A 40952-nucleotide genomic window follows, 5' to 3' on the forward strand; every position below is an offset into this window, starting at 1 on the left:
GCTATCACGACCGGCACCCGTTCAACGTCCGTATGCACCGGGGCGAGCTGACCCCCGGCGAACTGCGCCGCTGGGTCGCCAACCGCTTCCACTACCAGCGGCACATCCCTGTCAAGGACGCCCTGATCCTCGCCAAGTTCGACGAGCCGGCGCTGCGCCGGGCCTGGCTGCGCCGCATCCGCGACCACGACGGCACGGCCGAGGGCGAGGGCGGGATCGAGCGCTGGCTGCGACTCGGCGAGGCGACCGGACTGGACCGTGCCGCGCTGTGGGACGCCTCCCGGGTGCTGCCCGGGGTGCGGTTCGCGGTCGAGGGCTATGTCACCTTCTGCCGCTCGCGCCCCGCGCTCGACGCGGTCGCCGCCTCCCTGACCGAACTGTCGGCGCCGAGCCTGATGCGCACCCGCATCGCCGCCTTCGAGCGCCACTACCCCTGGATCGAGGCCGACGGGCTCGCCTACTTCCGCGGCCGGATCGGGCAGGGCGGCCGGGACGGCGAGGAGGCCCTCGCCCTGGTGCTGGCCTGGGCCGGGACCAGAGCGGAGCAGCAGCGGGCGCTCGCCGCGCTCACCTTCAAGTGCGAGGTGCTGTGGGCGCTGCTGGACGCGGTGGACCAGGCGGGAGCCGGCACGTCCGAGCCCCCCGCGCCGGGCCCGCCATGACCTGGCGGCCGGCGCTCCACCGGGCGGCGCTGCTGCGGCACGACCCCGTCCGGGACACCGATCTGCTGCTCGTGCCCGAACGCGTGGTCGTGCTGCGCGGCAGCGCCGGTGCCGTCCTGCGGCTGTGCGACGGCGACCGGGACGTCGACGAGATCGTCGCCGCGCTCGGCGAACGCTTCCCCGGCGCACCGGTCGCCAGCGAGGTGCCGAGGTTCCTCGCGGCCCTGCGAAAGGAGGGCTGGCTCCTATGACCGTCGATCCCCCCTGGGCGCTGCTCGCCGAGCTGACCCATGCATGCCCGCTCCGCTGCGGGTATTGCTCCAACCCCATCGAACTGGTCAGTCGGTCAGCAGAGCTGACCGGTGAGCAGTGGGCCGACGTCTTCGACCAGGCCGCCGGCCTGGGCGTCGTCCAGACCCATCTGTCCGGCGGCGAGCCGCTCCTCAGACGCGATCTGCCGCAGATCGTGCGGGCGGCCGACACCGCCGGCCTCTACACCCAGCTCGTCACCAGCGGCGTCGGCCTCACCGAACCACGGCTGGCCACTCTCGTGGCCGGCGGACTGCGCAGTGTCCAGCTCTCCGTGCAGCACACCCGGCCCGACGCCTCGGAACGCATCGCGGGTGCCCGCTCGTTCGCGGCCAAGGAGCGCGCCGCCCGGCTGATCCGCACAGCCGGACTGCCGTTCGGTCTCAACGCGGTCCTGCACCGGGCGAACATCGACGCGGTCGACGAGCTGATCGATCTCGCCCTGGCCTGGGGCGCCGACCGGATCGAGCTGGCCAACACCCAGTTCCACGGCTGGGCTCTGCGCAACCGGACCGCCCTGCTGCCCAGCCACGACCAGATCGCCCGGGCGCGTGCGGTGGTGGCCCGCCGACGTGAACTCCTCGGCAAGCTCCTGGAGTTGGTGTGGGTCGCCCCCGACCATGTGGACGGCACGGCGAAACCCTGCATGGGCGGCTGGGGCGCGGTCTCGCTCACCGTCGCCCCGGACGGAACGGTCCTCCCGTGCCCGGCCGCCGCCTCGCTCCCCGGCCTCGACCCGCCCAACGTCCGGGCACACCGGCTCGACTGGATCTGGTGGCACTCCCCGGCCTTCACCGCCTACCGGGGCGAGAGCTGGATGCGCGACCCCTGCCGCGGCTGTGCCCTGCGCGGCGTCGACCACGGCGGCTGCCGCTGCCAGGCGTACGCGCTCACCGGCGACGCCACCCGTACCGACCCGGCCTGCCGGCTGGCCCCCGACCACGCCCTCGTACGCAACCTCGTCGACCGGGCGGCGAAGCCGCGCGGCGATCTCACCCATGTCCACCGTGCCTACCGAGAGGAAGGACCATGAGACGACGCCTGCGGGCCGCACTGACGGCGGGCGTGCTCGCGACCGCCCTGCTCGCCGGGTCGGCCGAGGCCGTCCCGACCGCACCTGCCGCCGCCCGGACACCGGCACCGGCCGCCCGCCCTCGCAGCACCACCGACTGGTCGGTGGCCGTCGTCGACTCGACGACGGCCCGCTACACACCGAGCACCATCGGCGGCTGGTCCTACCCGGTCGGCCTCTACCTCTACGGCCAGTACCTGACGTACCGGCGCACCCACGACGCCCGCTATCTCTCGTACATCAAGAGCTATGCCGACCGCTTCGTGAAGAGCGACGGCTCGATCGACCAGAGCTTCGACAGCCTCGACAGCATGCAGACGGGCCGGCTGCTGGTCGTCCTGCACCACGAGACCGGACAGGACCGCTACCGCAAGGCGGCCCGGAAGATCCGCGACCGGCTCGACACCTATCCCCGGACCTCCGACGGCGGCTTCTGGCACGCCGACACCAGCAGCCGGGCGCACCAGCTCTGGTCGGACGGCGTCTACATGGTGAACCCGTTCCTCGTCGAGTACGGCAAGGAGTTCGGGGACGCGACGTACGCGGACGACGAGGCGGCCAAGCAGCTCTACGTCTACGGCAGCCACCTCCAGACCCCGGACGGACTGCTGCGGCACGCGTACGACGAGTCGAGGACGGCGAGCTGGGCCGACCCCGTGACGGGCCTCGCGCCGGAGCACTGGTGCCGGGCGGTCGGCTGGTACGCCATGGCCGTCACCGATGTGCTGGACGCGCTCCCCGCGCAGCACCCCCGCCGGCCCGAACTGCTCGCGATGCTGCGGAAGCTGGCGGCCGGGCTGGAGACCTACCAGGACCCGGCGACCGGCCGCTGGTTCCAGGTGATCGACAAGGGCGGCCGAGCCGACGACTGGACCGAGACCTCCTGCTCCAGCATGTTCACCTACGCCCTCTCGCGCGGCGTCCAGCAGGGCTATCTGGACCCGCACTACGCCCAGGTGGCCCGGCGCGGCTACGAGGGCGTCCTCGCGCAGCTCTCCGTCGGCTCCGACGGGCGCACCGACCTGGCCGGCATCTCCGTCGGCACGAACGTCGGCGACTACGCGTACTACATCGCCCGCACCCGGGCCACCAACGACCTCCACGGCCTGGGCGCCTTCCTGATCATGAACGAGCAGCTCCGGACGGCCCACCCTTCGCAACGAGGTGATCAGTCATGAGCCCCACCAGAAGAACCCTGCTGGGCGCGGCGCTCGGCGGTACGGCCGCCGCTGCCGTCGGCCTTCCCGCCCCCTCCGCACACGCCGCCTCCTGGCAGCTGAAGTGGTCCCCGTCGGCGAGCGGCGACGGTCTCGGCGCCTTCGAGACCGTCGAGGACGACCGCGCGAACTCCCACCCCGCCGGACATCCGCACATCTTCGCCACCGGCAGCAACTGGCGTTTCAACATGCACAAGGTCGACCGGGACACCTCCACCGACCGGCAGCGCCAGGAGGTCACCGGGCTGCGCACGAGCGGCAGCAGCTATCTCAAGTGGACCCAGGGCCAGACCTGGCGGGTGACGTACTCGATGTACATCCCCGGCTCGCTGAAGGCGACCACCACCTTCACCCACATCATGCAGATGAAGCAGCCGGGAAACGGCACCTCGCCGATCGTGGTGCAGTCGCTGCGGCGGGTCGACGGCAGACAGACCATCGAGCTGAAGCTCGCCATCGACGACATCCTGGTCGGCCGGACCGACCTCGAACCGCTCCATGACACCTGGACCGACGTCGACTTCCAGATCAAGGTCGGCAACGGCTCGGCGGGCTCGGTCCGCTGGATCCTCAAGAGCGGTTCCACCACGGTCGTCGATGCGCAGAAGACGGGCGTCGACACCTTCCTGGCCGACCGCGTACGGCCCAAGTGGGGCATCTACCGCTCCCTGGGCGACACCTCCGGGTCCCTGGAGGACACCTACCTCCTGCTCAGCAACCTTCGCGGTTACCAACTCGTCTGAGGAGCCGTCCCATGCGACCCCCCACCCTCTTCGCGAGGGCGACGGCCGTCCTGTTCGCCGTCGTCGCCGTCGTCCTCGGACTCTCCCATCCCGCGGCCCTCGCGGCCGCCCGCCCCACGCCCCGCGCCACGGTCTTCGACGTACGGGACTACGGCGCCAAGGGCGACGGCTCCACCAACGACACCCCCGCCATCAACAAGGCGGTGACGGCCGCCAACGCGGCGGGCGGCGGCACGGTCCGCTTCCCGGCCGGCGCCTACAAGTCGAAGAACACCATCCATATGAAGAGCAATGTGACGCTCCAGGTCGACACGGGCGCCACGCTCCAGGGCTCCTCGGCGGACTCGTATGACGCCCCCGAGTCCAATCCGTACGACAAGTACCAGGACTACGGGCACAGCCACTTCCACGACGCGATGATCTACGGCGACAAGCTGACCAACATCGGTTTCGTCGGCGGCGGTGTCATCGACGGCCTGGGCAACCTGATCACCGGCAACCCCAAGTCGGGCGAGGCCGACAAGATCATCTCGCTGACGCGCTGCGACGGACTGCGCATCGGAGACGGTCTCACCCTGCGCCGGGGCGGCCACTTCGCCGTGCTCGTCAACGGCTGCAAGAACGTCACCTCCGACCACCTGACCATCGACACCGCGAGCGACCGCGACGGCTGGAACGTCATCTCCACCACCGACCTCACGATCACCGACGCCGACATCAAGGCCAACGACGACGCACTGGTCTTCAAGAGCGACTACGCGCTCGGTGCCAAGCTCCCCAACGGCCATGTCCGGGTCAGCGACTCGACACTGTCGGCGGTGTGCTGCAACGCCCTGATGTTCGGCTCCGAGACCTGCGGCGACTTCTCCGGCTACCAGTTCGAGAAGATCCGGATCGAGGGCGCGAACAAGTCCGGACTCGGCATGGTCTCCATGGACGGCTCGAAGATCTCCGACGTCCACTACCGCGACATCACCATGACGAACGTCCACTCGCCGATCATGCAGAAGATCGGTACACGCAAACGGTGCGGCGACAGCCCGGGCGTCGGGTCGATCAGCGATGTCACGTACGACGACATCACGGCCACCGGCAACAGCCCGTCCTTCAGCCCGACCCTGTGGGGCGAGAACGGTCACCGCATCAGCGATGTCACCTTCACGGATGTCAACATCACCGTCCCCGGCGGCAACGGCACCATGTCCACCGGGGTGCCGGGCAATGACCCGGGCGACTACAACCCGAAGAGTATCGGCACCCGCCCGGCGTACGGCTGGTACCTCCACAACGCCGACGACATCACCTTCACGGACAGCTCGGTGAAGTTCGCGGACGGCGACGGACGACCGGCGGTGATCGCCAACGCGGCGAGCGGACTCCGCTTCACCCGGTTCACGGCCCAGCGCGGCAGCGGCTCCCCGCACGACATGGGCTTCCAGAACGTCACCGGCTACTGCCTGACGGACAGTCACTCCACCTCGGGCGGGACCCTGCGGGTGGCCGCCGACGGCTCCACGGAGAACTGCGCCGCGCGGAGGGCCCGCCCGCTGGACCTGGAGAACCCCCGCCAGGCCTTTCTGCGCGGGTCGGTCGGCGGACTCTTTCTGCACTGGGGTCTGCGCACCGCCCCCGCCCACACCGACTGCACCGCCTGGGAGCACGATGTCACGGGCGGCGGCTGGAGCCCGGACTACTGGGTGAACGAGGCGCGCAAACTGCACACCCAGTACCTGGTCCTCGCCACCTTCCACAGCCGCCTCGGCTACGCCCGCCCCTGGCCGTCGAAGATCCCCGGCTCCTGCTCCACCAAGCGTGACTTCCTCGGCGAGCTGATCGACGCGGCCAAGGTCAAGGGCTTGAAGGTCATCCTCTATATGACCGACGACCCCCAGTGGCACGACGAGGGCGGTCATGAGTGGCTCGACTCGGCCGCGTACTCCGCGTACAAGGGCAAGAACGTCGACCTGACCACCCGGGACGGCTTCGGCCAGTTCAGCTACGACAACTTCTTCGAGGTCATGGACCGGTACCCGGACCTCGGCGGCTTCTGGATCGACAACGACAACGCGTACTGGGAGAGCCACCACCTCTACGAGCAGATCTATCAGAAGCGCCCGAACTACACCCTCAGCAACAACAACGAAGACACGCCGATCATGGACATGATCAGCAATGAGCAGAAGACGGGAATGACTCCCGCCTACGACTATCCGCAGGCCCTCTACACCGCCCAACCCCGGCTCACGGAGGCGGACTTCAAGCTCCCCTCGACCGGCTCCTGGTGGTACGACGGCTCTGATCCGACCGTCGACAGGGCGCTCACCCTCGGCCGGCTCGTCACCAACGCCGGATCGTCCGTGAAAGCGCTCATGGCCGAGACCGCCCAGGTCAACGGGAAGTTCCCGAGCAACCAGGCCGTCTTCAACACCTTCGCCGACTCTTATCTCACCCCGATCTGGGAGTCACTGCACGGCACCGAGGGCGGCGGCTACATGTACGGCGGCCTCAAACCCGGGTTCTGGAACGACGGAGCGCACGGCGTGACGACGATCAGCAGGACCGACCCCGACCTCCAGTACGTCCATGTCCTGACCCCGCCGTCCACCAGCACCCTGCGCATCCGCGACAACGGCTACCGGATCGCCTCCGTCACCAACCTCCGCACCGGCGCCCCGGTCTCCTGGACCCAGTCCGGCGGAGTGCTCACCCTGAACGGACTCGGCGGCTGGGACCCCTACGACACCGTCTTCAAGGTCGTCACGGCCGGACGGCAGGGGATCCTCTCCGGGGTCATCGTGAGCGCGAGCGCCTCGGCGAGCGGCCACCCCGGCTCCGTGGCCGGCGACGGCAGCTACCTCACGTACTGGGACAACGACAAGACGCTCCCGGTCAGCCTCACCTACGACCTCGGATCGGCGAAGAAGGTGCAGTACATCGGCCTCAACCAGCGGGAGGACTCCGTCGCCTACGCCCGCTCCGACACCGAGCAGTCCGCCCGCATCAAGGACTACAAGGTCTTCGTGAGCAACGACGGCAGCACCTGGGGCAGCGCCGTGAAGAGCGGGCAGCTGCCGAGCCGCCGTGGCATCCAGGGCATCGACCTCACCGCGGTCAACGCCCGCTATGTCCGCCTGGAGGTGGACAGCACCTGGGCCGCCGCCACCGACACCACCCGCTACCGGCGGCTGCGGATCGACGAGACGTGGATCGGCACCTCCTACGCGATCCCCGCGAACGGAGGACGGTCATGACACGCGGCAGAACGCTCGTCCTGGCGGCCGCCGGCCTGGTGATCACCACGACGGTCCCGCTGCTCGGCGCCTCCCGGCCCGCGGCGGCCTCCGGCAACGGCTCCGCCCTGCGTCCCGCCATGGGCTGGAGCAGCTGGAGCTTCGTACGCCGGCAGCCCACCGAGGCGAAGATCAAGGCGCAGGCCGACGCACTGGCCGCCAGTGGACTCGCCGGCCACGGGTTCGTGTACATCAACCTCGACGACTTCTGGCAGAAGTGCGACGCGAACGGCTTCGTCGTCGACTCCTACGGACGCTGGGCCGTCGACACCGACAAGTTCCCGTCCGGCATCAAGGCGCTGGCCGACTACGTCCACGCCAAGGGGCTCAAGTTCGGCTTCTACGTCACCCCGGGCATCGCCAAGAACGCCGTCACCGCCGACACGCCGATCGAGGGGACCTCGTACCACGCGAAGGACATCGCGGACACCTCGAAGACCGAGAAGAACTACAACTGCAAGAACATGTACTACATCGACTACGGGAAGCCGGGCGCGCAGGAGTTCGTCAACTCCTGGGCCAGGCAGTTCGCCTCCTGGGGCGTCGACTATCTGAAGATCGACGGAGTCGGCGGCGCGGACGTTCCCGACGTCCGGGCCTGGGACAAGGCGCTGCGTGCGACCGGACGGCCCGTCGACTTCGCGCTCTCCAACAACCTTCCGATCGATCACGCGGCGACCTGGCGGCAACTGGCCAACAGCTGGCGCACCCAGGGCGACGTGGAGTGCTACTGCGGTCCGGGTCCGAACGGCAGCGGCTATCCGCTCACCGACTGGTCGCATGTCTCGGCCCGCTTCAACTCGGCCGCCTCCTGGCAGCAGTACGCCGGCCCCGGCGGCTGGAACGACCTGGACTCACTGGAGATCGGCAACGGCGACCAGGCCGGCCTCACGGCGGACCAGCGCCGCTCCCACTTCACCCTGTGGGCGATGGCCGCCTCACCGCTGCTGCTCGGCACCGACCTCACCCATCTGGACACCGTCGACAAGGCGATGCTGACCAACGACCGGCTGATCGGCGTCGACCAGGACGGCGTGGCCGCGAGGCGGATCGTCAACAGCGGCGTCCAGCAGGTCTGGAGCAAGAAGGAGAGCGGCGGCGACCACGTCGTGGCCCTGTTCAACACCGGTACGTCCGGCAACGCGACGGTCAGCGTGAACTGGTCGCAGGCCGGCTTCACCGGCTCCGCGGACGTCACCGATCTGTGGTCGGGCTCCCACAAGGGAACCGTCGCGAACACGTACAGCGCGACCCTGCGGCCGGGTGAGACCCGGCTGATCCGTGTCAGGCCGCTCGGCTGAGACCCAGGCTGAGGAGAAACACGACCATGAGACCCCAAGCACTGCTGCCCTGGTGCCTTTCCCTGGCGCTCGCCGTCCCGCTCGTCGGACTCACCCCCGCCTCCGCGCGGGCGGCCACCGACTACCAGGCCGAGGACGCCGTGATCTCGCAGGGCACCGTCGCCACCAACCACACCGGATACACCGGCACCGGCTTCGTCGACTACACCAACGTCAAGGGCTCCTACGTGGAGTTCAGCGTGAGCGCGAGCGCCGCCGGCACCTCGGCCCTCACCCTCCGCTTCGCCAACGGCAACTCCACCGACCGCCCCATGGACCTCTCCGTCAACGGCACGGTCGTCGCCTCCGCCGTCTCCTTCCCGGCCACCGCCGACTGGAACACCTGGGCGACCAAGACGGTCGACGTCCCGCTGACCGCGGGCACCAACAAGATCCGCGCGACCGCGACCACCGCCAACGGCGGACCCAACCTGGACCGCGTGAGTGTGGCAGCCGCCGCCGACACCCAGGCCCCGACCCGCCCCGGACAGCCCAGCTGCTCCGACATCGGCGAGGACGGCCTCACCCTCGCCTGGGGCGCCGCCACCGACAACGTGGGCGTGACGGCGTACGACCTCTACGAACACGGCAACAAGATCGCCGAGGCGCCGGGGAACGCGACCGGCAAGGCACTGACCGGACTCGCCCCGAACACCACCTACAACCTCACCGTCATCGCCCGGGACGCGGCCGGCAACACCTCCCCGGCCAGCCCCGTCGTCGACTGCACCACCAGGCCCAGCTCCGACACCACCCCGCCGACCAGGCCCGGCACCCTCGCGGTCTCCGGCGTCACCGCCAACAGCGCCGATCTGACCTGGGGCGCCTCGACGGACGACCGAGCGGTGACGGCGTACGACATCCGCAGCGGAACCACCGTCTACCAGACCGTCACCAGCGGCACATCGGCCACGCTCACCGGGCTGGCCTGCGACAGCCCGTACATCCTGAACGTCGTCGCGCGCGACGCGGCCGGCAACACCTCCGACCGGAGCAACTCGGTGGCCTTCACCACCAAGGCGTGCACGACGGACGGCGGGGTGCCCTCCTCCATCGCCACCCTGTCGACGGGCTGGACCATCCCCTGGGGCACCTACTGGATGCCCGACGGCAAGACCGCGCTGGTCACGGAGCGCGACGACTTCCGGGTCTGGAAGGTGACCAAGGACGGCATCCGGACGCAGGTCGGCACGGTCCCGAACGCCGTCACCACCAACGGCGAGGGCGGACTGCTCGGCGTCGCGGTCGACCCCAAGTGGGACACCAACCACCGCGTCTACTTCATGCACACGGCCGCCGAGGGCAACCGGGTCGTGCGCATGACCTACGACGGCACCACACTGTCCGACTACACGGTCCTGCTCCAGGGCATCAAGAAGAACCGTTACCACAACGGCGGCCGCCTCGCCTTCGGCCCCGACGGCTATCTCTACGTCTCCACCGGCGAGGCCCAGACACCCGACCTGGCCCAGGACAAGAACTCCCTGAACGGCAAGATCCTGCGGATGACGACCGACGGCAAACCGGCCCCCGGCAACCCCTTCGGGAACTACGTCTACAGCTATGGCCACCGCAATCCGCAGGGCCTCGCCTTCGACCGCAACGGCCGTCTTTGGGAGGCGGAGTTCGGCAACAGCTCCAAGGACGAGCTGAACCTCATCAAGCCGGGCGCCGACTACGGCTGGCCGACCTGCGAGGGCTCCTGCAACGTCGCCGGGATGACCAACCCCAAGGCCACCTGGAACGTCTCGGAGGCCTCCCCGAGCGGTATCGCCATCGTCCGCAACGTCGTCTACATGGCCTCTCTGCGCGGCGAGCGGCTGTGGCGGATCCCGATCAACGGCGACAAGGAGAGCGTGGGCACCCCCACCGCCTACTACGTCGGCACCTACGGCCGGCTGCGCACGGTCACCAAGGTGCCCGGCGCCGATCAGCTGTGGCTGTCCACGACCAACTGCGACAACAACGGAGGCGCGGCGGACGGCTCCGACAAGCTCTTCCGCGTGACGATCGACTGAGGTCCGTCCCCGCAGGGACCCGCGCCCACCAGCGACGACACGACCGGGCCGCCGCCTCCTCTGAGGCGGCGGCCTTCGTGTGCCGGGGCGCCGACACCCGCGGCGCACGGCCCCAGCGCGCCTTTCGTGCAGCGACGACGCGCCTTTCGTGCAGGAGCCGACAGGGCCATGACTCGCACACTCGGTGGCCAGGCAACGAGGCCTACCGACCGAGACGCGAAGGCGGAGCTCCATGCGGACGTTCGTCTACACATCCCATCCCTCGCGGGTGATCTTCGGCTCCGGCACCGTCGACCGGCTCCGTGAGGAGATCGAGCGGCTCGGCCGTCACCGGGTCCTGCTGCTGTGCGGCCCGGACCTCGCCCGGGCTTCCGCGAGGATTCGCGAGAGGCTCGGCGACCTGGTGGCGGCCGAGTTCACCGGGGCGGCGATGCACACCCCGGTGGAGGTGACCGAGCGGGCGCTCGCCGTTCTGCGCGAGGCGTCCGCCGACTGCCTGGTCGCCGTCGGCGGCGGATCGACGACGGGCCTGTCGAAGGCCCTGGCGCTGCGCACCGGACTGCCGCAGGTGATCCTCCCGACCACCTACGCAGGCTCCGAGGTGACCCCGGTGCTCGGCGAGACCCGGGACGGACAGAAGGTCACCCGGTCCTCGCCCGCGATCCTGCCCGGCACCGTGATCTACGACGTCGACCTCACGCTCGGCCTGCCGGTGCCCCTGTCGGTGACCAGTGGTGTCAACGCCCTCGCGCACGCCGTGGAGGCCCTGTACTCCGCCGACGCCAACCCGGTCACCGACGGCCAGGCCCTGGAGGCGATCTCCCGGATCGGGCGGGCGCTGCCCCGCCTCGCGGCCGACCCGGCCGACCGGGACGCGCGCGCCGATCTGCTCCAGGCGGCCTGGCTCGCCGGCACCTGCCTGGCCACGGTCGGGATGGGCCTGCACCACAAGCTCTGTCACACCCTGGGCGGCAGCTTCGGCCTTCCGCACGCCCAGACCCACACCGTGATCCTGCCGTACGCCATGGCCTACAACGCGCCCGCGGCCCCCGACGCGATGCGCAGGATCGCCGAGGCCCTCGGTGTGCCCGACGCCCCCGCCGGCGTGCACGACCTGGTCGCGTCCCTGGGCGGCCCGACTTCCCTGCGCGAGCTGGGCATGGCGGAGTCCGAGCCGGCCCGCGCGGCCGAGCTGGCCGCCGCGACGCCGTACCCGAATCCACGTGAGGTGACCGCCGAGGGCATCGCGGGCCTGCTGTCCGACGCCTGGCACGGACGCCGCCCGGCGGCCGGGCACACCGGCGCGGACCCCCGGCTGGCGCGGCTGACCGAGCAGGTCGTGGCGAGCTTCGCCGGCGCCCCCGACCCCCGGGTAGGCGCCCTGCTCGCCGATCTGGTCCGGCACCTCCACGCCTTCGTGACCGACAACGACCTCACCGAGTCCGAGTGGCAGTACGCGATCGACTTCCTCACCCGGACGGGACAGCTGTGCGGCCCCACCCGGCAGGAGTTCGTGCTGCTGTCCGACACCCTCGGCGTCTCCAGCGCGGTGGATCTGCTGACCAACTCCCGCACCCCGGACACCACTCCCTCCGCGGTCCTCGGCCCCTTCTACGTGGCGGGCCCGCCCGAGGTCCCGCACGGCAGCGACATCTCCGGCGGACTCGCCGGCACCCCGCTGTGGGTGGAGACCCAGGTGACGGACACGGCCGGCCGGCCCGTCAAGGACGCGGTCGTGGACGTATGGCAGTCCAACGAGGACGGGTTCTACGACGTGCAGCTCCCCGATCTCGACGGGCCGGTGCTGCGGGCCCGGCTGCGCACCGACGCCGAGGGACGGCTCACCTTCTGGTCGATCCTGCCCGCGGCGTACCCGATCCCGGACGACGGCCCCGTCGGGCAGATGCTCGCGGCGGTCGGCCGCCATCCCTACCGCGCGCCCCATCTGCACTTCATGATCGACGCGCCCGGCCATCGCAGGCTGGTCACCCAGCTGTTCGTGGCGGGCGGCGCGTACCTGGACGGCGACACCGTCTTCGGCGTCAAGGACGAACTCGTCGTCGACTACGCCCCGCAGACCGGACCCACCCCCGACGGCCGCCGTCTCGACGGCGAGTGGCGCCGTCTGTCCCACACCTTCCGTATCGCCCCGTCGGCCGAGTGACCGAGGAGTGCCTCTCATGACCCGCCCCCACACCGCCGAATCCGGCGGCTACGACACCGACGTCCTGGTCGTCGGCAGCGGCCCGGCTGGTGGCTCGGCCGCTCTGCTCCTGGCCACGTACGGCATCCGCACCCTGCTCGTGACGAAGTACGGCTGGCTGGCCAACACCCCGCGCGCGCACATCACCAACCAGCGCACCATGGAGGTGCTGCGCGACCTCGGCGTCGAGTCGGAGGCGCTGGCCGCCGGCAGCCCGTCCCACCTCATGGGCGACACGGTGCTGTGCACCGCGCTCGCGGGCGAGGAGATCGGACGGATCCGCAGCTGGGGCACGGGCCCCGCCTCGCTGACCGAGTACGGCTCCAAGAGCCCCTGCGACATGGTCGACCTGCCGCAGACCTATCTCGAACCGATCCTGGTGAGCAACGCGGCGGCCCGTGGCGCCAAGGTCCGCTTCGACACCGAGTTCCTGAGCTTCACCCAGGACGAGGACGGCGTCACCGCGCTCCTGCGCGACCGGATCCGGGGCGACGAGTTCACCGTGCGCGCCCGCTATCTGATCGGCGCGGACGGCGGTCGCAGCACCGTCGCCGAGCAGCTCGGCCTCCCGTTCGACGGCCAGATGGCCAAGGCGGGCAGCATGAACATCGTCTTCAAGGCCGATCTGAGCCGCTACTGCGCCCACCGCCCCAGTGTCCTGTACTGGGTGCTGCGGCCCGGCGCGGAGACGGGCGGCATCGGCATGGGCCTGGTCCGGATGGTCCGCCCCTGGAACGAGTGGCTGCTCGTGTGGGGCTACGACATCGACCAGCCTCAGCCGGAGGTGGACGAGGCGGAGGCGCGGCGGATCGTGCGCGATCTCATCGGTGACGCCGAACTCCCTGTGGAGATCGAGTCGATCTCGCTGTGGACCGTCAACCACAGCCACGCCTCGGTGTATTCGTCGGGCCGGGTGTTCTGCGCGGGCGACGCGGTGCACAGGCACCCGCCGTCCAACGGGCTCGGTTCCAACACCTCGGTGCAGGACTCCTACAACCTGGCCTGGAAGCTGGCCATGGTGATCCGCGGTGAGGCGGGACCCGCGCTGCTCGACAGCTACACGGCCGAACGCGCCCCCGTGGGGCGGCAGATCGTCGAGCGGGCGAATCTCAGCCGCGACCAGTTCGGCCCGATCTTCGACGTTCTCGGCGTCGGCGCCGGGGGCGACGCGGAGGCCATCGCCGAGGGCCTCGCGGCGGTGCGGGCCGCCACCGCGGAGGGCGCCAAGCGGCGGCAGTCGCTGGAGGAGGCCGTCCAGCTGAAGAACTACGAGTTCAACGCGCACGGTGTCGAGCTGAACCAGCGCTATGTCTCCGGGGCGGTCCTCGCGGACGGGAGCCCCGCCGAGACCGGGGATGACGATCCGGAGCTGGTGGCCCGGCCGACGAGCCGGCCCGGCGCCAAGGTGCCGCACGCCTGGCTCGTGGACGCCCGGGGCGAGCGGATCTCCACGCTCGACGTGGTCGGCAAGGGCGTCTTCACCGTGCTCACCGGTCTCACGGGCGGCGTCTGGGAGGCGGCGGCCGCCGCCTGCCGCGACGAACTCGGCGTGCCGCTGCGGTTCGTGCGGATCGGCGACGCCGACTGCCGTGACGCGTACGGCGAATGGCGCCGGGTCGGTGAGATCGCCGAGGACGGAGTGCTGTTGATACGGCCGGACGGCCATGTGGCCTGGCGCCGCACCGACGCCCCCGGCACCGAGGACACGGCCCGGCAGGAGCTGACCGACGCCCTGAGCCGGGTGCTGGGGCGGTAGGAGAGACGATGGACAAGCAGATGGCGTCGGCCGCGGAGGCCCTGGCGGACGTGGTGGACGGACAGTCCTTCGCCGTCGGAGGCTTCGGGCTGAGCGGGGTGCCCGAGGTTCTCATCGGCGCCCTGTACGAGTCGGGGGCACGTGACCTCTCGGTCGTGTCCAACAACTGCGGTGTGGACGGGCGCGGTCTCGGCGTCCTGCTCGCCGCGGGCCGGATCGCCCGGGTGACGGGCTCGTACATCGGGGACAACAAGGAGTTCGCCCGGCAGTACCTCGGGGGTGAGCTGGAGGTCGAGCTGATCCCCCAGGGCACGCTGGCCGAACGGCTGCGAGCGGGCGGCTGCGGGATCCCGGCCTTTTACACCCCGGCCGGGGTGGGCACGCTCGTCGAGCAGGGCGGCCTGCCCTGGCGGTACGGAGCGGACGGATCTGTCGCGGTGGCCTCGCCGCCCAAGGAGGTCCGTGACTTCGACGGCGTCGAGTACGTCATGGAGCGGGCCATCACCACCGACTACGCGCTGGTCAGGGCCGCCCGGGGCGACCGTCACGGCAATCTCGTCCTCCATCGCGCGGCGCGCAACTTCAACCCGCTCGCCGCGATGGCCGGCCGGATCACCGTGGCCGAGGTGGAGGAGCTGGTCGAGCCCGGAGAGCTGGATCCCGACGAGGTGCATGTGCCCGGAGTGTTCGTGCAGCGGGTCGTGGCGCTGACGCCGCAGCAGGCGGCGGACAAGGCGATCGAGAAGAGGACGGTGCGCGAGCGATGAGACGGCGTCATCCATGGTCCCCGGGAAAGGCGGTGCGCAGGTCATGAGCTGGATCAGAGAGCAGATGGCCGCGCGGGCCGCGCAGGAGCTGCGGGACGGCGACTACGTCAACCTCGGCATCGGACTGCCCACACTGGTGGCAGAGTTCCTGCCGTCGGGCGTCGATGTCGTCCTGCACTCGGAGAACGGGCTGCTCGGGGTCGGACCGTATCCGGCCCCGGACGAGGTCGACCCCGACCTGATCAACGCGGGGAAGGAGACGGTGACCGTCCGTGCGGGGGCGTCCTTCTTCGACTCCTCGCTCTCTTTCGGCATGATCCGCGGCGGCCACATCGACACGGCCGTCCTCGGCGCGCTGCAGGTGTCGGAGCGGGGCGACCTGGCCAACTGGGCGGTCCCCGGGAAGATGATCAGGGGCATGGGCGGCGCGATGGACCTCGTCCACGGGGCGCGCCGGGTCGTGGTGCTGATGGAGCACTCGGCCCGGGACGGGAGCCCCAAGATCGTCCAGGAGTGCACGCTGCCGCTGACGGGACGGGCGTGCGTGGACCGGATCATCACCGATCTGTGCGTCCTCGATGTGACCCCGTCCGGCCTCGAACTGGTCGAGACCGCCCCCGGAGTGACGGTGGATCAGGTGCTCGAACGGACACCCGTCGCCGTCCGCCACCAGCGCAAGGAGCAACGATGATCGAGCGACCGCGTGACGTCTACGTCGTCGACGCCGTCCGCACCCCCGTCGGCCGCTACGGCGGTGCCCTGTCCGGCGTACGCCCCGACGACCTCGCCGCCGGAGTGGTGCGCGCCCTCGTCGACCGCAGCCCAGGCCTGGACCCGGCCCGCATCGACGACGTGCTGCTCGGCAACGCCAACGGCGCCGGCGAGGAGAACCGCGACGTGGCCCGCATGGCCGTACTGCTGGCCGGGCTGCCGGTGAGCGTGCCCGGGGCCACCGTCAACCGGCTCTGCGGCTCGGGCATGGAGGCCGTCGTCCAGGCGGCCCGTGCCGTCGCCCTCGGCGACGCGTCCGTCGTGGTCGCGGGCGGCGTCGAGTCCATGAGCCGCGCGCCCTGGGTGCTGCCCAAGCCCGAGCGGGCCTTTCCCGCACGGGACCAGCAGCTGTACTCGACCACCCTCGGCTGGCGCATGGTCAACCCGAGGATGCCGCGCGAGTGGACCATCCCGCTCGGGGAGAGCGCGGAACTGGTGGGTGCCAAGCACGGCATCACCCGCGAGGAGCAGGACGCCTTCGCGCTCGCCAGCCACCGCAACGCCGCCCGCGCCTGGCGCGAGGGCCTCTACGACGGGGAGGTCGTGCCCGTCGAGGGGGTGGACCTGCCACGCGACGAGAACATCCGTGACACCACCTCGGCGGAGGCGCTCGCGGCGCTGAAGCCGGCGTTCATCGCGGACGGCACCATCACCGCCGGCAACTCCTCGCCGTTGAACGACGGAGCGGCCGCGCTGCTGCTCGCCGACGAGGACGGACTCGCCGCGATCGGCCGCGAGCCGCTGGCCCGGGTACGGACGGCGGCGGTCACCGGGATCGATCCCCGGTACTTCGGACTCGGCCCGGTGGACGCCATCCGCAAGGCGCTCGACAAGGCGGACGTCGCCGCGTCCGCGCTGCACACGATCGAGCTCAACGAGGCGTACGCGGCCCAGGCGCTGGCATGTCTGGCGGCGCTGCCGGAACTCGACCCGTCGGTCGTCAACCCGCGTGGCGGCGCCATCGCCATCGGTCATCCGCTGGGCGCCTCGGGTGCCCGTATCGCGGGCGCGGTGGCCCACCAGCTGGCCGCGGCGGGCTCCGGGACGGGGCTGGCGGCGCTGTGCATCGGTGTCGGTCAGGGGCTGGCGCTGGTCCTGGAGCGCTGACCCGGTTGTCGCGGGTGCGGCCGCGTCAGGCGGCCGCGCGCCGCACCGCGGCCGGGGTCGTCCCCAGCCGGGCGCGCATCACCCGGGTCAGATGCTCCTGGTGGGTGAACCCGCAGTCGGCGGCGATCTGCCCGATCGGCCAGGTCGCGGTGCGCAGCATCCGGCACGCCTGCTCCAGGCGCAGCCGCAGGAGGTACTGATGCGGGGACTGTCCCGTGCTGGCCCGGAACTGCCGGGTGAACTGGCTGCGGCTGAGCGAGGCCGCGGCGGCCAGGTCCGCGATCGGCAGCGGTTCGGCGAGCCGCTCCCGCATGAGGTCCCGCACGGCCGACAGCTGCCGCTCCGACAGTCCCGACGGCACGGCCGGCGGCTCGGCCGGGCGCGCGGCGTGGCACCGTACGAGTTGTGCGGCGAGCATGCCCGTCAGATGGTCCACATAGGTCCGGGCGGACGGCTCCCAGCGCCGCACGGCCCCGTCGAGTGCGAGCACGAGCTGCTCGGTGAGCGGATCGGTGGCCCCGAGCTCCTCGGACAGCTCCACGGGACGGCCGTCATTGGCCTCCCGCAGCGCCTGGTCCGCCAGATACGCGTGCACCGTGTCGAGCCGGCCGTCGAGCTCGACGGAGAGCGTCCGGCCGGCCGGCTGGAGAAACAGCCCGCCGGTGGGGATCTTCCCGGAGCGTGCCGTGGCTCCGCGTCCCCGGCGTACCGTGACGGGCCCGCTGAGGTGCAGGATCACCAGATGAGTGGGGGCGGGCTCGAAGTCCGCGCGATAGGACAGCTCCTCCTGGGACGACACGTACAGCCGCTCCCAGCCGAGCCCGGCGCTGCTGCCCCGGGGCCGCACCCCGGGCTGCCGGAGGATCCCCGCCGTGTCGGCGAGTCCCAGTTCCGCCATGGTGCGACCTCCTCGCGCCCCCTCGGTTGATTGAACATTAAATCACGATGGGGTGAACGCGTCGAGGGCCGCGACGGCCGGGCTCAGCTCCGGTACAGCGCCTCCACCTCGATCTCGTACGCCTTCTCGATCGCCTTGCGCTTCAGCTTCAGCGAGGGAGTCAGCAGCCCGTGCTCCTCGGTGAACTGGTGCGCGAGGATACGGAAGGTGCGGATCGACTCGGCCTGCGAGACCAGCGTGTTCGCCGCCACCACCGCCCGCCGCACCTCGGTCTCCAGATCGGGGTCGCGCACCAGCTGGGCCGGGGTGAGCCGCGGTTTGCCGCGCATCCCGAGCCAGTGCTCCACGGCCTCGGAGTCGAGGGTGACCAGCGCGGCGACGTAGGGGCGGTCGTTGCCCACGACGATGCACTGCGCGACCAGCGGATGATCCCGTACCCGCTCCTCCAGCGGCCCCGGCGAGACACTCTTGCCGCCGGAGGTCACCAGGATCTCCTTCTTGCGCCCGGTGATGGTGAGAAAGCCGTCCTCGTCCAGCAGGCCCAGGTCACCAGTGGCGAGCCAGCCGTCGTGCAGGGACTCGTCCGTTGCCTTCTGGTTGTTGAGATAGCCCTGGAAGACATGGCCGCCGTGCAGCCAGATCTCGCCGTCGTCCGCGATGTGCACCGTGGTGCCGGGGATGGCCTGGCCCACCGTGCCGTAGCGGGTGCGCCCGGGCGGATTCGCGGTCGCGGCCGCCGTCGTCTCCGTGAGCCCGTAGCCCTCGTAGATCTGCACGCCCGCGCCCGCGAAGAACAGCCCGAGCCGGCGGTCCATCGCCGAGCCGCCGGACATGGCGTGCCGCACCCGGCCGCCCATCGCCGCACGGATCTTGGCGTAGACGACCTTGTCGAAGAACTGGTGCTGCATCCGCAGGCCCGCCGAGGGGCCGGGGCCTACGCCCCACGCCTTCGCCTCGATCGCGTCCGCGTACTTCACGGCGACCTCGACCGCCTTCTCGAAGGGCCCGGAGCGGCCCTCCTTCTCGGCCTTGCGGCGGGCCGCGTTGAAGACCTTCTCGAAGATGTAGGGCACGGCCAGGAAGAACGTCGGCTTGAACGCGGCCAGGTCGGGCAGCAGCGCCGCCGCGTTCAGCTGGGGCTGATGGCCGAACTTGACCCTGCCGCGGAAGGCCGCCACCTGCACCATCCGCCCGAAGACATGCGCGAGCGGCAGGAACAGCAGGGTGGCCGCCTCATCGCCCCGGCGGGAGCGGAAGACCGGCTCAAAGCGCTCGATGACCGTGTCGGCCTCGAACATGAAGTTGCCGTGCGAGATCACACAGCCCTTGGGGCGGCCGGTGGTGCCGGAGGTGTAGATGATGGTCGCCGTGGTCTCGGGGGTGACCGCCTGCCGGTGCCGGTGCACCACCTCGTCCTCGAGATGGGCGCCCGCGTCGTACAGCCCCTGCAGGGCGCCGGCGTCCAGCTGCCACAGGCGGTGCAGGCGCGGAAGGCGGTCGATGACGGTCGCGATGGTCATCGCGTGGTCCTCGTGCTCCACCATCGCGGCCGTCACCTCGGCGTCGTGCAGCATCCAGAACACCTGCTCCGCCGACGAGGTGGGATAGACCGGCACCACCTCGGCGCCGATGGTCCACAGCGCGAAGTCGAACAGCGTCCACTCGTAGCGGGTACGGCACATGATCGCGACCCGGTCCCCGAATCGGATCCCCTCGGCCAGCAGACCCTTCGCCAGGGCGAGGACCTCGTCCCGGAACTCGGCGGCGGTCACATCCCGCCAGTGCCCCTCCGCGTCCTTGCGTCCGAGGGCGATACGGAGCGGATCTTCCTGGGCATACTCGAAGACGACGTCGGCCAGACCGCCCACCGGCGGCGTCGACGCCGACGGAGGGTTGGTGAACTCGCGCAATCCCCGCTCCTTGTGGCGCTCCGCACAGCGCCGTGAAAGCTACCTGAGAGCCCGGCGGGGCGGGAGGGGGTCGGAAACCAGTGGGCAGGGCGCAAATCGCTCAGGTCAGCCCCGGAAAATATGTACAGAACGGTAAGGAGAGGACGAAATTCCTTACGGCGTCGTAGTCACCGGCCTGGCAATCTCCACGGAATCTGTACGACGCGATTACCGCCCCGCACACCCTACTCGCCAGTAGCGCGAGGGGTTGAACCGGGGTCCGCGATCATCCGGCTGCTCGGCCCCGCTGTGCCGCTGTCTTCCTCAGCGTGCGCGGCATTGCTTCTGTCACCCCGCTAGCGGCGGTGCAGCCGGTCGCCGCTCGCCAGGATCGCCGCCGCGAGCGCCCGGGCCGTGTGCTGCGCCGCCCCCGGCCGCTCACCCTCGACCAGAACGAAGTCGATCTCCCCCAGGTCCGGCAGGCCCGCCCGCTCCGGCACCCGCACCAGCCCCGGCGGAACCAGCCCCCGGGAGTGCGCCATCACACCGAGACCGGCCCGGGCCGCCGCGATCAGACCGTTGAGACTGCCGCTCGTGCAGGCGATGCGCCAGGCACGCCCCTGCTTCTCCAGCGCCTCGAGGGCACGAGCCCGGGTGATGCCCGGCGGCGGATAGACGATCAGCGGCACCGGGCGGTCGGGGTCCAGCCGCAGGCGTTCCCCGCCGATCCACACCAGCCGGTCGTGCCAGACTAGCTGGCCGCGCGGATCCTGGGGGCGCCGCTTGGCCAGCACCAGATCGAGCCGGCCCGCCGCGAGCAGCTCGTGCAGGGTGCCCGACAGCTCGACCGTCAGCTCCAGGTCCACCTCGGGATGGTCATAGCGGAAGCGCTCCAGGATCTCCGGCAGCCGGGTCAGCACGAAGTCCTCCGAGGCGCCGAACCGCAGCCGGCCCCGCAGCCGGGTGCCGGTGAAGAACGCCGTGGCCTGCTCGTGCACCTCCAGGATCCGGCGTGCGAAGCCGAGCATCGCCTCGCCGTCCTCCGTCAGCTGGACCGAGTGCGTGTCCCGGGCGAACAGCGGGCGCCCGGTCGCGTCCTCCAGCCGCCGCACATGCTGGCTCACCGTGGACTGGCGCAGCCCGAGCCGCCGGGCGGCCTGGGTGAAGCTCAGCGTCTGGGCCACCGCCAGGAAGGTGCGCAGGTGGGCAGGGTCGTACACGCCTTCGAGATTATCGTGAAACGCGATGACAGTCAGAGCGGTGTATGGGATTCCCGATCGGTCGGTGCAGGTGGACGATGGGGAGGGCACGACCGTGTCCGACCCCGGATGTACAGCGAACGTAAGTGGAGCACCGTGAAACGCCTGCGATGGCCGCGTTGGATGCCTGTCGATCCCTACATCGTCCTGCTGCTGGGGACCGTGGGGCTCGCGGCTCTCGTCCCGGCACGGGGCATGGCCGCGCACGTCGTCTCCGGTGGCTCCACGGCCGCCATCGCCTTCCTCTTCTTCCTGTACGGCGCCCGGCTCTCCACCCAGGAGGCGCTGGCCGGACTCAGGCACTGGCGTCTTCACGGCACCGTGCTGGCCTGCACATTCGTCGTCTTCCCACTGCTCGGCCTCGCCGCCCGCGGCCTGGTGCCGGTGCTGCTGACACACAGTCTCTACACCGGTCTGCTCTTCCTCACCCTGGTCCCGTCGACCATCCAGTCGTCGATCGCCTTCACCTCGATCGCCCGGGGCAATGTGCCCGCCGCGATCTCCGCGGGCTCCTTCTCCTCCCTCGCCGGGATCGTGATCACCCCGCTGCTCGCGGCGGTGCTGCTCGGCAACAGCGGCGGCGGGTTCTCCGCGGACTCGCTCGTCACGATCGTGCTCCAGCTGCTGGTGCCGTTCGTCGCGGGGCAGCTGCTGCGGCGCTGGGTCGGCGGCTTCATCACCCGGCACAAGAAGGTGCTCGGGCTCGTCGACCGCGGCTCGATCCTGCTGGTCGTCTACACCGCGTTCAGCGAGGGCATGGTCCAGGGCATCTGGCACCAGGTCAGCCCGCTCACGCTGGGCGGGCTGCTCGTGGTCGAGGCGGCCCTGCTCGCCGTGATGCTCGTCCTGACCTGGTACGGCAGCCGGGCGCTGGGCTTCAGCCGGGAGGACCGGATCGCGATCCAGTTCGCCGGGTCCAAGAAGTCCCTCGCCTCCGGGCTGCCCATGGCGAGTGTCCTGTTCGGCGCGCACGCCTCCCTGGCCGTGCTCCCGCTGATGCTCTTCCACCAGATGCAGCTCATGGTGTGCGCGGTGATCGCCAAACGGCGGGCGCGCGACCCCGAGCGGCCGGCGGTCAGCCCCGGGACAGCCGCAGCGCCACGAACCGCGGTCGGTACAGGGACACGTTCCGGCTGAGGTTCGTCTGCGCCGCGGCTCCTGTCGCGTCCAGCCAGTTGACGTCGTAGCTGAGCACCAGCCTGCCGTCACCGCTCAGCTCCGGATGTGCCTGCGGGTTGTACGCGGCCACCTCGCCCGGGGGGAGCGGCGCACGCAGCCCCCGCCCCGGCCCGTGCCAGGGGCCGGTAGGTGCGCACGCCCAGTAGGAGGTGACCGTGGTCAGCCCCGGGGTGCCGGCGGCCATGGTGAACAGCACATAGGTCCCCTGGTCGCGGACCACCGTGAACGCGCTGGCCACCCCGGTGCCGCGCCCGTCGCCCAGCACGGCCCCGAGCCGTGGCCGGGACGTCCAGGCCGAGCCGTTCCAGTACTGCCAGGCCGTGAGGTCGGCCAGCCGGCCGCGCTCCACCCGGGCCAGATAAGCCCGGGAGGCGGGGCGTCCGGCGGCCCAGGCGTCGTCGCCGCCGAAGACGTATGTCCACGTCCCGTCGGCCGTCGTCGTCGTGCCGAACAGCACGCGCCGGGACGGGTCGGGTGTCCCTCGCTGGTCGAGGATCCGCACGACGCTCTCGACCCGCAGGTCAGGCAGGGACAGCGTGGCGACCTCGGTGGCGGCGGGGACGCCGTAGATCCAGGGGTAGGTGCCGGTCGTCCGGGTCCACAGCAGGACCCGGACGACCCGCTCGGCGGAGCCGGGGGAGCGGGGCTCTACCTGTGCCGCCACCGGCCAGCGCCACTGACCGGGCCCCGGGTCGGGGAACAGCGGCGCGGGCAGCGTGCGCTCCAGCCGGCCCGCGCGGGACATCACGACCGCGGAGTTGCGCACCAGCGGCGTCGAGACGTCCCGCCAGGCGTACGACTCGCCGACCGGGTTGGGCGGGCCGTGCACCGGGCCCAGATAGGTGTCCGAAAACAGCCACAACACCCGTCCGTCCGGCAGCCGCACCGAGTGGGTGCCGTCGCCGCCGGTCCAGTCGTCCGTGCGCGCGGGGTCGTCGCCGTACCGGGTGAACTCGGTGTCCAGCGCGGTGTCGGCCGTCCAGGCGGCGGGCGTGCGCGGGGTGCAGCCGCCGCCCTCCCGGTCGTGGTGCGGGAGGGCGGTGAGCAGCACGGCCGCGCAGACCAGGGCCAGGACCAGGCCGAGCCCGGTCCCGGCCCGCCGTCGTGCCGTGGTGTCGTCGGGCACGCCGGGGACGTTAGTGGCTGCCGCTCACCCGGTCCATGGGCAGCCACAGCACCGTGTCCCGGGCGGAGACCGGGGCGCCGGTGCGCAGCGCGGTGATCTCGTCGTCGCCGAGCGCGCGGTCGTAGACCCGTACGTCGTCGATCGCGCCGGTGAAGAAGGCCCGGCTGTCCATCCGCTGGCCGATGTGCACCCCGAAGGGGGAGTTGCGGCTCACGGAACCGGGCACGTCCGCGCTGCTCAGCTCGGTGTCGTCGATGAACAGCGTGAGTCGGCCGCCGCCTCGGCGCAGCGCCAGATGGTGCCACTGGCCGTCGTTGTACGCGCCGGACGTGCGCACATACGCGGACTGCGGGGCCGAGGCGCCGTCGCGGACGGTGATCAGGCCCTGGATGCGGTTCGAGGCGGGCTCGCCGCGCAGCCACACCTGCGGTTGCGAGGTGCCGATGCCGCCCATCCAGAGCAGGGGCTGCTCACCGGCCGTCGCCGTGTACCGGAACCACAGCGAGGCGGTGAAGTCCTTGCTGCCGAGCGGAAGCTGCTGCTGGTACGGCAGGCGTACGGCGTCGTCGGTGCCGTCGAACTCCAGAGCGCCGCCGAACACGCCGTCCGTCTGCCGCGCGCCGCCCAGGACCGCGGCCGGCCGGGTGCCCGGAGCCCGGTCGGAGGTGGTCGGGTCGGGGCCGCGGCGCGGTTGCAGCCAGTCCTCGGTGAAGCGGGCGAAGCGGATCTCGTCCCGCGCGTCGACCGCGCCGCCCTCGTAGAGGAGCCCCACGGTGTCCCCGTCGGCGCGGACCAGGTCCGAGTAGCCGGACCAGTCCGTGGTGACGACGGTGCCGCGGTCCACGCTGTCCCAGGTGCGTCCGCCGTCGTAGGAGGAGCGGATCATCATCGTCCGGCGGCGGTCGGGGTCGCCGGGGCAGGCCAGCAGGATGCGGTCGCCGATACGCAGCATCGAGCCCTGCACCTGGGGTGCGTACAGGTCCGGCAGATCGCGGAAGGGGGCGACGAAGCTGCTGCCGCCGTCGCGGCTGACGGCCTGGGTGCGATGGCCGAGGTCCGTGCCGTCCTGCTCGCGTCCGCTGACCAGGATCGAGCCGTCCTCACGTTCGACGAGGGTGAGTTCGGAGGGCTTCTGGCGGTACGTGCCGTCGTCCGCGATCGGCCAGGAGTCGGTGGCGCCGATGTGCCAGTGGTCGCCGCCGTCGTCACTGGTGATGAGCGCGGCGTGGTTCGCGGTGACCCGACTGCCGTTCCAGGTCTCGGTGTTGACGCCGAAGACCAGTCGGCCCGTGTGCCGTCCGCGGGTGAGCTGGATGCCGTGCACGGGCCCGGTGGCGTACCAGGAGTTCCAGTCCGGGGGCAGGATCTGCGGGCTCAGATCCCGCGGCGCCGACCAGCTCAGCCCGTCGTCGTCGCTGTACTGCAGATGGGGGGTCCGGTCGCAGGGCACCGAGCAGCTCGCGCTGTCCGTACGGCCGGTGTTGTAGGTCTCGGCGAGCAGGATGCGGCCCGTCCCGCGGTCCACGATGGGGGCCGGGTTGCCGTGGGTGTCCCCGGCGCCCTCGTTGACGACCTGCAACGGGCCCCAGGTGCGGCCGCCGTCGGTGGAGCGCTTGACCACGATGTCGATGTCGGCCGCGTCACCGCAGTTGAGCACCCGGCCCTCGGCGAAGGCGAGCAGGGTGCCCTTCTTCGTCTTCACGACGGCCGGGATGCGGAAGCAGGCGTAGCCGGAATCCTGGGAGGCCCTGAAGAGCACCTGTTGTTCGAAACGGCCCTCGCTCCGGGCCGGTTGCGCACCCGCCGGGCTCGGCAGTGCGAGCAGCGCGGCGGCGGTGAGGACGGCGGTCAGGGTCGATCTGAGTCGTGCACGGAGACTTGACGGCATGGTGCGGCCCGCCCTTCATGCGTCTGGACATACTGAACGTCCTATGTCCAACGTGCGGGCCACAGACGGTACTTGGGGTCTCAATGACCCCACAAGAACCGTGCAGGACCCATGTTCCCCGGCCGGGGCGGGGGAACCGTCGAGGCGGTCAGGGGCGCAGCACCACCTTGCCGAGGTTCTCGCGCGACTCGATCACCGCGTGCGCCTTCGCCGCCTCCTCCAGCGGGAACTCCCCGTGGACGACAGGTCGCAGCGCCCCCTCGTCGAACAGCCGCCACAGCTCCCGCCGCCACCGCTCGTACAACTCCGGCCGCCCGCGGGCGATCCGCGCCATCTGGAACCCGGTCACGGTCTTCGCGCCCAGCAGCAGGTCGTACGCCTGAAGGGTGCCGCCGCCCGAGCTGTACACCACGAGCCGTCCGCCCGGGGCCACGGCGTCCAGGGCCGGGGTGAGCGGGGCGCCGCCGACCGCGTCCAGGGCGTAGTCGACGGGTTCTCCCCAGTCGGGGGCGTCGTAGGTGACCACTTGGTCGGCGCCGAGCGAACGTACGAACTCCGCCTTTCCGGCGCCCGACACCGCGCCCACGACGCGGGACGCGCCGCGTGTCCGGGCCAGTTGGACCGCGAGATGGCCGACGCCGCTCGCGGCCCCCGTGATCAGCGCCGACTCGCCCGGCTTCGGGCGGGCCGCGGTCAGCGCCCCGAGCGCGACCAGTCCGCTGCGGACCAGGGCGACGGCGTCGACAGCCGTCGCGTGGTCCGGTACGGGGGAGACCATGGTCTCGTGCAGCACGGCGAAGTCGGCGTACCCGTGCCCGAAGCACAGTCCCGTCACGCGGTCACCGGCCCGGAAGCGGGTGACGCCGTCGCCGGCCGCCACCACCTCGCCCGCGATCTCCCCGCCGAGCGGGATCGGCTCGGCGGCCTCGGTGACCTTGCGCACGACCGGCAGGGTGACCCCCACGGCCTCGCAGCGCACAACGAGTTCGCCAGACCCCGCCGAGGGCACCGGGGCCTCCTCGACGAACAGGGGGCCGTGGGTGGATTCATAGCGGACGCGGCGCATCGCACCTCCGTGGGTCGTTGGTGACCCCAACGGTATCCCATTTCATTGGGGATCCCAACGATTTTTCGCTACGCTGCCGCCATGGCCGCCGAACCTCCCCTCACCGCGATCCGCTCCCTCCCGAGCTGGCTCCTCGGCCGCGCCGCCGCCCGCGGCCGTGCCCTGGTGGCCGAGGCGCTCGCCGCCGAAGGCCTGAAGATGTGGCACCACGTGGTGCTCTCGGCCGTCCGCGACCTCGCCCCGGTCGCCCAGGCCGACCTCGGCCGCGGTATCGGTCTCGACCCCAAGGACCTGGTCGGCATCCTCAACGACCTTCAGTCCGCGGGGCTCGTGGTACGCGCGCCGGATCCCAGGGACCGGCGCAAGAACGCCGTGTCGCTCACCCCGGACGGCGGACGGCTCCTGGACCGCTGCGAGAAGGCCGCTCACCAGGCCAACGACACCCTGCTCGCCCCGCTCTCGGCGGACGAGCGCGACCGTTTCATGGATCTGCTGATCCGGATCTCGGGCACGGAGGGCTGATGGCGGCTAACGTTCCGTCATGACCGCACCTCTCACGCTCGATCCCGCGCGCACCGCGCTTGTGCTCGTCGATCTGATGGACCGCATCGTCGCGCTGCCCCTGGAGCCCCGTAAGGGCACCGAAGTCCTGTACGCCGCCGAGGAGTTGGCGCAGACGTTTCGCGCGGCCGGCGCCCTCGTCGTGCTCATCCGCGTCGAACGTCCCTCGGTCGCCGAACAGCCGCCCGGCAGCGGACTGGCGGACGGCCTGCTCAGGGACGGCGACCTGGAGGTGGTGAAGGGGACGATCGGCGGCTTCCAGGGCACCCGTCTCGACGAGCACCTGCGGGAACGGGGCGTCACCACCCTGGTGTTCGGCGGAATCGCCACCAACCTGGGGGTGGAGTCCACCGCCCGCGCCGCCGCCGACCTCGGCTACGCCCTCGTCTTCGCCGAGGACGCCATGGCCGCGTTCACCACCGCCGAGCACGAGGCGTCGGTCCGGCTCGACTTCCCGCGCCTGGGGTCGGTCGTGACGGCCTCGCAGGTGCGCCTGGCCGCCGGGTGACCGGCCGGGCCCCGCCGCCCGCGCAGGCACGGCCGTCAGACCAGCAGACCGCCGCCGTCCACGACCACCATCGAGCCGGTGCTGTAGCCGCCGCGCATCAGATACAGATACGCCTCCGCGACATCCTCCGGCGTCCCCACCCGCCCCACCGGGAGCGAGGCGGTGGCGCCCTCGAAGAGCGCGTCCCGGTCCTCCCCGGTCATCTCCCGCCACAGTTCGGTGCGGACCAGACCGGGGGAGACCACGTTCACCCGGACCGGGGCGAGCTCCAGGGCCAGCGCCCGCGTGAGCGACTCCATCGCGCCGCACAGGCTCGCGGCCACGGTCGTGCCGGGCAGCGGCCTGCGCCCCGCGGTCCCCGTGGTCAGCACCACGGAACCGCCCTGGCGGATCCGGGGCGCCCCGTGCTTGACGGCCGTGTACGCGCCCCACAAGGTCCTCCTCGCCTGGGAGGCGAGCCGCCGCTCACCCCTGATCGCGGCGTTCGCGCGGGTCGCCCAGGTCGCCCAGGAACGGGGCTGAGAGCTCCGAACAGAATGGGCGCCCCATTCTGTTCGGAGCTCTGAGACGGGGCCCCTGCGGCGCAGGGGGCGCGCCCCGCCGGTCGGGGCCCCGCCACCGTGCCGCGGGGAGCCGGTCTCAGCCCTGGGCGGCCGCGGTCCGCAGGGTGATGCGGTCCTCGCCCGCGTACACGTTCATGGAGCTGCCCCGCAGAAAACCCACCAGCGTCAGCCCCGTCTCCGCGGCCAGGTCGACCGCCAGCGACGAGGGCGCTGAGACCGCCGCCAGCACCGGGATGCCCGCCATCACGGCCTTCTGCGCCAGCTCGAAGGAGGCCCGGCCGGAGACCAGCAGCAGGGTCCGGGACAGGGGCAGGTCCCCGTTCTGCAGGGCGCGCCCGACCAGTTTGTCGACCGCGTTGTGCCGGCCCACGTCCTCCCGGATGTCGAGCAGCTCCCCTTCCTCGGTGAACAGGGCCGCCGCGTGCAACCCCCCGGTCCGGTCGAAGACCCGCTGGGCGGCCCGCAGCCGGTCGGGGAGGCTCGCCAGCAGCTCCGGGTCCACCCGGACCAGGGGGTTGTCGGCGATGGGCCAGCGAGCCGTCGTACGGACCGCGTCCAGGCTCGCCTTGCCGCACAGACCGCACGACGAGGTCGTGTAGACATTGCGTTCGAGGGTGATGTCGGGGATGACCACGCCTGGCGCGGTCTGCACGTCCACCACGTTGTAGGTGTTCGATCCGTCGACGGTCGCCCCGGCGCAGTAGACGATGTTGCGCACGTCGTCAGCCGCGCCGAGCACCCCCTCGCTGACCAGGAATCCGGCCGCGAGCGCGAAGTCGTCGCCCGGGGTGCGCATGGTGATCGCGAGCGGTTTGCCGTTGAGCCTGATCTCCAGTGGCTCCTCCGCGACGAGCGTGTCCGGGCGGGCGGAGACCGCGCCGTCCCGGATGCGGATCACCTTGCGTCGTTCCGTGACTCGTCCCATGTTCTGATCAGCCCCGGTTCTGTACGTGCTGGTAGCCGAAACGGCCCTTGATGCAGAGGTTGCCGTGGGTCACCGGGTTGTCGTGCGGGGAGGTGACCTTCACGATCTCATTGTCCTGCACGTGCAGGGTGAGATTGCAGCCCACACCGCAGTACGCGCACACGGTCGTCGTACGCGTCTGCGCCGACTCGTCCCAGGTACCCGCGGCGCGCCGGCCGAACTCCGACTTGAAGGACAGCGCCCCGGTGGGGCACACCTCGATGCAGTTGCCGCAGTACACACACGCCGACCCGGTCAGCGGACCGTCGTGCTCGACGGCGATACGGGCGTCGAAGCCGCGCCCGGACACGGCGATCGCGAAGGTGTTGTGCCACTGCTCGCCGCAGGCGTCCACGCACTTGCAGCACAGGATGCACTTGTCGTAGTCGCGCACGTACAGTTCGTTGTCGATCCGCGGCTGCTCGCCCAGCCGGGCCGCGTCCGGGCCGAAGCGGTCCGGCTCCGCGCCGTACTCCGTCAGCCACTCGGCGGCCCTCGGGGTCGTCGACAGATCGACCGAGGACGCGAGGAGCTCCAGCACCAGCCTGCGGCTGTGCCGCACGCGCTCGGTGTCGGTCCCGACCTCCATACCGGGCTCCGCCCTGCGCGAGCAGGCCGGCACGAGGGTGCGCGCGCCCTCGACCTCGACGACACACACCCGGCAGGCGTTCTTCGGGGTGAGCGTGTCGCCCTGGCACAGGGTAGGGACGTCCTTCCCGGCATCCCGGCAGGCGTCCAGGATCGTCGAGCCCTCGCGCACCCTGACCGTCTGCCCGTCGAGGGTGAACTCGACCAGCCGGCGCGGCACTCCGAGCGGAATCGCGGTCATTCGTAGGCCCCCAGACGGTCGACGGCGGATTCCACGGCGTTCCACGCGGTCTGTCCGAGACCGCAGATCGAGGCGTCCCGCAGGGCCCGGCCCACCTCCCTGAGCAGCGCGATGTCCTCGGCGGCCGCCGCGCCCGTACGCTCCACGATCCGCTGGAGCGCCTCCTGCTGCCGCACGGTCCCCACCCGGCAGGGCACGCACTGTCCGCACGACTCGTCGCGGAAGAACTCGGCGATCCGCAGCAGCAGCCGGGGGAGCGGCACGGTGTCGTCGAACGCCATGACGACACCCGAGCCGAGCGTGGTCCCGGCTCGGCGGGTGCCTTCGAAGGTGAGCGGGATGCCCGTCTCGTCGGGGCGTACGAAGCCGCCGGCCGCGCCGCCCAGCAGCACGGCCCGCAGCCCCGGCCGAACCCCGGCCAGTGCCAGCAACTCGCCGAGGGTGACGCCGAAGGGCACCTCGTAGACGCCCGGTCGCGCGACGCTCCCCGAGACGCAGTACAGCTTGGGGCCGGTGGAGTGCTCCGTCCCGATCGCCGCGTAGGCCTGCGCGCCCTGCGTCAGGATCGGCAGGACGTTGACCAGCGTCTCCACGTTGTTCTCGACGGTGGGTCTGCCGAACAGCCCCTTCTCCACCGGGAACGGCGGCTTGCTGCGCGGCTCGCCCCGGTAGCCCTCGATGGAGTTGAACAGGGCGGTCTCCTCACCGCAGATGTACGCGCCCGCGCCCCGGCGGATCTCGATGTCGAAGGCGTACCCCTGACCGAGGACGTCGTCGCCGAGCAGACCCCGTGCGCGTGCCTGGGCGATCGCGTGCTCCAGCCGCTGAAGCGCGCGCGGGTACTCGCCGCGCAGATAGATCCAGCCCCGGTGCGCACCGATCGCATAGCCCGCGATCGTCATCGCCTCCACCAGCGCGTACGGGTCACCCTCCATGATCAGGCGGTCCTTGAAGGTGCCCGGCTCGGACTCGTCGGCGTTGCACACCAGATGATGCGGGCGCTCGGGCTGGGACGCCGTGGCCTGCCACTTGCGGCCGGTGGGGAAGGCGGCGCCGCCGCGCCCGACCAGACCCGAGTCGCTCACCTCGCGGATCACCCCAGTCGGGCCCAGCGCGAAGGCCCGGCGCAGGGCCGTGTAGCCGCCGTGGGCGCGGTAGTCGTCCAGCGAGGCCGGGTCGACGACGCCGACCCGGCGCAGCAGGACCAGCGAGGGGTCGCCGGCCTGCGGAACCGCCCGCTGCGCCGGAGGTTCTTCGGGCGCCGAGTCGGGGGCGCTCGCGGCGAGCACCGCGGCCTCCACCGTCGCCGGCGCCGACACCGCCGTACGGACCGGATCGCCGGCCCTGATCGCGAGCGCCGCCGGAGCGTGCTCGCACAGGCCGAGACACGCGCTCCGCTCGACGCCGGCACCGCTGCCCGGCCCGAGCCGGGCCTCGATCCCCGCGCACAGCGCGTCCGCCCCGGCGGCCGTGCAGGCGAGGTCGGTGCAGACGTGGAGCACGGTCGCGGGCCGGGGCGAGACCGAGAACATGGGGATGGTGCCCATGTCGCCGCCGCCCTGCACGTTGTTCTGGCCGCGCAGGGGCTGCAGGCCCGAGCCGTAGCGGCCGACATGTCCGGTCAGCAGGGACAGGTTGATCAGCGCGCGGACGTTGTCGGTGCCGTTGTGGTGCTCGGTGATGCCGAGGGTCCAGCACAGCTGGGCGCGCTCGGCGCGGGCGTAGGCGTGCGCCAGCTCGCGAATGGCGCGGGCCGGTACGCCCGTCACCTTCTCGGCGAGCGACAGCGTCCACGGCTCGACCAGCGCGCGGTACTCCTCGAAGCCGGAGGTCGCCCGCTCGACGAACGCGTCGTTGACCAGCCCCGCGTGGGTGATCTCGCGGCCGATCGCGTGCGCCATCGGGATGTCGGTGCCGACGTTCAGCCCGAGCCAGCTCTCCGCCCACTCGGCGGTCGTGGTGCGGCGCGGGTCGACCGCGTACATCCGGGCGCCGTTCCTGATCCCCTTCAGCACGTGCTGGAAGAAGATCGGGTGCGCGAAGCGGGCGTTGGAGCCCCACATCACGATGACGTCGGTGTGCTCGATCTCCTACAGTACGGGGCTTGCCTCGGCAAGAGTCCGCGCACGCCCACCGCCCGCCCCCGACCGTTCGCCGCACCCCGCATACCGTTCACCGCATACGGTCGACGCGACGGGTTCTCAACTCCCTTTCCACTGCCTACCGTTCGAGCCCATGAGCCCTCCCGTAGCACCCCCGGGATGGAGCCGCTGGCTGGTGCCGCCCGCCGCTCTGTCCGTCCACCTCTCCATCGGTCAGGCGTACGCCTGGAGCGTGTTCAAGCCGCCCTTGGAATCCGCGCTCCACCTCAACGGCACCGAAAGCGCCCTGCCGTTCCAGCTCGCCATCGTCATGCTCGGCCTGTCCGCCGCGTTCGGCGGCACCCTCGTCGAACGCAAGGGGCCCCGCTGGGCGATGACCGTGGCCCTCGTCTGCTTCTCCTCCGGCTTTCTGATCTCCGCGCTCGGTGCGGCGAGCGAGCAGTACTGGCTGATCGTCCTCGGCTACGGGTTCGTCGGCGGCATCGGCCTCGGCATCGGCTACATCTCGCCGGTCTCCACGCTGATCAAGTGGTTCCCGGACCGGCCCGGCATGGCCACCGGCATCGCCATCATGGGCTTCGGCGGCGGCGCGCTCATCGCCTCGCCCTGGTCGGCGCAGATGCTCCAGTCCTTCGGATCCGACCACTCCGGGATCGCGCTCGCCTTCCTGGTGCACGGGCTCGCGTACGTCGTCTTCATGTCGCTGGGCGTCCTGCTGGTGCGGGTGCCGCGCACCGAGCAGCCCGTGGCGGACGGGCCGAACGTCGTCGACGGGGTGCAGGTCTCCGCCCGGAGCGCCGTGCGCACCCCCCAGTTCTGGTGCCTGTGGGTCGTCCTCTGTATGAACGTGACCGCCGGCATCGGCATCCTGGAGAAGGCCGCCCCCATGATCACGGACTTCTTCGCGGACACCTCGACGCCCGTGTCGGTCTCCGCGGCCGCGGGCTTCGTGGCCCTGCTGTCGGCGGCGAACATGGCGGGCCGCATCGGCTGGTCCTCGGCCTCCGACCTGATCGGCCGCAAGAACATCTACCGCGTCTACCTGGGCGTCGGCGCGCTGATGTACCTGCTCATCGCGTCCTTCGGCGACTCGTCCAAGCCCTTGTTCGTCCTCTGCGCGCTGGTGATCCTCTCCTTCTACGGCGGCGGCTTCGCGACCGTCCCCGCCTATCTGAAGGACCTCTTCGGGCCCTACCAGGTGGGGGCGATCCACGGCCGGCTGCTCACCGCCTGGTCGACCGCGGGAGTCCTCGGGCCGCTGATCGTGAACTGGATCGCGGACCACCAGAAGGCGGCCGGGAAGCACGGCCCGGATCTCTACGGCCTGTCTTTCATGATCATGATCGGTCTGCTCGTGATCGGGTTCATCGCCAACGAGCTGGTCCGGCCCGTCCACCCCCGCCACCACCTCTCCGTACCGAAGGAGGCCGCCGATGGCCGGCGAGAGCAGCCCGCCTGAGCGGCGGATCCTGACCGTCCTCGCCTGGCTGTGGGTGGGGGCACCCCTGTGCTACGGCCTGTACGAGCTGGTCCTGAAGGCGAAGCAACTGTTCACCGGGTGAGCCGGTGGAGGAGCCCCGGGCGGCCGTGCCGTGGATGCTCGGCCGTCCGAGGGTCTGCGGGAAGCCGACAACACGGACGCGCCATTCCTGTCGCTTCACCTGCCGTCGTACCCGTGAGTCACTGATCAGACTGGTGGATCCCGCTACCCACGGCAACGGAGGGGACCCACCCATGCACGGCTCACGCATCGCCGCCGTCGGCCACTACCAGCCCGCCAAGGTGCTCACCAACGAGGACCTGGCGGGCATGGTCGACACCAGCGACGAGTGGATCAGATCACGGGTGGGCATCCGCACACGCCACATCGCGGGCCCCGGCGAGCCCGTCGACGAGCTGGCCGCGCACGCCGCCGCCAAGGCGCTCGCGGCGGCGGGGCTGGCCCCCGGCGACATCGACCTGGTGCTGGTCGCCACCTCCACCGCCGTCGACCGCTCGCCGAACATGGCCGCCCGTGTCGCCGCACGCCTCGGCATCCCGCAGCCGGCCGCGATGGACATCAACGTCGTCTGCGCGGGCTTCACCCACGCCCTCGCCACCGCCGACCACACCGTGCGCGCGGGCGCGGCCACCCGGGCGCTCGTCATCGGCGCCGACAAGATGTCCGCCGTGACGGACTGGACCGACCGTACGACCTGTGTGCTGGTCGGGGACGGCGCCGGAGCCGCCGTGGTCGAGGCGTGCCCCCCGGGCGCCGATACCGGGATCGGGCCGGTGCTGTGGGGTTCGGTGCCCGGCATGGGGCACGCGGTGCGCATCGAGGGCACGCCGCCGCGGTTCGCGCAGGAGGGGCAGAGCGTGTACCGCTGGGCCACCACCCAGCTGCCGCCCATCGCCCGGCAGGTCTGCGAACGGGCCGGCACCGCTCCCGAGGACCTCGCCGCGGTCGTGCTGCACCAGGCGAACCTGCGCATCATCGAGCCGCTCGCCGAGAAGCTCGGCGCGGTCAACGCGGTCGTCGCCCGCGATGTCTCCGAGTCCGGCAACACCTCGGCGGCCAGCATTCCGCTCGCCCTGTCCAAGCTCGTGGAACGCGGGGAGATCTCCTCGGGGGACCGGGTGCTCCTCTTCGGCTTCGGCGGAAACCTGTCGTACGCGGGCCAGGTCGTCCTGTGTCCGTGAGCGGTCCCGGGTCTCGGTGACCCGTTGCCGCGTGTCCAGGCCCGTCCCGCGGGGCGATGCGTCGCGCCGCGGCCGTCGTACGACAAGGACCGATTCGCCCCCTGTCACGCTCCCTGCGCGCCGTAGACTGTAGACGAAAGACAATCCATACTGGCTTTCCCGGCTACCGCGCCGTCGTTGCCCTGGAGGGGGACCGCGATGTTGTCGACAGGACTGCCGCAGGGAGCGGTGCCCAGGCTGGAGCGCCCCGGTCCACTGCGCGACCGTGTGTACGAGGCGCTGCTCGAACTCATCACCACCCGCGCCCTCCAGCCCGGTCAGCACCTCGTCGAGAGCGAACTCGCCGGGCATCTCGGCGTCTCCCGGCAGCCGGTGCGCGAGGCACTGCAGCGGCTGAACACCGAGGGCTGGGTCGATCTGCGCCCCGCCCAGGGCGCGTTCGTGCACGAACCGACGGAGGAGGAGGCCGACCAGCTCCTCACGGTGCGTACGCTGCTGGAGGCCGAGGCCGCCCGGCTCGCCGCCGCACACACGGGCAGTGCGGGCATCGCGGCCCTGGAGGAGCTGTGCGCCCAGGGAGAGCATGCCGTCGCCGAGGACGACGTGGACGGGGCGGTCGCGCTCAACGCCCGATTCCACGCGAAGGTGATGGAGCTCGCGGGCAACGCGGTCCTCGCGGAGCTGGCCGGGCAGGTCGACCGGCGGGTGCGCTGGTACTACACACCGGTCGCCCGGCAGCGGGGACAGCAGTCCTGGACCGAGCACCGGGAGCTGATCTCCGCGATCGCCGACCGCGACGAGCAGCGGGCCACCCAACTGATGCGCGAACACACCGAGCACACCCGCCGGTCGTACCACGCCCGGGCGGAGTCCTGAGCCCGACCGGTAGCGACCGATACAGCGGTGGCCTTCCCGGACGCGGGAAGGCCACCACAGCACCTACGAGGGCCGGGCCGGCCGGTAGGTCGGCAGGCGGGTCAAGCGGTGGTGCGCGGTTCCGGCGCCGGCGTCGCCTGCCGCAGCAGCAGGGCGATCGCGGCCGCCACCATCGAGATTGGTGTCGACACCGACCATCCCGTTCACGCGGTCCGCCGCAAGGGGCACGACGGCGGCCGGGGGGATCGCCCAGGAAGCGGTGACATACCAGCGGCCGCGCTGCACGTCCTTGTGGATTCGGCAGGTGACGGCCCGATTCGCTGCGGCGCGGTCGCGCCACTGCTCGCCCCGGTGCGCGAACACCACCCGCGCGGCGAGGACATACCGTCCGTGCGGGGCGTTCGCCCGATGCGCCGGCGGGGCGGGAGTTTGATGCTGACCTCACCGTCGGGGGTGATGCGGATGGTCTCGTTGCCGTACCGCTTGCCCGACTCGCCGTCGGCCCGGAGGAACCGGCGCCCGGCCTGCCAGTGGGCCCGCCACTTGGCCTGGGTGAGCTGGGCCGCCTGAAGGTGGTGGCGGCTGGTCAGCAGGCGCTTGCTGCCGCGCACCACGTGCACGATGCTGGCCTGCCAGTCGGCCCGCACCGCCTCAAGCCGGTCCTGGAGGATGTGCAGGCGGCGGGACTTGGCATGCCACTCCCGCCGCGAGCGGTAGCCGCCCTGCGACTTTTTGCTGCCCTTCTCCCCCAGCGGGAGAGACAGACGGTGTGCGACCGTGCGCACCCCCGCCTCCAGGGCCTGCACGTGCGCGAGCTGGGCGCGCCGGGCCAGTGCCCACTGGTCGTGGGTGGCCTTCGTGATCGACCCCGCCCACCGGGACGACGACTGCCCGGTCAGCACCCGCTTGCGCTCCGCCCACACATCACTGTCATAGTCCGGCCCGGCCGCACATCGTGCCTTCACATCGCGGGAGGCGAGCGAGCCGAGATGGTCACCGACCAGCCGCAGTACCTGCTCGTCGTCGGCGGTCAGCTGCTTGAGCCGGTCACGGACCGCCACCCCGGACGGGCCGGGCACCACGAACGGAGCCACCACCTCCCGCAGCCCACTCACCGCGACCACCCTCCCCTCCAACCCCGTCACCAAACCCAACGACCACCACCCGCAAAGGTCACCCATTCGATCAGGGAACTCCCGTTCCCCGCACGCCCGCCGCAGCCCGGACACCCGCCCATGCACGCCAGAACACACTTGTGCGCTGTCCCACGGCAGCAGCTCACAACCCCCTGGTGCGAACGGCACAGGGTGCCGTCGTCGCCCTCGACGGCAAGGTCACCCTGAACGACAACGCCCGCTTCCGGCACATCCGTTGGGGCGACGAGGACTCCGCGCACGACGACCCGCTGGAGGCGGCGGCCGCCGCCAGGGGCCTGCACTACGTCAGACTCGACGGCGAGGTCGGTGTCATCGGCAACGGCGCGGGACTGGTGATGTCGACCCTCGACGTGGTCGCGCGCAGCGGTGCCCGCCCCGCCAACTTCCTCGACATCGGCGCCGGTGCCTCCGCCCGGGTCATGGCCGACGGCCTCTCCGCCATCCTGTCCGACCCGGCCGTCAGGTCCGTTCTCGTCAATGTCTTCGGCGGGATCACCGCCTGCGACGCGGTCGCCGACGGCATCGTGCGGGCCCTGGACGCGGTCCCCCTGACCAGGCCGCTCGTCGTCCGACTGGACGGCAACAACGCCGCCCGCGGCCGGGCGATCCTCGCCGAGTACGCCCATCCGCTGGCCCGGCAGTCCGCCACCATGGACGGCGCCGCGCGCCGGGCCGCCGAACTCGCCACCGCCGGCTGAAGGAGCCCGACATGGCCGTTTATCTCACCAAGGAGAGCAAGGTCCTCGTCCAGGGCATGACCGGGGGCGAAGGCATGAAACACACCCGCCGCATGCTCGCGGCCGGCACGAACGTCGTCGGCGGCGTCAACCCGCGCAAGGCGGGCCGCACGGTCGACTTCGGGATCCCCGGGCGCGTGAGCGACCTGGCGGGGATCCCCGTCTTCGGCTCGGTCCACGAGGGCAGGGAGGCGACCGGCGCCGATGTGAGCGTCGTCTTCGTGCCTCCCGCCTTCGCGAAAGCCGCGGTCATGGAGGCCGCCGACGCGGGCATCGGCCTCGCGGTGGTCATCACCGAGGGCATCCCCGTCCATGACTCCGTGGCCTTCACCTCGTACGCCCGGCGCAGGGGCACCCGGATCATCGGCCCCAACTGCCCCGGTCTGATCAGCCCCGGCCAGTCCAACGCCGGCATCATCCCCGCGGACATCGCGGGGCCCGGCCGTATCGGCCTCGTGTCGAAGTCCGGCACGCTCACCTACCAGCTCATGTACGAACTCCGGGACATCGGCTTCTCGACCTGCGTCGGCATCGGCGGCGACCCCGTCGTCGGCACCACCCACATCGACTGCCTGACCGCCTTCGAGGCCGACCCCGACACGGAACTGATCGTGATGATCGGCGAGATCGGCGGCGACGCCGAGGAGCGGGCCGCCGCCTACATCCGCGATCACGTCACCAAGCCGGTCGTCGGCTATGTCGCGGGCTTCACCGCGCCGGAGGGCAGAACGATGGGCCACGCGGGTGCCATCGTCTCCGGCTCCTCGGGCACCGCGCAGGCGAAGAAGGAGGCACTGGAAGGGGTAGGGGTGAAGGTGGGCGACACCCCCACCGAGACGGCGCGCCTGGTGCTCACCCTGCTGGAAGCCGAGCGTGACGTCACTCATAGTTGAGGCGAGGTCACTTACAGGCGTCGCGGCGCCTCGCTAGCGTCGTACTCACCGACCCGTACGGACATGGTCATACAGCCTTGTCCGCACGGACTCGCATACAGGGATACACCGACATCCTCATCGTGTACGTGTGACACGAGACGAGCCATGCACGACCCGCCCCCGACTGTGCACCGAGAGCGGAGCAATCGAATGGCACCCACCCTCACCCTCAAATCCGGTACCTCCTGGTCCGACGCCTGGCAGCGCTGCCTCGCCGTCGCCCCCGAGGCCTTCCGGGACGACCGTGTCCTGAACCTCTGGGACTCCTCCTGGCAGGCGGACGGCCGGGCACTGCCCGCCACCAGCCCGGTCGACGGCAGCCCCATCGCGGGCCCGCCGCGGCTGGACCGCGACAGCGCCCACCGAGCCGTGCGCGCCGCACTGGACCAGCACCGCGCCTGGCGCCGGCTGCCCCTGCCCGAACGCCGCGCCCGGGTCGCCGCGACCCTGGACGCCCTCACGGAACACCGCGAACTGCTGGCCCTGCTCCTCGTCTGGGAGATCGGCAAACCCTGGCGGCTCGCGCAGGCCGACGTGGACCGGGCCATCGACGGCGTGCGCTGGTACGTCGACGGAATCGAACCGATGATCGGCGACCGGTCCCCGCTGGACGGCCCGGTGTCGAACATCGCGAGCTGGAACTACCCGATGAGCGTGCTGGTCCACGCCCTGCTGGTCCAGGCTCTGGCGGGCAACGCGGTCATCGCCAAGACCCCGACCGACGGCGGCGTCGCCTGCCTCACCCTGGCCTGCGCGCTCGCCGCGCGTGAGGGCATCCCCGTCACCCTCGTCAGCGGCAGCGGAGGCGAACTGTCGGAGGCGCTCGTACGGGCCCCCGAGATCGGCTGTGTCTCCTTCGTCGGCGGCCGGGACACCGGCGCCGCGGTCGCCACCGCGGTCGCCGACCTGGGTAAACGGCACATCCTCGAACAGGAGGGCCTGAACACCTGGGGCATCTGGGACTACTCGGACTGGGAGTCGCTCACCGCGGTCGTCCCCAAGCTCTTCGACTATGGCAAACAGCGCTGCACGGCCTACCCGCGCTTCGTCGTCCAGCGCTCCCTGTTCGACGAGTTCCTGGCCGCGTACCTCCCGGCGGTCCGCCGCGTCCGGCTCGGGCACCCCCTCGCCGTGGAGAAGCGCGACGACCCGTATCCGGAGCTGGACTTCGGTCCGCTGATCAACGCGGCCAAGGCGAAGGAACTGGCGGACCAGGTGGCCGAGGCGATCGACCGCGGTGCGATCCCCCTCCACCGGGGCCGGGCGGCGGACGCGCGCTTCCTGCCGGGCCAGGACATCTCCGCCTACGTCCACCCCGTCACCCTCCTCAACCCGCCCCCGTCCTCCCCGCTGCACCACGCGGAACCGTTCGGCCCGGTCGACACGATCGTCCTGGTCGACACGGAGGCGGAGCTGCTGGCGGCGATGAACGCGTCGAACGGAGCCCTGGTCGCGACGCTGTCGACGGACGACCGCGAGACCTACGACCGCCTGGCCCCGCAGATCCGCGCCTTCAAGGTGGGCCACGGCAAACCCCGCTCCCGGGGCGACCGCGACGAACTGTTCGGCGGCTTCGGCGCGTCCTGGCGCGGTGCCTTCGTGGGCGGCGACCTGCTCGTCCGCGCGGTGACCCAGGGACCGGCGGGGGAGCGGCTGCCGGGGAACTTCCCGGAGTACCAGCTGATGCCATGACGCAGGGCCGGGCGCCGCACCTTCCGTGCCGGCGCCCGGTTCCCCTCGGCATCCTGCTGACCTGGCCTTGTGTGAGTATGCAAGCGCACGGTCGCACAGGGTGAGAACCGGCCGGAGCCCGCCCGTGCCCCGGGAATACGCAGGTGAAGGGCGCTCCGAAACCTTGGTATTGTTGTCCCTGTCGCCGCGGGAAGGACCCCCGGTCAGGCGGCAGACACCTAGTCCGGGTGGCGGAATGGCAGACGCGCTAGCTTGAGGTGCTAGTGCCCTTTATCGGGCGTGGGGGTTCAAGTCCCCCCTCGGACACTCCTCTCCTTTTAAGACGGGATCACGGCCGTCGGTGTCAGGACACATCGAACAGCGCGGCAGGCCCTTGCGGTCCCGGAAGCTGACGCGTCGGACGTTCCCGCAGGCAGTGCACTCGGCGGTCTCCTGCCCGCAGATTGAGCAGTACCAGTCCTGGCCCTTGCGTTGGAGAGTTCGCAGCTTCTTGCCGCACTCGGCGCAGGCCGGGGGCACGACCGCCGAGGCGCCGGCTTTGCGGAGCTCGATGAGCAGATCACCGACGGCCCGGGGCGCCGGGGACCGGCCGTCGGTCAGGACCGCGGGCCGTTTCGCCAGGGCCTTGGCCAGGCTCCGTGACTTCGCGCGGCCACCCGCGACCGCGGTGACCACGGCCCGGATCGTCTCGCCTGCGTTCCGCGCAATTCAGGGGTTCTGGAGTCCCTTCCGAGGTGAAGGTGCAGGTCAGCGGGCTGGAGTCTAGTGACACGGCCGGATTCGCCT

Annotated in this window: 32 protein-coding genes, 1 tRNA gene and 2 pseudogenes (1 of these 35 cut by a window edge); 24 read left to right on the forward strand and 11 right to left on the reverse strand. The window is 71.3% G+C overall.

Features of this window, described 5'->3' with window-relative positions; translation table 11 throughout:
- The 13 genes from pqqC to ACFYX0_RS18490 form a co-directional block, all read left to right on the forward strand.
- Nucleotides 1–662, forward strand: the 3' portion of a protein-coding gene (gene pqqC, locus ACFYX0_RS18430; RefSeq protein WP_388971379.1) for a pyrroloquinoline-quinone synthase PqqC. The gene continues 91 nt to the left of window position 1, outside the view; only the last 662 of its 753 coding nucleotides appear in the window; the start codon falls outside the window, past its left edge; it ends in the stop codon at nt 660–662.
- Nucleotides 659–913: a pyrroloquinoline quinone biosynthesis peptide chaperone PqqD gene (gene pqqD, locus ACFYX0_RS18435; RefSeq protein ID WP_388971381.1), complete on the forward strand. Its 255-nt coding sequence runs from the start codon at nt 659–661 to the stop codon at nt 911–913. The genes pqqC and pqqD overlap by 4 nt, the downstream gene beginning before the upstream one ends.
- Nucleotides 910–2004: a pyrroloquinoline quinone biosynthesis protein PqqE gene (pqqE, locus tag ACFYX0_RS18440; RefSeq protein WP_388971383.1), complete on the forward strand. Its 1095-nt coding sequence runs from the start codon at nt 910–912 to the stop codon at nt 2002–2004. The genes pqqD and pqqE overlap by 4 nt, the downstream gene beginning before the upstream one ends.
- Nucleotides 2001–3221: a glycoside hydrolase family 105 protein gene (locus ACFYX0_RS18445; RefSeq protein WP_388971385.1), complete on the forward strand. Its 1221-nt coding sequence runs from the start codon at nt 2001–2003 to the stop codon at nt 3219–3221. The genes pqqE and ACFYX0_RS18445 overlap by 4 nt, the downstream gene beginning before the upstream one ends.
- Complete coding sequence (locus ACFYX0_RS18450) at nt 3218–4003, forward strand: Tat pathway signal sequence domain protein (protein WP_388971387.1); 786 nt, start codon at nt 3218–3220, stop codon at nt 4001–4003. The genes ACFYX0_RS18445 and ACFYX0_RS18450 overlap by 4 nt, the downstream gene beginning before the upstream one ends.
- An 11-nt stretch (nt 4004–4014) precedes the next feature.
- Complete coding sequence (locus ACFYX0_RS18455) at nt 4015–7254, forward strand: glycosyl hydrolase family 28 protein (protein ID WP_388971389.1); 3240 nt, start codon at nt 4015–4017, stop codon at nt 7252–7254.
- A complete protein-coding gene (locus ACFYX0_RS18460; protein WP_388971391.1) occupies nt 7251–8594 on the forward strand; it encodes a glycoside hydrolase family 27 protein in 1344 nt (447 codons plus the stop codon). The genes ACFYX0_RS18455 and ACFYX0_RS18460 overlap by 4 nt, the downstream gene beginning before the upstream one ends.
- A 26-nt stretch (nt 8595–8620) precedes the next feature.
- Complete coding sequence (locus ACFYX0_RS18465; protein ID WP_388971393.1) at nt 8621–10651, forward strand: PQQ-dependent sugar dehydrogenase; 2031 nt, start codon at nt 8621–8623, stop codon at nt 10649–10651.
- 232 nt (nt 10652–10883) lie between these two features.
- Nucleotides 10884–12815 carry a maleylacetate reductase and hydroxyquinol 1,2-dioxygenase domain-containing protein gene (locus tag ACFYX0_RS18470; protein WP_388971395.1) on the forward strand — a complete coding sequence of 644 codons (1932 nt, stop codon included), beginning with the start codon at nt 10884–10886 and terminating at the stop codon, nt 12813–12815.
- Nucleotides 12816–12831: 16 nt separating this feature from the next.
- Nucleotides 12832–14610 (forward strand): FAD-dependent oxidoreductase, encoded by a 1779-nt coding sequence (locus ACFYX0_RS18475; protein WP_388971397.1) that lies wholly within the window; start codon nt 12832–12834, stop codon nt 14608–14610.
- A gap of 8 nt (nt 14611–14618) precedes the next feature.
- On the forward strand, nt 14619–15377 hold the full coding sequence (locus ACFYX0_RS18480) for a CoA transferase subunit A (RefSeq protein ID WP_355911913.1): 759 nt from the start codon (nt 14619–14621) through the stop codon (nt 15375–15377).
- A gap of 43 nt (nt 15378–15420) precedes the next feature.
- Complete coding sequence (locus ACFYX0_RS18485; protein WP_388971399.1) at nt 15421–16068, forward strand: CoA transferase subunit B; 648 nt, start codon at nt 15421–15423, stop codon at nt 16066–16068.
- A complete protein-coding gene (locus tag ACFYX0_RS18490) occupies nt 16065–17255 on the forward strand; it encodes a thiolase family protein (RefSeq protein ID WP_388971401.1) in 1191 nt (396 codons plus the stop codon). The genes ACFYX0_RS18485 and ACFYX0_RS18490 overlap by 4 nt, the downstream gene beginning before the upstream one ends.
- A gap of 25 nt (nt 17256–17280) precedes the next feature.
- On the opposite strand, the gene ACFYX0_RS18495 is transcribed toward ACFYX0_RS18490, so the two are convergent.
- The 3 genes from ACFYX0_RS18495 to ACFYX0_RS18505 all read right to left on the reverse strand — a co-directional run bounded on the left by ACFYX0_RS18495 (nt 17281) and on the right by ACFYX0_RS18505 (nt 21262).
- The gene (locus ACFYX0_RS18495) at nt 17281–18153 is read right to left on the reverse strand and encodes a helix-turn-helix domain-containing protein (RefSeq protein ID WP_388971403.1); all 873 of its coding nucleotides are present in this window, start codon (nt 18151–18153) and stop codon (nt 17281–17283) included.
- Nucleotides 18154–18236: 83 nt separating this feature from the next.
- A complete protein-coding gene (locus ACFYX0_RS18500; RefSeq protein ID WP_388971405.1) occupies nt 18237–20063 on the reverse strand; it encodes an AMP-dependent synthetase/ligase in 1827 nt (608 codons plus the stop codon).
- A gap of 335 nt (nt 20064–20398) precedes the next feature.
- Nucleotides 20399–21262, reverse strand: coding sequence for a LysR substrate-binding domain-containing protein (locus tag ACFYX0_RS18505; RefSeq protein ID WP_388971407.1), 864 nt, complete (start codon nt 21260–21262; stop codon nt 20399–20401).
- A 135-nt stretch (nt 21263–21397) separates the two neighbouring features.
- Between ACFYX0_RS18505 and ACFYX0_RS18510 the strand changes: the two genes are divergently transcribed.
- Nucleotides 21398–22438, forward strand: a complete 1041-nt coding sequence (locus ACFYX0_RS18510) for a bile acid:sodium symporter family protein (RefSeq protein WP_388971409.1) — start codon at nt 21398–21400, stop codon at nt 22436–22438.
- On the opposite strand, the gene ACFYX0_RS18515 is transcribed toward ACFYX0_RS18510, so the two are convergent.
- The 3 genes from ACFYX0_RS18515 to ACFYX0_RS18525 all read right to left on the reverse strand — a co-directional run bounded on the left by ACFYX0_RS18515 (nt 22377) and on the right by ACFYX0_RS18525 (nt 26560).
- Entirely contained in the window at nt 22377–23606 is a 1230-nt protein-coding gene (locus ACFYX0_RS18515) for a hypothetical protein (protein ID WP_388971411.1), read from the reverse strand. The genes ACFYX0_RS18510 and ACFYX0_RS18515 overlap by 62 nt on opposite strands.
- Nucleotides 23607–23616: 10 nt before the next feature.
- Nucleotides 23617–25494, reverse strand: coding sequence for an exo-alpha-sialidase (locus tag ACFYX0_RS18520; protein ID WP_388971413.1), 1878 nt, complete (start codon nt 25492–25494; stop codon nt 23617–23619).
- 148 nt (nt 25495–25642) lie between these two features.
- On the reverse strand, nt 25643–26560 hold the full coding sequence (locus ACFYX0_RS18525; RefSeq protein ID WP_388971415.1) for a zinc-binding alcohol dehydrogenase family protein: 918 nt from the start codon (nt 26558–26560) through the stop codon (nt 25643–25645).
- A gap of 81 nt (nt 26561–26641) precedes the next feature.
- Between ACFYX0_RS18525 and ACFYX0_RS18530 the strand changes: the two genes are divergently transcribed.
- Together ACFYX0_RS18530 and ACFYX0_RS18535 are read left to right on the forward strand one after the other, a co-directional pair.
- Complete coding sequence (locus ACFYX0_RS18530) at nt 26642–27082, forward strand: MarR family winged helix-turn-helix transcriptional regulator (RefSeq protein WP_388971418.1); 441 nt, start codon at nt 26642–26644, stop codon at nt 27080–27082.
- Between the two features lie 19 nt (nt 27083–27101).
- Nucleotides 27102–27629 carry an isochorismatase family protein gene (locus ACFYX0_RS18535; RefSeq protein ID WP_388971420.1) on the forward strand — a complete coding sequence of 176 codons (528 nt, stop codon included), beginning with the start codon at nt 27102–27104 and terminating at the stop codon, nt 27627–27629.
- A gap of 35 nt (nt 27630–27664) precedes the next feature.
- Here the strand turns inward: ACFYX0_RS18535 and ACFYX0_RS18540 are convergent, their stop codons facing one another.
- From ACFYX0_RS18540 to ACFYX0_RS18555, 4 genes are all read right to left on the reverse strand, one after another.
- Nucleotides 27665–28003 carry an SDR family oxidoreductase gene (locus ACFYX0_RS18540; RefSeq protein WP_388971422.1) on the reverse strand — a complete coding sequence of 113 codons (339 nt, stop codon included), beginning with the start codon at nt 28001–28003 and terminating at the stop codon, nt 27665–27667.
- Between the two features lie 265 nt (nt 28004–28268).
- Nucleotides 28269–29117, reverse strand: a complete 849-nt coding sequence (fdhD, locus tag ACFYX0_RS18545; protein ID WP_355911955.1) for a formate dehydrogenase accessory sulfurtransferase FdhD — start codon at nt 29115–29117, stop codon at nt 28269–28271.
- Between the two features lie 7 nt (nt 29118–29124).
- Nucleotides 29125–29985: a 2Fe-2S iron-sulfur cluster-binding protein gene (locus ACFYX0_RS18550; protein WP_388971424.1), complete on the reverse strand. Its 861-nt coding sequence runs from the start codon at nt 29983–29985 to the stop codon at nt 29125–29127.
- Nucleotides 29982–32072: an NADH-ubiquinone oxidoreductase-F iron-sulfur binding region domain-containing protein gene (locus ACFYX0_RS18555; RefSeq protein WP_388971447.1), complete on the reverse strand. Its 2091-nt coding sequence runs from the start codon at nt 32070–32072 to the stop codon at nt 29982–29984. Before ACFYX0_RS18555 ends, ACFYX0_RS18550 begins: the two co-directional genes overlap by 4 nt.
- 148 nt (nt 32073–32220) lie before the next feature.
- On the opposite strand from ACFYX0_RS18555, the gene ACFYX0_RS18560 reads away from it, so the two are divergent.
- From ACFYX0_RS18560 to ACFYX0_RS18575, 4 genes are all read left to right on the forward strand, one after another.
- Nucleotides 32221–33546 (forward strand): OFA family MFS transporter, encoded by a 1326-nt coding sequence (locus ACFYX0_RS18560; RefSeq protein ID WP_388971427.1) that lies wholly within the window; start codon nt 32221–32223, stop codon nt 33544–33546.
- Complete coding sequence (locus tag ACFYX0_RS18565; protein WP_388971429.1) at nt 33521–33649, forward strand: hypothetical protein; 129 nt, start codon at nt 33521–33523, stop codon at nt 33647–33649. Before ACFYX0_RS18560 ends, ACFYX0_RS18565 begins: the two co-directional genes overlap by 26 nt.
- A 172-nt stretch (nt 33650–33821) precedes the next feature.
- Complete coding sequence (locus tag ACFYX0_RS18570) at nt 33822–34769, forward strand: beta-ketoacyl-ACP synthase III (protein WP_388971431.1); 948 nt, start codon at nt 33822–33824, stop codon at nt 34767–34769.
- Between the two features lie 198 nt (nt 34770–34967).
- Nucleotides 34968–35645 (forward strand): GntR family transcriptional regulator, encoded by a 678-nt coding sequence (locus tag ACFYX0_RS18575; RefSeq protein ID WP_388971433.1) that lies wholly within the window; start codon nt 34968–34970, stop codon nt 35643–35645.
- Between the two features lie 171 nt (nt 35646–35816).
- Here the strand turns inward: ACFYX0_RS18575 and ACFYX0_RS18580 are convergent.
- Nucleotides 35817–36760, reverse strand: a pseudogene (locus ACFYX0_RS18580) (IS200/IS605 family accessory protein TnpB-related protein); the annotation flags it as partial.
- A gap of 167 nt (nt 36761–36927) precedes the next feature.
- Here ACFYX0_RS18580 and ACFYX0_RS18585 point away from each other — a divergent pair.
- The 4 genes and pseudogenes from ACFYX0_RS18585 to ACFYX0_RS18600 form a co-directional block, all read left to right on the forward strand.
- A pseudogene (locus ACFYX0_RS18585) lies at nt 36928–37500 on the forward strand (succinate--CoA ligase subunit beta); the annotation flags it as partial.
- Between the two features lie 11 nt (nt 37501–37511).
- Nucleotides 37512–38432, forward strand: a complete 921-nt coding sequence (sucD, locus tag ACFYX0_RS18590) for a succinate--CoA ligase subunit alpha (protein WP_388971435.1) — start codon at nt 37512–37514, stop codon at nt 38430–38432.
- 192 nt (nt 38433–38624) lie between these two features.
- Nucleotides 38625–40166, forward strand: coding sequence for an aldehyde dehydrogenase family protein (locus ACFYX0_RS18595; protein WP_388971437.1), 1542 nt, complete (start codon nt 38625–38627; stop codon nt 40164–40166).
- A gap of 221 nt (nt 40167–40387) precedes the next feature.
- Nucleotides 40388–40472 (forward strand) — tRNA-Leu (locus tag ACFYX0_RS18600).
- Nucleotides 40473–40952: the final 480 nt, after the last annotated feature.

It is taken from the genome of Streptomyces sp. NPDC002573 (assembly GCF_042889625.1).
Classification (GTDB): Bacteria; Actinomycetota; Actinomycetes; order Streptomycetales; family Streptomycetaceae; genus Streptomyces; species Streptomyces gibsoniae.

Excerpts from the sequence above, each read along its gene's own strand:
- ACFYX0_RS18445 (WP_388971385.1), top strand. The coding sequence starts at position 2,001 with ATGAGACGACGCCTGCGGGCCGCACTGACGGCGGGCGTGCTCGCGACC.
- ACFYX0_RS18495 (WP_388971403.1), bottom strand. The coding sequence starts at position 18,153 with ATGGCGGAACTGGGACTCGCCGACACGGCGGGGATCCTCCGGCAGCCC.
- ACFYX0_RS18520 (WP_388971413.1), bottom strand. The coding sequence starts at position 25,494 with ATGCCGTCAAGTCTCCGTGCACGACTCAGATCGACCCTGACCGCCGTC.
- ACFYX0_RS18560 (WP_388971427.1), top strand. The coding sequence starts at position 32,221 with ATGAGCCCTCCCGTAGCACCCCCGGGATGGAGCCGCTGGCTGGTGCCG.
- ACFYX0_RS18465 (WP_388971393.1), top strand. The coding sequence starts at position 8,621 with ATGAGACCCCAAGCACTGCTGCCCTGGTGCCTTTCCCTGGCGCTCGCC.
- ACFYX0_RS18455 (WP_388971389.1), top strand. The coding sequence starts at position 4,015 with ATGCGACCCCCCACCCTCTTCGCGAGGGCGACGGCCGTCCTGTTCGCC.
- ACFYX0_RS18530 (WP_388971418.1), top strand. The coding sequence starts at position 26,642 with ATGGCCGCCGAACCTCCCCTCACCGCGATCCGCTCCCTCCCGAGCTGG.
- ACFYX0_RS18475 (WP_388971397.1), top strand. The coding sequence starts at position 12,832 with ATGACCCGCCCCCACACCGCCGAATCCGGCGGCTACGACACCGACGTC.
- fdhD (WP_355911955.1), bottom strand. The coding sequence starts at position 29,117 with ATGGGACGAGTCACGGAACGACGCAAGGTGATCCGCATCCGGGACGGC.
- pqqD (WP_388971381.1), top strand. The coding sequence starts at position 659 with ATGACCTGGCGGCCGGCGCTCCACCGGGCGGCGCTGCTGCGGCACGAC.
- ACFYX0_RS18575 (WP_388971433.1), top strand. The coding sequence starts at position 34,968 with ATGTTGTCGACAGGACTGCCGCAGGGAGCGGTGCCCAGGCTGGAGCGC.
- ACFYX0_RS18535 (WP_388971420.1), top strand. The coding sequence starts at position 27,102 with ATGACCGCACCTCTCACGCTCGATCCCGCGCGCACCGCGCTTGTGCTC.
- ACFYX0_RS18550 (WP_388971424.1), bottom strand. The coding sequence starts at position 29,985 with ATGACCGCGATTCCGCTCGGAGTGCCGCGCCGGCTGGTCGAGTTCACC.
- sucD (WP_388971435.1), top strand. The coding sequence starts at position 37,512 with ATGGCCGTTTATCTCACCAAGGAGAGCAAGGTCCTCGTCCAGGGCATG.
- ACFYX0_RS18565 (WP_388971429.1), top strand. The coding sequence starts at position 33,521 with ATGGCCGGCGAGAGCAGCCCGCCTGAGCGGCGGATCCTGACCGTCCTC.
- ACFYX0_RS18485 (WP_388971399.1), top strand. The coding sequence starts at position 15,421 with ATGAGCTGGATCAGAGAGCAGATGGCCGCGCGGGCCGCGCAGGAGCTG.
- ACFYX0_RS18595 (WP_388971437.1), top strand. The coding sequence starts at position 38,625 with ATGGCACCCACCCTCACCCTCAAATCCGGTACCTCCTGGTCCGACGCC.
- ACFYX0_RS18450 (WP_388971387.1), top strand. The coding sequence starts at position 3,218 with ATGAGCCCCACCAGAAGAACCCTGCTGGGCGCGGCGCTCGGCGGTACG.
- ACFYX0_RS18525 (WP_388971415.1), bottom strand. The coding sequence starts at position 26,560 with ATGCGCCGCGTCCGCTATGAATCCACCCACGGCCCCCTGTTCGTCGAG.
- ACFYX0_RS18490 (WP_388971401.1), top strand. The coding sequence starts at position 16,065 with ATGATCGAGCGACCGCGTGACGTCTACGTCGTCGACGCCGTCCGCACC.
- ACFYX0_RS18570 (WP_388971431.1), top strand. The coding sequence starts at position 33,822 with ATGCACGGCTCACGCATCGCCGCCGTCGGCCACTACCAGCCCGCCAAG.
- pqqE (WP_388971383.1), top strand. The coding sequence starts at position 910 with ATGACCGTCGATCCCCCCTGGGCGCTGCTCGCCGAGCTGACCCATGCA.
- ACFYX0_RS18480 (WP_355911913.1), top strand. The coding sequence starts at position 14,619 with ATGGACAAGCAGATGGCGTCGGCCGCGGAGGCCCTGGCGGACGTGGTG.
- ACFYX0_RS18460 (WP_388971391.1), top strand. The coding sequence starts at position 7,251 with ATGACACGCGGCAGAACGCTCGTCCTGGCGGCCGCCGGCCTGGTGATC.
- ACFYX0_RS18470 (WP_388971395.1), top strand. The coding sequence starts at position 10,884 with ATGCGGACGTTCGTCTACACATCCCATCCCTCGCGGGTGATCTTCGGC.